34 protein-coding genes and 2 pseudogenes are annotated in these 55,624 nt (G+C 38.1%); 2 read left to right on the top strand and 34 right to left on the bottom strand.

From position 1 onward, the window contains the following. The 18 genes and pseudogenes from H6A61_RS07685 to H6A61_RS07605 form a co-directional block, all read right to left on the bottom strand. Nucleotides 1-132, bottom strand: a 132-nt coding sequence (locus H6A61_RS07685) for a nucleotidyltransferase family protein (RefSeq protein ID WP_204392606.1), incomplete at its 3' end; no start/stop codon positions are given. Continuing rightward, nucleotides 111-497, bottom strand: coding sequence for a HEPN domain-containing protein (locus tag H6A61_RS07680; protein WP_204392600.1), 387 nt, complete (start codon nt 495-497; stop codon nt 111-113). The genes H6A61_RS07680 and H6A61_RS07685, both read right to left, overlap by 22 nt. A gap of 159 nt (nt 498-656) precedes the next feature. Beyond that, nucleotides 657-743 (bottom strand): annotated as a pseudogene (locus H6A61_RS16165) (Rpn family recombination-promoting nuclease/putative transposase); the annotation flags it as partial. 405 nt (nt 744-1,148) lie between these two features. Beyond that, nucleotides 1,149-1,376, bottom strand: coding sequence for a hypothetical protein (locus tag H6A61_RS07675; protein WP_204392598.1), 228 nt, complete (start codon nt 1,374-1,376; stop codon nt 1,149-1,151). 60 nt (nt 1,377-1,436) lie between these two features. Further along, nucleotides 1,437-3,827, bottom strand: a complete 2,391-nt coding sequence (locus H6A61_RS07670) for a fimbrial protein (protein WP_204392596.1) — start codon at nt 3,825-3,827, stop codon at nt 1,437-1,439. 172 nt (nt 3,828-3,999) lie between these two features. Continuing rightward, on the bottom strand, nt 4,000-5,211 hold the full coding sequence (locus H6A61_RS07665; protein WP_204392594.1) for a fimbrillin family protein: 1,212 nt from the start codon (nt 5,209-5,211) through the stop codon (nt 4,000-4,002). A 16-nt stretch (nt 5,212-5,227) separates the two neighbouring features. After that, nucleotides 5,228-6,232, bottom strand: coding sequence for a fimbrillin family protein (locus tag H6A61_RS07660; protein WP_204392592.1), 1,005 nt, complete (start codon nt 6,230-6,232; stop codon nt 5,228-5,230). Nucleotides 6,233-6,371: 139 nt separating this feature from the next. Beyond that, on the bottom strand, nt 6,372-7,400 hold the full coding sequence (locus H6A61_RS07655) for a fimbrillin family protein (protein WP_204392590.1): 1,029 nt from the start codon (nt 7,398-7,400) through the stop codon (nt 6,372-6,374). 49 nt (nt 7,401-7,449) lie between these two features. Next, entirely contained in the window at nt 7,450-8,463 is a 1,014-nt protein-coding gene (locus H6A61_RS07650) for a DUF5119 domain-containing protein (protein WP_204392588.1), read from the bottom strand. Then, a complete protein-coding gene (locus tag H6A61_RS07645; RefSeq protein WP_204392586.1) occupies nt 8,460-9,605 on the bottom strand; it encodes a DUF3575 domain-containing protein in 1,146 nt (381 codons plus the stop codon). The genes H6A61_RS07650 and H6A61_RS07645 overlap by 4 nt, the downstream gene beginning before the upstream one ends. Nucleotides 9,606-9,848: 243 nt before the next feature. Continuing rightward, nucleotides 9,849-11,366, bottom strand: coding sequence for a helix-turn-helix domain-containing protein (locus H6A61_RS07640; RefSeq protein WP_204392584.1), 1,518 nt, complete (start codon nt 11,364-11,366; stop codon nt 9,849-9,851). A gap of 605 nt (nt 11,367-11,971) precedes the next feature. After that, nucleotides 11,972-12,727, bottom strand: a complete 756-nt coding sequence (locus H6A61_RS07635; RefSeq protein WP_204392582.1) for a succinate dehydrogenase/fumarate reductase iron-sulfur subunit — start codon at nt 12,725-12,727, stop codon at nt 11,972-11,974. Between the two features lie 48 nt (nt 12,728-12,775). After that, nucleotides 12,776-14,758 carry a fumarate reductase/succinate dehydrogenase flavoprotein subunit gene (locus H6A61_RS07630; protein WP_204392579.1) on the bottom strand — a complete coding sequence of 661 codons (1,983 nt, stop codon included), beginning with the start codon at nt 14,756-14,758 and terminating at the stop codon, nt 12,776-12,778. 114 nt (nt 14,759-14,872) lie between these two features. Beyond that, nucleotides 14,873-15,544, bottom strand: coding sequence for a succinate dehydrogenase/fumarate reductase cytochrome b subunit (locus H6A61_RS07625; RefSeq protein WP_204392577.1), 672 nt, complete (start codon nt 15,542-15,544; stop codon nt 14,873-14,875). Nucleotides 15,545-15,778: 234 nt separating this feature from the next. Further along, nucleotides 15,779-17,341, bottom strand: a complete 1,563-nt coding sequence (locus H6A61_RS07620) for a S41 family peptidase (RefSeq protein WP_154044721.1) — start codon at nt 17,339-17,341, stop codon at nt 15,779-15,781. 265 nt (nt 17,342-17,606) lie between these two features. Further along, nucleotides 17,607-18,059, bottom strand: coding sequence for a pantetheine-phosphate adenylyltransferase (gene coaD / locus H6A61_RS07615; RefSeq protein WP_154044722.1), 453 nt, complete (start codon nt 18,057-18,059; stop codon nt 17,607-17,609). Nucleotides 18,060-18,064: 5 nt separating this feature from the next. Further along, nucleotides 18,065-20,005, bottom strand: a complete 1,941-nt coding sequence (locus tag H6A61_RS07610; RefSeq protein ID WP_204392575.1) for a DNA topoisomerase IV subunit B — start codon at nt 20,003-20,005, stop codon at nt 18,065-18,067. An 87-nt stretch (nt 20,006-20,092) separates the two neighbouring features. Continuing rightward, nucleotides 20,093-21,226, bottom strand: coding sequence for an N-acetyltransferase (locus tag H6A61_RS07605; protein WP_204392573.1), 1,134 nt, complete (start codon nt 21,224-21,226; stop codon nt 20,093-20,095). A gap of 226 nt (nt 21,227-21,452) precedes the next feature. Here H6A61_RS07605 and H6A61_RS07600 point away from each other — a divergent pair, with 226 nt between their 5' ends. After that, complete coding sequence (locus H6A61_RS07600) at nt 21,453-23,561, top strand: HRDC domain-containing protein (RefSeq protein WP_204392571.1); 2,109 nt, start codon at nt 21,453-21,455, stop codon at nt 23,559-23,561. Between the two features lie 46 nt (nt 23,562-23,607). Here H6A61_RS07600 and H6A61_RS07595 read toward each other — a convergent pair whose 3' ends face one another. From H6A61_RS07595 to H6A61_RS07585, 3 genes are all read right to left on the bottom strand, one after another. Beyond that, nucleotides 23,608-24,825 (bottom strand): glycoside hydrolase family 88 protein, encoded by a 1,218-nt coding sequence (locus H6A61_RS07595; RefSeq protein ID WP_204392569.1) that lies wholly within the window; start codon nt 24,823-24,825, stop codon nt 23,608-23,610. Between the two features lie 120 nt (nt 24,826-24,945). Beyond that, nucleotides 24,946-26,589, bottom strand: coding sequence for a glycoside hydrolase family 43 protein (locus H6A61_RS07590; RefSeq protein WP_204392567.1), 1,644 nt, complete (start codon nt 26,587-26,589; stop codon nt 24,946-24,948). 174 nt (nt 26,590-26,763) lie between these two features. Further along, the gene (locus H6A61_RS07585; protein WP_204392604.1) at nt 26,764-28,704 is read right to left on the bottom strand and encodes a glycoside hydrolase family 97 protein; all 1,941 of its coding nucleotides are present in this window, start codon (nt 28,702-28,704) and stop codon (nt 26,764-26,766) included. 187 nt (nt 28,705-28,891) lie between these two features. Between H6A61_RS07585 and H6A61_RS07580 the strand changes: the two genes are divergently transcribed. Then, nucleotides 28,892-30,166 (top strand): ATP-binding protein, encoded by a 1,275-nt coding sequence (locus H6A61_RS07580; RefSeq protein ID WP_204392565.1) that lies wholly within the window; start codon nt 28,892-28,894, stop codon nt 30,164-30,166. 117 nt (nt 30,167-30,283) lie between these two features. On the opposite strand, the gene H6A61_RS07575 is transcribed toward H6A61_RS07580, so the two are convergent. From H6A61_RS07575 to H6A61_RS07515, 13 genes and pseudogenes are all read right to left on the bottom strand, one after another. Further along, entirely contained in the window at nt 30,284-31,888 is a 1,605-nt protein-coding gene (locus tag H6A61_RS07575; RefSeq protein WP_204392563.1) for a hypothetical protein, read from the bottom strand. A 21-nt stretch (nt 31,889-31,909) separates the two neighbouring features. Next, complete coding sequence (locus H6A61_RS07570) at nt 31,910-33,829, bottom strand: glycoside hydrolase family 127 protein (RefSeq protein ID WP_204392561.1); 1,920 nt, start codon at nt 33,827-33,829, stop codon at nt 31,910-31,912. Between the two features lie 54 nt (nt 33,830-33,883). Next, nucleotides 33,884-36,159, bottom strand: a pseudogene (locus H6A61_RS07565) (heparinase II/III domain-containing protein). Between the two features lie 384 nt (nt 36,160-36,543). After that, nucleotides 36,544-39,690, bottom strand: coding sequence for an alpha-mannosidase (locus H6A61_RS07560; protein ID WP_204392558.1), 3,147 nt, complete (start codon nt 39,688-39,690; stop codon nt 36,544-36,546). A gap of 11 nt (nt 39,691-39,701) precedes the next feature. Next, nucleotides 39,702-40,916, bottom strand: coding sequence for a glycoside hydrolase family 88 protein (locus tag H6A61_RS07555; RefSeq protein ID WP_204392556.1), 1,215 nt, complete (start codon nt 40,914-40,916; stop codon nt 39,702-39,704). A 58-nt stretch (nt 40,917-40,974) separates the two neighbouring features. Further along, nucleotides 40,975-43,218: a GH92 family glycosyl hydrolase gene (locus H6A61_RS07550; RefSeq protein ID WP_204392554.1), complete on the bottom strand. Its 2,244-nt coding sequence runs from the start codon at nt 43,216-43,218 to the stop codon at nt 40,975-40,977. Between the two features lie 12 nt (nt 43,219-43,230). Continuing rightward, entirely contained in the window at nt 43,231-45,882 is a 2,652-nt protein-coding gene (locus H6A61_RS07545) for a hypothetical protein (protein ID WP_204392552.1), read from the bottom strand. A 26-nt stretch (nt 45,883-45,908) separates the two neighbouring features. Further along, entirely contained in the window at nt 45,909-46,601 is a 693-nt protein-coding gene (locus H6A61_RS07540) for a GDSL-type esterase/lipase family protein (protein WP_204392550.1), read from the bottom strand. 28 nt (nt 46,602-46,629) lie between these two features. Beyond that, nucleotides 46,630-48,516, bottom strand: a complete 1,887-nt coding sequence (locus tag H6A61_RS07535; protein WP_430746792.1) for a glycoside hydrolase family 97 catalytic domain-containing protein — start codon at nt 48,514-48,516, stop codon at nt 46,630-46,632. 2 nt (nt 48,517-48,518) lie between these two features. Further along, complete coding sequence (locus tag H6A61_RS07530) at nt 48,519-50,054, bottom strand: alginate lyase family protein (protein ID WP_239469145.1); 1,536 nt, start codon at nt 50,052-50,054, stop codon at nt 48,519-48,521. 107 nt (nt 50,055-50,161) lie between these two features. Next, entirely contained in the window at nt 50,162-51,982 is a 1,821-nt protein-coding gene (locus H6A61_RS07525; protein WP_204392543.1) for a RagB/SusD family nutrient uptake outer membrane protein, read from the bottom strand. 11 nt (nt 51,983-51,993) lie between these two features. Next, the gene (locus tag H6A61_RS07520) at nt 51,994-55,071 is read right to left on the bottom strand and encodes a SusC/RagA family TonB-linked outer membrane protein (RefSeq protein ID WP_204392541.1); all 3,078 of its coding nucleotides are present in this window, start codon (nt 55,069-55,071) and stop codon (nt 51,994-51,996) included. A gap of 27 nt (nt 55,072-55,098) precedes the next feature. Next, nucleotides 55,099-55,602, bottom strand: a complete 504-nt coding sequence (locus H6A61_RS07515) for a sigma-70 family RNA polymerase sigma factor (protein ID WP_430746791.1) — start codon at nt 55,600-55,602, stop codon at nt 55,099-55,101. Nucleotides 55,603-55,624: the final 22 nt, after the last annotated feature.

Here is a 55,624-nt window from a genome sequence, read left to right as displayed (position 1 = left end):
ATCAATGTCACTATTTTCGTTATATGTACCTTTACTGTACGAGCCATATATATATAGCGCCTTAACGGGTAGTTTTTCTGCCACCAGTTTTTTGTATCTTTTTGCAATTTCTATAGCCTGCTCTTTATCCATGATTGTAAATCTTTGGTTTGTTTCAATAAATCCACGCAATATTCTTTCGTAAGACTTCTGAATAAACGTTCCTTGTATGAAGGATAACGTGCTTCGATATTTAATGGTTCAAGACAATCAATAAAATCCAACTGTTCTTCAGACATAATCTTGTCAAGTTCTGTTTTCTCAGCCAATCTGGATAAAGAATGTATTTTTAATTGTGGTTCTAACAAATGCGCTGTCCAATAAGCTTTTAAGATTTTTTCTATTACCTGATGACACATAAAGCCAACATACAGATATCTACCTGTTACCAACATTGCATCAGCTGTATCCATATCATAATCAGACAACTCAACCCAATAAATAACCTTATTTTCCATATTCACTGCACTTAACGCTATTCGCAAAGATAATGAAATTTGTTTGATTTACAAGTATTGCGATACATTCAATTAACAGTATAATGCTTCAGTCACAGTGCTGCTATTTCCTCCTCACTGATACCGGTATTCTTTAATATTACCTCCAAAATGGAAGAAAGAATTAAAAAAACTTATCACAAGACCGGGATGTTCTCCGAACACCTTCTTGAAGGTCAAATCGGCTTTGGGGTCTAGATATTTCATAATAAGAAAATACAGCCTTAACAAAAGTAGTGCAAAACGACTGAAATATAAAATGAAAGGTAAAAGATAAATTGTTCCACAATGGTATGCCAGCAGATGCACTGACACCTGCACCCAAGAAAAGAGTACAATTTCCTTCCGAGAAAGCAATTCTAGCATCATTTATCTTATTATCTTCTATCCCATTGTCTATTGCAGGAGTTTCGTTTTTTTGAAAATTACCATCAACAGGCTCTATTTTGCTACTAATAAAATTATTGATGTGATAAACAAAAAAAATCATGTTCTAGACTCTGTATTTCAGTTACAGAATCTGAAATAGTTTCATCATATATTAAAATATAACTGCCATAAACTTTTTTATCTTCTACTTTTTTAATTCTTTCATGAAAAGAAAGCATTTATTTACTGTATTAAAAAAAAAAGCCGTTGTTTTATTTCTATGACTATAGGTCCTACAATTTCTTTACCATCTATTTTTATAGAATAAGGTATATATAAATCCGCTCTTTTATTTGAACGAGGAAGATACATAAACTCTTTTTTGAATTCTACGTTTCTTTCTTTTAAAGCATCTTGAACTCTTAAAGATACTTTATTCTCATCATAATAATAGTAATAATACATAGTCATTAAAATATATTTAAGGTTATGTACCATAGATTTACAGCACATAACCTTCTTGATAAATTTTTATTCTACCTTTTCTAAATCAACTCTGAAAGCACGGATACGTAAAGGCTGAGTACGAAGTGTGTAACCACCATTACCGTATTCATACGCATACTTTTGCCACCCTTCACCATCGCCTCCACCACTCTGGGCATATCCTGAAGGATGTGTTAGATCAACCTTTGTAGCCCTAGCTCTCTGTGGGTTCTGTCCAGAAGACCCATTAGCTCTTTCACCTGCAGAAGAACTCCAATAAAACTCTTCTTGAAATTCCCTATAAGTCGTATAATAAGCTTTTAAAGCATCTTCCATCTGACGTATTCCTGGCAAGAACCACTTACTTTCATTTATGTCTTCCTCATATACATCATCACCTACAAGACCTGCTGTTTTCCTTGGTATATAAGACAAATTTAAAGTTCCATTATCATTACGTTTATTACGATTATAACAATACTCAAAAGCAGATCTAGGTTGAGCATTCAAATGCATAATCATTTGTTCGGCACGATATATAATAAAACTTGTATAAGGATAACCATCAAAATATATCTGACCTACATTCTCATATTGTTGTGATGGATAAGTAACTCCCAAAATTGTTATATGATCTGAATACAATTGTTCTATATTATAATTATCTAATCCTGTGTTTTCTTTTGCCCAAGGTAATCCATCATAAATTTGTTCTGTTCTATGTTCATCTAAAGGATCATAGTGATCAAGATACTCTTCATATTGTTCCATATAAATAGTTTTACCATTTTGGGTTATAATAGGAAGTAAATGCGTCTGTCCAATAGTAATTGTTCTTCTCTTTTTTTCCGTACCATTCTCTTTGTAGATAAGTGTCACTATAGCTTCTCTATCCACTAGTTTAAGATTTTCATCTATATAAAAATATACACGATCTCTTGTATGATCAATGGTCACACGCTTGCCCTTTTCCGCCAGTTTATCTGGATTTGTAAGCAAATCTTTTGTAAAGAAAGCTCTTTTACCATTTCCTGCATACCAAGCCTCATGAGTTGCAAGATGTGTCCCATTATCGGGTGAAATATATTCAGTAAAGCCTGATTGCTCAACAGTACCAGCCTCCATATCAGCAGCACATATCTTTTCCATTCTAATCCAATTTGGAATACTGGAAGGTATTTCTGACCCTTCAGAAACCTCACCTAAGATAACCTCCATTGTAGGATTTACATTACTACCTTCTACATCCTTGAAAAGATATATATCCATAGGTGTCACACAGAAATGAGCATCATGATTTCTCTCACGCAACATTGCTATGTAATACTCATTAGCTTGATCCTTGACATTAACACGCGCATCGAAAGTGATATGATCCGGATTAGTCCCTACCTGTGTGAGACCTTTAATTGTAATATTGTTCTCATACTTATGGTTTCTCTTCACTTCGAAATTATCTGTATAATTTGCTCCAAGATATAAAGTATATCGAACCTCGTATGTAGCGGCACCACTTCCTGTCTCATTATATGTTGAATAAAATGCATGAAGTTCTACAGCTGTTGCATTGCTATTCGCCAGATATGGTTTGTATCGCTGCATCTGATATTTGTTTTCTTCTTTTTCAATTATTTCTGAAGGATATAAACTTGCAGGATTATCGGGATCAGGTGTTCCTTGCCATACTTCTCCTTCATCTGCCACCCACTCTGCTTTCTGAATATTTTCAAACATATAGAAACTGAATGAAATCTCACCGTTCTTATTATATATAGTTCTCTGTAATGGAGTATTAATAGATTTTGTCCAAGTCTCTTCAGGCCATTTGTCGCCCGTCTGTGCATTTCCTGTAGGTTCCGAAAAGGCACCTTTCAAAGGTAAATTCTTCGCTGTCCAATCTACAAGTGTAAGAGATGGATAATTATTGTCCGTTATATCAGACTCCAGTTTGATATTCACATCTATACGTGACATTAAAGAGGTCAATTCTACTATATGCTCCTTAGAAGACGGATTAACAAGATTCATTTCTACCTTACTCACCATAGGTATTCCGTTTTCAGGAATTCCTAAAGACAACTTCTCATTGCCAATTGAAAAATCCATTTCCTCCAACTGAGCCAAAGTCTCAACGTTAGTAGGTCTTCCAGTATTTTCATCAATAGGGAACATTGAAGGATCAACATTTGCAACCGCATATATTATTGCAGATTCAGCATCAGTAGTTAAATTTTCATCATCAATCTTTAAACTTGTTACTCCTTCTGCAAGAGAGTAGTATCCTCCTTCATCAGGAGCATCCGGATACCCTGTGAGATAACCTCCTTTAAGATAATTTCCTCTCTTATCAAAAAAGAACACATGAATATTGTGTATTTCTTTTTCTGCATCATCTTTTGTGTAACTGGCACGAGTCGTTACCTGATACCTTTGCATAGGATCACTTATAAACTGAAGTGAAGAGCAGGAAGAATTTTCAGTATATTCGTGTCCAATAATATCATCATTATAACATGATGAAAAAACAGATGACATCAGTAATAATAACACTGAATATCTTAATATGTTTATATAGCCAAACTTCATAACTGTATAACTATCTTGATTTTTACTCAAATATTATATCGTCATTTCCCGTATCACCGTCTGCAGCAGCACCATTCCCCCACTCACCGCTATTATCCACTACAAAGTTTATTACAAACGCATCGCCTACAAAATTTAACTGGGCTGTATATTTTTTACCAGGTTGTGGAGTAAATGTTCCCGGACGAGGTTTTACTTCTGATTTACGAATTCCTTTAAAAGTATAATCCAAATATACTTTAATATTATCACCAAAACTTGTACCTGTTCCTGAAATAAGCATAATGAATTCGTTACGTGCTGTTCCGTCTAGTATAGGCCCAATAGGACTAGGAGAAGATGTTACTGTCTCACCTTTATTTGCATCAGGAGCATTTAAAATATAGCCACCTTCAGGCAGTCCTGTTCCATCAAATATGGTATATTTCCCGGTATAACGTGAATCAGAGAATGTATATACAACCTTGTCTCCGGTCAAATCAATATCAATTTCTTTATAAAAAGAGCCTCCTAACTTGATTGAATGTATTATCAATTGATATTCACTGAAATTGTTTACCTCGAAGCCCAACGCCGTAAGCAAATGACTAAACTGAAACTGGAGATTGCCTTCCTGACGAGTTTTATTATAAAGAACTGACATCATTGCATCAGGTGTAATTGTATGATCTAATTCTTCTTCTATATCATTACCCTTTTGCGGCATAGTAAATTTGAACTTAGGAGCTCCTGCGACATTAGAAGCATTTGGAGAATCCAATGTAAAACATCCTTCATAAGGATAATATGCAAAGAATGAATAATTATAATCCTCTGCTCCTTGCACATTGGAGTTCCCAACATTATTTGTATCAAATCCGTCTCTATACCAATATTTCGGGTTATTACCCGAACCTCCTGTACGGTCATAAGTACACCCATTGTCGGCTACTACTACTTTCTGTTTATAAAAGACATCCGGCGGACACAAGTTCCTCTTTAGTGACCACACACCTGATCCTCCGTTATAATTAGGTGTTGTTGTTCCTACAGTATATGGCACACAATACCCCAACACACCAAAAGCATCTCCCACTTCAAGAGCGTCCTTTGTTGTACTTCGTGTTTCAACACTTGCCAGGGGAACTGAAAAGCTAATCTCCAAACTATTATCTTCATTCAGGTTGTCTTTCTGGCATGATGAAAAAAATCCACAGAACAACAATGAAAATAAAAATGTATAAATTCCTTTCATATATCTTTGTAATATATTATTCAACTATGATAATTCCACCTGTAGCTTCATCCCATTTGTTCACGGTAGGCTTGTCAAACAATATTCTGTCATCAGGTGTGATTGTAAATGAATAGCGATATTGTTTTCCTGCAATCCATTCATCAACAGAAAGCGAACTCAGGTCAATAGTCGTTTGTTTTTCAATAGGATTACTATCATCAGTAGTATATACCAAATCAATACTATACCCGGTTTTTACCTGTTGAGGAAATACAAGTACCTCTATAATTGTAACTCCATCAACACTCGTGACATCTTTATTTTCTGCTTTAGCCAAAGGACTATTCTTGTCGGTTGCCGTTTCTCCCGAATTTGCGGGTATTGTCCATACCGATCCTGTGCTAGTAACATTTAAACTCCCCGTTTTATACATTCCATATAACTTAGAACTCTTCACAAACGGTTTATATCCTATAATATTTTGTGCTCCACTATGATTTTTTGCAATGAAAAGAACTCTTGCCAATTCATGGGAAAACGTCATATTAACTTTACCAGGATAGCCATTATCATAACAAACTATCTCTTTGCTAGCTGTCATCAAATCCACTGCATAAGAACAATCGAAATTAGTAATAGCCAGATTGCCGGACTCATTATAACTTGCAGACTTATATTTAGGATCTTCTTCCTTAGATGGATAAACTGCATAAAAACGGTATGTATTACCTTGCTGCCAACGTTCCGGTATATCATATTTCCAGCCACTGCCTTTATTGGTCACTTTTCTGGCTTCGAATACCTGTGTTTGTGCTCCATTACCAGTAGTAGGCGAATACCATCCCCACACATCGAAAGCAGACATATCATCACTAGAGGTTACAATGCCTCGTGACAATGCCGGTGTGCTAAAGTCTATTTCAGGTGAATCGGTATCTGGGGATGATAGAATGTCGTTTGTGGAACATGATACAACAAGACTAGCCAACAAAAGTACAGTTATAGCATATCTTAGCTGATGTCGGAACTCGTATGTCATAAAATTTTCTCCTATATTGTTTAGTTTATAAAATCATCCGATGTTTATTATGTTATATCTTATAGAAATCTATTGCTGTGTTCTATTCATAATATTGTACCAGTAAGGACGGTCAGATCCCTACTGGTTATACTTAATTTTAATTTAACTCTACACCTTCTGTAGAACTTGTATTCTGGTCAACTGTAAGGTCATTATCTGTCCATTCAGAAACTGTAGGAGCATCGAATGTTATATATTCATCTTCTATCTCAACTACTTCCGGAGTTATTGTGAATATATAGTTATAACGGTTACCTTTTGTCCAAGTAATTGATGGGATATTTGCAGTGATTGATTTAGTAGCTATTACAGTACCAGGATCACCATCTGTAACTTTCACATCAAAACTAACCATTTCCACCTTATCAGTTGCATGATTCTGTTGAGGAATAATAACCCAAGAATTTACTACATCTGTAGAACCGTCAGTCTTATATTGAGCAGTTTCAGGACCAGCTACTTTGAAATTTGTAGCACCTTTTTCATTTGCTGTTGAAGTTGCTGTCCATGCATTTGCATCATAGGTTCCTGTTGTTTTTAAGCCATAAAATTCAAAGTTAGAAACTTCCACTTTTGTAGTTGCTCCAAATCCACTCTTAAGAGTAAACTGTACCATAGAAAGAAGGTGCTCAAAAGTAAATTCAATCTTTGGATTACCAGTAATAGCAGAAGTAGCATGTTCTACATTATTAGAATATAACAAATCAAACTGTTTTTCACCATCAACAACAATATTTTCAAACTTCAATGATTTATTATCTGAATTTGCAGAAACAGTTCCATCAGTTCCTGTAAATTCTTTCCCTGCATAAGCAACGAATTGATATGTATTACTTGCTTTCCACTGAACAAGATTATCATATCCCCATTCGTCTGTACCTGTAATTTTATAAACCATTTTTGGGTTCTTATCAAAAACAATACCATCATTATCATGCGCAAACACATACATTTTGTCAATGTCAGCAGTAGTTACCTCAGGAGCTTTAACTGCTCTAGTAGGTTTGCCCACAAACGCATTGTCAAACTTGATAACATTGCTTTCAGCAATATCAAGAACTTCACTCTGTGTACAGCTTGCCAGTGCTGCTACAGCCACTCCAAGCATAAATAAACTTTTCTTCATAATTAAAAAAAACTTAGTTAAACATAAAATTATTTATATACTTATTTTATTATCCTAATGGAATTGGAATATCTACAAAATCTCCCCAATCATTTACATCAACATCAAAACCTCCGGCATTTGCTCCATCTTCATCACTCACCTCTATACCAGACACAGTTATTACTCCTCCTCTAGGTTGAGCATTTACTTGGTCTGTAACATCGAAATCATACGTCAGTACTTTTCCATTTTTTAATCTTACCTCAAGATTTAAGGTATAATAAGCCGGATTGCCATCTGCACGTGTATAATGATCTCCAGGATAATTTGGCACACCAAAGCTTTGCATACATACATCAGCGCCAAAATCAGTAAGCTCACAATCAAAAAGAATTGTAGCAGCTTCTCCACCAGTGTGACCATCATTAAGATAAACTTTTTCTGCCATACCTGCTAATGCTCCTCGAGCTAGAGCCACATATTGAAGTCCTTTACTAAACTTGTAACGAATCAGATATGTATAAGTAAGAGGGCGCATTGTAACTGGCATTTCTTTTTTCTCCAAAGAAATTTCACCCACACACTCGTCAATATAACATCCAAATAACTGGTCCGGCTGATTCATGGTACGTTCGTTACTATGAAGTTCCTTTAGTGTAGATCGAGATACAGTTCGGGTTGTAGCCGTAGCCAATGATGATGCAGACAAATCATTAAAAACAATATATTCTGTATCATTATTATAAAGTAAAACGGAATGTTTTCCTTCTCGTATCGGAAGTCGTCCACCCTCAGGAGGAAGATTAGACTCACTATAATAGTTATTCTCGCCATAAGCTATTGCTCTGATACCTTCTGCAACTTCTGGTCTAAGATCATCGTATCCATAGCGATGTTCATCTGTCCACAACTCTTCCCAATCATAATCGTATGTACGTTCCCATTCCAGTTCCCAATCCGCTACTGCATGTAGCTTCACTCCATAAGCATGTTCCTCTTGGTTATAACATAAATCTTTTCTACATCCGCAAAATAAGGACACAGAGAACAAACATATCATGATTCTATCCAAACGTATCATTTATCACCTCCTTCCCTAAAGAATCCGTTCAAATCGAACAATAAGGCACATTTTAGTCTTAATGGGCCAATGAAATTTGTACGTGACGTTTGCTGATACACGTAATGCCCATCCATAGGAAGATATTCTTCATACTTGGCGCTCATAAATCCCAGACCAGCCCCGAATTCCAGTCCCAACAGACGGTTTATAGGTATGGTATAGGAATAGCTTGCTCCTGCCATCCAGAGTTCGCCCTTATATCCGGTTTTCTTATACTCAAGGTCGTACCATCCGGCACCGCCAAAAAGTCCCACTGTGTGGTAATGTCCCGCTTTGCGGGCATTGATGCGGTAGCGCACTTCTGGTATCAGGGTGGCTATCTGATAATACCAGTGCTTGTGGCTGTTGTGCCACCATGCAATGCTGGTTTCTACGGCAGCCGACCAATGATCGTCTATCACATACTCTATCTCCAGCGAAGGGGCGAGCATGGCATCGTATATTAGATTCGACTTGAATATCAACGGGAGATGAAATGGACGGGAAGCCTCTGTTTCCTGCACAGGAATTACCTCAGGTTCAGGCAATGATGCCATACGCTCAGGCATCAGGTCGGAAGGGAGTCCTGCAACGGGAATACCCGTTTCTCTGGTCAAAGGTTCAAATTCAGGAAGTTCAGCTTGCGGAGCCTTTTCCTGTTTAGGTTCGTAACCAGGAAGATATTCTATGCCCACTACAGCCACTATCTCCTTATTGCCACGATACGTATCCACATGATTGCGTGTCTTGTAATACTTCTCCTTCATCCAGTAATTGGTGATGAAATACGATTTCACCTGATTGCTGCGGTTCTTTGCAGCGGCCTTGTTGGCGTTGTATGTAGGAAAAGAAGTGCTGTAACCATGGATAACTACCACAGCCTTGCCTGCCACGATATCGTCTTTATGGCTGTTTATAAGGTCAAGGGCACGGAAAAGGGATTCACGGAAGCCAAGCTTCTTTGAATCGTAGAACATAAGGTCTTTAGGAATAAATCTGAAAATGATAACCGAGTCTTCCCCGGAAGAAGAAGCAACAACATGCCCACTAGCATAAACACCCCCACTGAAGAAAGTTAATGCCAATTCCAAAAGAAGCAGATATCGAAGATACATTTTCATGGCAATGATGTTTTTATTATCTTTCTTTACACAAAATTTTATATTTATACGGAATTATATTCGCGTATAGCTTTAGTTTTCGTTGGTAAAGTTAATAAAGATGTATATTACCACTTTATGTATCGATTTCCCGATTAGTCATTGACTTTTTTCAATTTGTCATTTGACCAAATGCATATCAGAAGTGACTGAAACGCAATATTTTTTGTTTTTTTGAAACAAAAAATATATAATTTGGGAAAGTTATTTCAACTGTTCTCTGAAGACTTTGGGGCTTATATCATACTTTTCCTTGAACAAACGGTAGAAAGTAGTGGAGCTTGGCAACGCACTTGCCTCTCCAATTTCCTGTATGGACATCTCCGGATGATTTTTCAGTAAATATATAGAATACTCCAAACGCATATCATTAAGATAAGAATTCAGATTTCCCCCTCCTGTGTATTCCTTAATAATAGATGCAAACCTGTTTCTATCTACTCCCATCAAGCGTGCAAAATCATCTCTTTGCATCTGATAGTTCAAATAAAGTTTTTCATTGCGCACTTTTTCATCAAATTGCAGGAATAACCTGTTATCCTGCGGAATACTGTCAATATTCTCCATCTGATACTGTTCGGTTTCTTCCTTCGCCTCACGCAATTCCAAAAGAAGAGATGTTATCTTCTTGTTTCTGGAATTAAGACGCTTATGGTCATACGAAACCCAAGCGAACAAGACAAGCAGCAAAACAGTGACAATAACAAAGAAGATAAGAAGATTATGACGCTTTGACAGATCGTTTTCCACTTTCTCCAAATCCTGCTTATAGCGCAATATCTCTGCCGTATCATATCTGTCAAGAACAAACTGACGGTCAATAGTCAGACGATGTCTTTCCTTTATTTCGGAAAGTTTCTCAAGAGCACTATATGCCCACTCATAATTACCTATTCCTTTATAGGCTGTAGCGTTTTGTTTCAAGGCCCTCTGGTAAATCACAGAAACCACATCATCCATATCGACATTCAGGAAAAAACGCTTGTTGTTTTCTACCACATCCTGATAATTGCCAAGTTCAAGCAGATAATCATTTATCTCAAGTAGCCCCAGATTGCTTTTTGAAAAATCTGTTGTCAGAAACTTCTGATAATATTCATTGGCAACAATATATCTCCCTTGCCTCTGAGAAAGATATGCCAACCTACTATATAAATAAGCTTCCTGCCTGTCAACAAGTTTCAGACTCTCGCTTTTACTTCGTAAATCACTAAGCAGCGTCTCTCTTTTTCTCGCTTCCTTCCATGCTTCATTATATTTGCCATCAGCAATATATATATCGCAAAGTACACCTTGTATCTGAGAAATCCTTAACAAATTTCCTATTCCCGGTTCCTTGTTCAAAATATCAATTGCACGGTTAAGATACTCATAACTTTTGTCAAGGCTGTTTATTTTCCGATATAACAGGCCTTCTATGAAAAGCATATTACCTTTCAACATTTCATTGTTATTCTTATCGGCATACATAAGACCATTTGTCACAATGTTACATGCTTCTTCAATTCTATAGGAGAAAATGGCATTTTCTGCCAATAAGATAATTATACGATCAAACAGCTCTTCACCTTCTCTTAGTCTATCATCCTTAATTGCAGACAAGGCATAATCATAAGCGATGCTGAACCTTGACATTGAATAATAGGCATAACTGCGGAGAAAATCTATTTTATAAGTCGGCTGAAAACCGCTCTTTTCCAAACTGTCCAATCTATTCAACAAACGTTCAGGTGTCTCATATATCTCCCGTAATTTTATTGGCCCAGTTACATCACCCAAGGCCCAAGAGGGTGAAACATTGAACACCAATAGTAACAATATGACAAACCACATGTTATATATCTAGAGTTTATTGGTTCTACAAAATAATTCAGACACTAAAACATAATATCTTTCTTCGATAAAAATATAAAAAGCTTATTTACCCCCCCCCCCGCATTTACTATTATTAACTTTTCAAGCTTAAGTTTAACACAAATATATTTCTAGTTGTAAAAAAGCTATTTTCTTGGGGAAATATTTCGTGACGATTGAACATATAAAAATAAAAAAGGGGACAACGCCTTGTCCCCGTACCTTGTTAACCTTAAATCTAATACTATGAAAAAAATCACGTTGCAAATGTATAAAATACACACATTAATTGCAAATTTTTCTCCAACAAAACATATTCATTTAAAAATATTTCACATTAAAAGTTATATGACTCCTATTATAACAATCCAGAAGTAAAGTATAGATGGCAAATCAGAACAGGATGTAACAAAAAAAATCCGGCTTCAAATAAATGAAACCGGATTTTGATATTTTTGTCTGTATGACTGATATTAGTCTTTCAGTTTTGCCTTGATGAAGTCGCGGTTCAAGCGTGCAATGTTGCTGATAGAAACGCATTTCGGACATTCTGCTTCACAAGCACGAGTGTTTGTACAGTTACCGAAACCAAGTTCGTCCATCTTAGACAACATAGCTTTTGCACGACGCAAAGCTTCTGGCTTACCCTGAGGAAAAAGGTTCAACTGGCTGACTTTTGCAGAAACGAAAAGCATAGCAGAACCGTTCTTACATGCAGCTACACAAGCACCGCAACCGATACATGTAGCAGCATCCATAGCTTCGTCAGCAACTGTCTTAGGGATAAGGATAGCGTTTGCATCCTGAGGAGCACCTGTAGATACGCTTACGAAACCACCAGCCTGCATAATCTTGTCGTATGCAGAACGGTCAACCATCAAGTCCTTGATTACAGGGAAACCTGCAGAACGCCATGGTTCAACTGTGATAGTGTCACCGTCTTTGAAACGACGCATGTAGATCTGGCAAGTAGTAGCACCTGTTGCAGGTCCGTGTGGATGTCCGTTGATGTACAATGAGCACATACCGCAGATACCTTCACGGCAGTCGTGGTCGAATACTATAGGTTCTTTACCTTCTTCAATCAACATTTCATTCAAGATATCGAGCATTTCGAGGAATGAAGTATCACCCGGAATGTCTTTCATCTGGAATGTATCGAAATGACCTTTATCCTTAGGTCCGTTCTGACGCCATACTTTCAGCGTAAATGATATATTTTTATCCATTTTACTTCTTTTCTTTAAATTGTTTTACTTCGTCTCAGATTAGCTCAATTAGCTCTTGTAGTTACGAGTCTGTACTTTGATTGCTTCGTAAACCAATGGTTCCTTATAAAGTACAGGAGCCTTGTCGTCGCTTCCCTGGTATTCCCAGCAAGCTACATAGAAGAAGTTTTCGTCATCACGCTTAGCTTCACCTTCTTCTGTCTGGTGTTCTTCACGGAAGTGACCACCGCAAGATTCTTCACGGTTCAAAGCATCGTAAGCGATAAGCTGACCCATTGTAATGAAGTCGTCAAGACGGAATGCCTTGTCAAGCTCGATGTTCATACCTTCTTTTGAGCCAGGGATAAACAGTTCTGTTTCGAACTCCTTGCGGATTTCTTTCAGACGAGCCAAACCTGTCTTCAAGCCTTCTGCAGTACGTCCCATACCTACATATTCCCACATTACGCGGCCCAATTCCTTGTGGATTGAGTCAACTGACTTCTTACCCTTGATGTTCATCAGGTGGTCAATCTTAGCCTGAACAGCCTTTTCAGCTTCAGCGAATTCAGGAAGATCTGTAGAGAAGCGAGGAACAGTGATCTGGTCTGACAAGTAGTTCTGGATTGTGTATGGCAATACGAAGTAACCGTCAGCAAGACCCTGCATCAATGCAGATGCACCAAGACGGTTTGCACCGTGGTCAGAGAAGTTACATTCACCGATTGCGAACAGACCCTTGATAGTTGTCTGAAGTTCGTAGTCAACCCAAATACCACCCATTGTATAGTGGATAGCAGGATAAATCATCATTGGGTTGTAGTATTTGCGTCCGTTGATTTCTTTTGCAAGTTCACCCGGATTAACGTCTGTGATTTCTTCGTACATATCGAAGAGGTTACCGTAACGCTGACGAACTACATCAAGACCGAGACGTTCGATACTTTCAGAGAAGTCAAGGAATACGGCAAGACCTGTGTTGTTAACACCGAATCCGTGGTCGCAACGTTCCTTGGCAGCACGTGAAGCAACGTCACGTGGAACAAGGTTACCGAATGCTGGATAACGGCGTTCCAAATAGTAGTCACGGTCTTCTTCAGGGATATCGCTACCCTTCTTAGTCCCAGCCTGAAGTGCTTTAGCGTCTTCAAGTTTCTTAGGAACCCAGATACGACCGTCGTTACGAAGTGATTCTGACATCAATGTAAGCTTAGACTGCTTGTCACCGTGTACAGGAATACATGTTGGGTGGATCTGAACGTAAGCAGGGTTAGCAAACATAGCTCCCTTACGGTAGCAAGACATAGCAGCTGTTACGTTACATGCCATAGCGTTAGTAGAAAGGAAGTAAGTGTTACCGTAACCACCAGTAGCGATAACTACTGCGTGAGCAGCGAAACGTTCAAGTTTACCTGTTACGAGGTTCTTTGCGATGATACCGCGAGCACGGCCGTCAACCAAAACCACGTCAAGCATTTCGTAACGAGTATATAATTTAACTGTACCGGCACCTACCTGGCGGCTCAATGCAGAGTATGCACCAAGAAGCAACTGCTGGCCAGTCTGACCTTTAGCATAGAAAGTACGTGATACCTGAGCACCACCGAAAGAACGGTTGGCAAGTGTACCGCCGTATTCACGAGCGAAAGGAACACCCTGTGCCACGCACTGGTCGATAATATTGTTTGAAACTTCGGCAAGACGGTAAACGTTAGCTTCACGAGCACGATAGTCACCACCTTTCACTGTATCGTAGAAAAGACGATATACAGAGTCACCGTCGTTCTGATAGTTCTTAGCAGCGTTGATACCACCCTGTGCAGCGATAGAGTGTGCACGACGTGGAGAGTCCTGGATACAGAAGTTGAATACACGGAATCCCATTTCACCAAGTGAAGCGGCAGCAGAAGCACCTGCCAAACCTGTACCTACAACGATGATATCCAAGCGGCGTTTGTTAGCCGGGTTCACCAATTTCTGGTGAGCTTTATAGTTAGTCCATTTCTCAGCTATTGGGCCTTCAGGAATCTTAGAATCTAAAACTTTAGTCATAATGTTTTTAATTTTAAGTTTTTCTTTAGTTGACAAGTTGACGAGTTACTAGTTGACTAGGTTTCCTAGTATCTAGTTCCTAGTATCTAAATGTAACTGAAGCCTTGTCACTAATCAAATGTTTTTTACAAAGAATACTACTGCTACAAGAGCAAATCCCAACACGATGATTGTTGAATAGATGTTAGAGATGCATTTCCAACGGTTGATCCAAGTCTTGTTGTTCCAACCCAATGACTGCATAGAGCTCCAGAATCCGTGAGTAAGGTGGAACCAGAGAGCTGCCAACCAAACGAGGTACAATACGAAGAATACAGGATTAGAGAATGTCTGCATGATGTAACCGTAACCGTCTGTTGCGTGAAGACCGCCCAACATTGGGTTACCTACGATTTCTGCAAACTGCATCTTGTACCAGAAATTGACAAAGTGAAGTGCCAATCCCAAAATCACGATGATACCAAGAACAAGCATGTTCTGTGAAGCCCATTCTACGTTCTTTGGCTTAGCTGTCACTGCATAGCGTTCGCTACCGCGTGCAGCACGGTTCTGGATAGTCAACCAGAAAGCGTAAATGATGTGAATTACAAACAAGGCAGCCAAACCTACTGTTGCAACCAATGCGTACCAGTTAGCACCCAGGAATTCGCAAATCATGTTGTATGCCTCACCTGAGAACAATGCAACAAGGTTCATCGCCATGTGAAATGTCAGAAACAGGACAAGGGCGATACCGGTAACGCTCATCACCACTTTCCTACCAATAGATGAATTACTTAACCACATAAATGATTGATTTTAAATTATTTAATAATTAAAACTAAAATAGTCTTTATTAATGGTTCTTAGACTTGGCAAAGTTAGGCTATTTCCATCATTATTACAAACAATTAAGGAAATAATTCTTTAATTTGAGGGGACAAGATTTCAGGTATTAGTTGACAAGGCTTCAGTTACAAGTTGACGAGGTTCTCCATCCGGATGGTAGCCTTGTCAACTCGTCAACTTGTCAACTCGTAACTAATCTTCTACCAACTCAAGTCCTTTCTGCACCGTTTCGTTCATCGAGTTTATAACCTGGAAATACTCGTTCATATCCCATAGGTCGCGGGCAATAAGGGCTTTAAGCTGAGTTTTTATAAGAGGAAGTGCAGTCTTGTATTCGTCCTCCTTATATTCCACACCCAGAGTCTTGCCAAGGGCTATCAGATCGGCTAGCATCTTGTCAGTAACTTCAAAACGCTTGTTGAAACGGTCGAATGTCTTGTATTTTTCTTTCCATTCGCTACGGTTTGCGTCTATCAGTTTCAGGTTTTGCTGCACGATGGCTCCCTTGTCGCGCAATGCCAGATAATAGTCGGTATAATAAGTAGTGTCGATAGGTACAAAGTAGTCAGGCATTATACCTCCACCGCCATATACTATGCGTCCTTTTTTCAATGTCTTGGTTTTCAGAGAGTCAGGGAAGTGGATGCTGTCGGCACTCTGCATCTCGCCGCGGTTATATCTCTCTATAAGGTCTCTGTTATACTGTTCTATGCTTTCGTATGGTTTCTGTATGCATCTGCCCGAAGGAGTGTAATAGCGTGCCACGGTGAGACGTATCATAGAACCGTCAGGAAGATCGATAGGTCTCTGTACTAGTCCTTTACCGAATGTGCGTCTGCCCACTACAGTTCCTCTGTCCCAGTCCTGAATGGCTCCCGTAACGATTTCACTTGCCGAAGCGGAGAACTCATCTACCAAAACCACGAGCTTGCCATTGCGGAAATCGCCGTTTCCACGGGCCTTGAACTCTGTACGCGGATTACGCTTTCCTTCGGTATAGACTATCAGTTCGCCCTTCTCCAACACATGGTTGGCTATTTCGATGGCAGCATTCAGATATCCTCCTCCGTTTCCCTGAAGGTCGAGGATAAGGTTGCGCATACCTTTTTCCTGAAGCTTATGCAATGCTTCTTCAAACTCATCGGCAGTGGTGGCTGCAAAGCGGCTTATACGTATGTAGCCTGTAGTCTTGGTCATCATATACGAAGCATCAAGACTATAGACAGGTATCTTGTCGCGCTTAACTGTGAAAGGCAGCAGTTCCTTCACTCCGCGACGCATAATTTTCAGATTGACTTTTGTTCCTTTAGGACCACGAAGACGACGCATTATTTCCTCTGTGCTCATCTTCACTCCGGCTATTACAGTATCATTGACTTCTATGATACGGTCGCCTGCCAGAATACCGACTTTCTCAGATGGGCCACCAGACACCGGTTGGATTACGAAAAGTGTATCTGTAGCCATATTGAACTGAACTCCGATACCGTCGAAATTACCTACCAGCGGCTCGTTCAGTTTCTTGACTTCTTCAGGATCGGAATAAGTGGAATGCGGATCCAGTTCCTCGAGCATCTTTATTATGGCATCTTCCACCAACTTGTCTTCATCTACATCGTCAACATATAGATTGGCAATGGCGAACTCTGCCAGCTGTAGTTTTCTGGCAGGAGAATTCAATAATTTATTCTGAGCCTCAACCATAAAAGTTGCTCCCAATAACAAGGATAATGTAAAAAACAAATTCAGTTTCATATCTTATTTTTTTTAGACGATGAGGTCAAAATGACATCATCCAAATGCGAAAAACAGGCGCCTGAATCAGGGCCTCAAGAGACTCCCAAAAACGCTCTGTCGTTTTAGTCAAAACGTGCGTCCGTTTCAGTTTAAACGGGCGTCCGTTTTAATCAAAGCGTGCGTCCATTTTATATTGAATATCTGCAGTATCTTTAACATACCTGAAAATCAGCAGATTAAGTATAACTCCTTTTTACTGTATTCCCAGGTAGATAAAGTAAGATTAAAGTTTCATACTTTCCGGCAAGAAAGGACTTACATCCTTGCCGAACTGGAGAAGTTCGCGCACGATAGTAGAGCTTACCGAAGTCAGTTCCGGCTCGGTAAACAGCAGAATAGTTTCTATGCCTGCCATCTTGCGGTTAATGTCGGCAATGGTTTCCTCGTATTCAAAATCGCGCACTGTACGTATGCCGCGCACTATAAACTGCGCGCCACACTCGCGGGCAAAGTCTATTGTCAGACCTGAATATGCAGCAACCTTTATTCTAGGTTCGTCTGCATAGAGCTTGCTTATCATCTCCACACGTTTCTCTGTAGGAAACCATGTGCGCTTGCTGTCGTTTATACCGATACCTATCACCACCTCGTCCATAAAGGTAAGGGCACGTTTCACTACCGAGAAGTGTCCGATAGTAAACGGGTCGAAGGTACCGGGGAATATTGCTTTTTTCATTTAATCTATAAATTTACGTCTTCCTCTACCACCAGATTTTCAATGATGAAGTTCTGTCTCTCCATGGTGTTCTTTCCCATATAGAATTCCAGAAGTTCCTTCACGGCATCAGTCTTTCTCAGGGTCACCTGTTCCAGACGCATATCTTCGCCGATAAAGTTGCGGAACTCATCAGGAGAAATTTCTCCCAAACCTTTGAATCGGGTTATTTCCGGATTAGGTCCTAGTTCATCAATAGCGGCAAGTCTTTCCTCGTCGGTGTAACAGTAGCGTGTAACGTATGTACCTTTCTTCCTGTTTCTCACACGGAACAAAGGAGTTTGAAGTATATACACGTGACCTTTCTTTATCAGATCGGGGAAGAACTGCAGGAAGAATGTTATCATAAGCAGGCGTATGTGCATACCATCGACATCGGCATCGGTAGCCACAATCACCTTATTATATCTAAGTCCGTCCAGACCGTCCTCGATATTGAGTGCGGCCTGAAGGAGATTGAATTCCTCGTTCTCATAAACCACCTTCTTGGTAAGACCGAAAGAATTGAGCGGTTTACCGCGCAAACTGAAGACAGCCTGTGTATTCACATCACGGCTCTTTGTTATTGAGCCACTGGCAGAGTCACCCTCGGTGATGAATATGGCACTGTCCAGACGCGGGTCTTTTTCTTCGTCCTTCTTGCCGGACTTCACATCATTCAGATGTATGCGGCAGTCGCGCAGCTTACGGTTATGCAGATTTGCCTTCTTTGCCCTTTCGCGTGCTATCTTTGTCACTCCGGCAATGGCTTTTCTTTCTTTCTCCGATTCCTGTATCTTCTGCAGCAATATTTCTGCCACATCAGGATGCTTGTGGAGATAGTTATCGACATTCTCCTTTATGAAATCGCCAACAAACTTATTCACACTCACTCCTGAAAGCGGATAAGGATTGCCGTCGGAATCTTTCTCAGGAGCCATTGTAAGCGAACCGAGCTTGATTTTTGTCTGGCTTTCGAATGTAGGTTCTATCACGTTTATCGCGATGGCAGCCACCAGACCGTTACGTATGTCCTGAAATTCAAGATTCTTACCATAGAATTCCTTTATGGTGCGTGCTATATGTTCCTTGAACGCGCTCTGATGCGTACCTCCCTGAGTGGTGTGCTGTCCGTTGACGAAAGAATAATACTCCTCGCCATATTGAGGGCTGTGAGTGAATGCTATTTCGATGTCCTCGCCTGTGATATGCACTATAGGATATATACCTTGTGCAGTCATATTGTCGTTCAGCAAATCCTCAAGTCCGTTACGGCTGACGATACGTCGTCCGTTGTAATAGATAGACAGTCCCGTATTGAGGTAAGTATAGTTGCGGAGCATCGTTTCGATAAACTCCGGACGGAAATGGTAGTTAAGGAAGAGGGTATTGTCCGGTTCGAAGAAGATAAACGTACCGTTCTCCTCGTCAGTAGTCGAAGTGGTATCACTCACCAGTTCCCCCCCTTCGAAAATTGCCTCACGCATCTGTCCGTCGCGTACGCTTCGTGCAATGAATTTCACACTCAGTGCATTCACTGCCTTAGCGCCCACACCGTTAAGTCCGACACTCTTCTTGAAAGCCTTGGTATCGTATTTACCTCCGGTATTCAACATGGACACTGCATCCACAAGGCTTCCCAAAGGGATACCACGGCCATAGTCGCGCACTGACACCCTGAGATTATCCTCCAGAGTGATATCAATACGCTTTCCTACCCCCATCTTGAATTCGTCAATACTGTTGTCCACCACTTCCTTGAGCAACACATATATACCGTCTTCCGCCTGCGAGCCGTCGCCCAGACGTCCGATGTACATACCCGGACGGGTACGCACATGTTCCATGTCGCTCAAGTGACGGATGTTCTCTTCCGTATATGACACCTGAGGTTCCGAAGCATTAATATTCTGATTCAGTTCATCCATTGTATTTTTATTTTAGTTACTAGTTGACGAGTTACCAGTTGACCAGGTTCCCCTAGTATCTAGTACCTAGTCAACTTGTCAACTGTATCAATTTATTTTTCTCTTATAAGCGCGACGACGCTTGTGCTGTACAGGTTCGAATGCACTCCACTGCGACTGTACTTTCTTATTGTCTTCCAGTTCAGGATTACTTTCTCCGTATTCGAATCCCATTTCCTTATATACCGGTACAAGATCGTAGAACAGCAACGCATTCACACCCTTGCTCTGATATTCCTGCTTCACTCCTACGAGCAGCAAATCAAGTATCTTAGGTTTCTTGATAAACAGGGCTTTAAGCAAGTGCCACCATCCGAAAGGCAGCATCTTTCCCTTAGCTTTCTGAAGAGCTACAGACAATGAAGGCATTGATATACCTACTGCCACCAGCTCACCTTGGGCATCTTCCACAAGCGACACCATACGCAGGTCTATCACAGGCAGATACATCTTTATGTACTGGTCTATCTGTCCCTGAGTCATCTTTGAGAAACCATAAAGCGGAGCATAAGCCTCATTGATAAGATCGAATATTCTCTGACCGTAATTCTTTTCTTTCAGTTCCTTACGGGTGAGCTTCTTGATCTTGAGATTATATTTCTGAAGAATTATTTCTGATATACGTACAAACTTTTCAGGGAGTTTTTCAGGCACTTTGAGTTTGAATTCCACCCAGTCTGCTTCCTTTTCGAGACCAAGTTTCTCAATATGGACAGGATAATATGGGTAATTATATATAGTTGCCATGGTACTCAGCTGGTCGAATCCCTCTATAAGCATTCCTTCAGGATCCATATCGGTAAATCCAAGCGGACCTACCATATATTCCATACCTCTTTCCTTGCCCCATTTTTCCACTTCATCGATAAGAGCTTTCGACACCTCCGCGTCGTCGATAAAGTCAATCCAACCGAAACGTACCTCTTTCTTGTTCCATGTCTCGTTGGCACGGTTATTGATAATGGCTGCTACACGACCCACCGGTTTGTCATCCTTAAATGCAAGGAAATATTCAGCCTCACAGAACTCGAATGCGGCATTCTTGTCCTTGCTTAGAGTGTTCACCATGTCGTCGTACAAATCAGGTACGGAATAAGGATTGTTTTTGTATAATTCATAATTGAGACGAATGAAAGTGCGAAAATCTTTCTTCGTCCTGACTTTCTTAATGATAATGGCCATTTTTGTTAAATTGAAATTTCGGCGTAAAGTTAATATTTTTTGTGCTTATTTCATGACTGTTACGGTAAAAATAAGGGATTTACCCGAAATAAGAAATTAGCAATATGGTTCGTCTATATAATTACAAGTTATATTTATAGATAAAATAAAAATGAATTTTATCGGTTTGTGAAATAAACAAATAGACTATATTTGCCATATAGACTTTAATTAAAGCGAATAGCACATGAATACAAATCCGGAACTCGAACTCGCCAATACACTGATAGCACAGACAGGTACAAACATATTCCTGACAGGAAAAGCCGGTACAGGTAAAACCACATTCCTGAGGACACTGGTAAAAGAATCTCCCAAGAGAATGATTATCCTTGCACCTACCGGTATAGCCGCAATCAATGCAGGAGGAATGACTATACACTCTTTCTTCCAACTACCTTTTGCACCGTACATTCCGGGAACTGCTTTCGGAGGTGATGCCAAATACCGCTTCCGCTTCGGAAAGGAGAAGCTGAATATCATGCGAAGTATCGACCTGCTTGTGATAGACGAGATAAGTATGGTTCGTGCCGACCTTCTGGATGCCATAGACGATGTGCTTCGACGCTTCAGACGAAACAGCAAGCCGTTCGGCGGAGTGCAACTTCTCCTGATAGGAGACATACAGCAGCTTCCACCCGTAGCCAAGAACGACGAGTGGCAGATGCTTTCGGAATACTACGACTCGCCGTATTTCTTCTCAAGCCATGCGCTCAAAGAGACTTCTTTCTGCACCATAGAACTAAAGAAAGTATATCGACAGAGCGACACTCACTTCCTCTCACTGCTGAATGCCATAAGGGAAAACCGCTGCACAAGCAATGATATAAGAGAACTGAACAGCAGATATATACCCGGCTTCAATCCTAATAACGACGACGGATATATCCGCCTCACTACACACAACGCGCAGGCACAGCAGATAAACCAAAGAAAACTGGACGAACTTCCTACACGCAGCTATAAGTTCAAGGCTACCATAGAGGGAAATTTTCCGGATTATTCATACCCTACCGAACTTGAACTGGAGTTGAAGAAAGGCGCACAGGTGATGTTCGTGAAGAACGACATATCGGGTATGCACCGTTATGCCAACGGAACTATAGGCCTCATTACAAATATTTCGAATGAAGGAATAGAAGTGACTATAAACGAAACAGGCACGAGAGTCAATCTTGAAGAAGCCGAATGGGCAAATGCCAAATACACCCTGGACGAAGAGACAAAAGAGATAGTGGAAGAGGTGGAAGGCACATTCAGGCAGTACCCTCTGAAACTGGCATGGGCGATAACAGTCCACAAGAGTCAAGGACTTACATTCGACAAAGCTATAATAGACGTGTCATCATCCTTTGCACACGGTCAGGCATATGTCGCACTGAGCCGATGCCGCACTCTTGAAGGCCTGGTACTCAGTTCGCCAATCTCTGCAGGAGCTGTGATAAGCGACAGGGTGATAGACTCGTTTACCGACGAACAACGCAAAACCACTCCTACCATGGAGCAATGCTCTGCCATGCAAAGAGCGTATTTCACTGACCTGCTGAAACAGCTATTCGGATTCAGACAGATGGAAATATCACTCAACCATTATATCAGGCTTATAGACGAACATCTGTACAGGACATATCCCAAACAGCTTGAGATGTATAAGAATGAAGCCGAGCGCTTCAAACAGTCTATAACGGAAGTTAGTTCCAAATTCGAAAACCAATACACGCGTATGACCGCACTGGCCTCCGACTGCGAGACGGACAAAGCGCTTCAGGACCGCATATACAGCGCATCACAATATTTTGCCGAGATGCTCAGGCCACTTCAGGACTTGCTGGACAGTACGGACATAACATCAGACAACAAGGAAATAAGGAAAAGAATAGAAACGGCATTCGAAGAACTGACGGATGCAGTAAGAATAAAGTGTGCCCTCATGGAGCATGTACACGACAAAGGTTTCCACGTACAGGATTTTCTTCGCAAACGTGCCATACTAAGTATGGAAGAGACAAAAGCCACAGCAGGCAAAAAACGTGAAAAAACAGAAAAGAAAATTCCGTTTGAAAGCAGCGACATCGGAAATATGGAACTGTATCGTGCACTGGTGGAATGGCGCAGAAAAGAGGCTGCCGACCAAGGACTGCCGGCATATACAGTGCTCCAGCAGAAAGCCATTATCGGCCTGTCTAACCTACTTCCCAAGAATGAGCGCGAACTTCTCCGCGTCAAATGTATCGGCAAGAAGACTGTGGAGAAATATGGCAAGGATATTATGGAGATAGTTGAAAGATACAGATAAAAAAATTACGGCAAAGATAATCCTTGCCGCAACTTATGTGTATTTATCAATAAATAGACTTACCTTCATTAAGTTTCTTCAGCCTCAACAAAGCTTCCATATAATAATAGTCCGCATAGATGATAGAAGCATCTATCTCGGATCCTGCAGGCCAGTGTCCTGTAGAGTGAAGCAGAAGAGAATGATTGGTTTCACCACCTCTGTATTTATCTGAATCAAGACTTGCCAACATTCTAACAGCGGCATCCTTGTACGTAGCTGACTTTTCGCCGGTAAAGAAAGTTGACATTTCAAGCAGTGCGGAAGCTACGACACACGCAGCAGAAGCATCACGTGGAGCATCAGGAATTCCCGGTGCACTGAAATCCCAATAAGGGATATAGTCCTCAGGCAAGCGGTCGAGATAAACCTTAGTCACTTTTTCTGCAAAGTCAAGATATTTCGGATCTTTTGTCTCACGATAAACAACTGTGTAACCATATATAGCCCATGCCTGACCGCGGGCCCACATACTGTTGTCGGCATAACCCTGATGCGTGCAACGGTTGATACATTCTCCTGTCAAGGTATCATAAACTGCCACATGATATGATGTATAATCATCGCGGAACTGATTCTGCATTGTCTTGTCAGCGTGCGATACGGCTATATCATAAAGTTTTTTATTACCGCCATTCTTTGCAGCCCAGAACAGCATTTCAAGATTTATCATATTGTCCATGATAGTGTTATGACCGCCAAACATTTCAACATTGCGCGGCCATGACAGAATTGTTCCTACCTTAGGTCTGTAAAGTGTGGCAAGACTGTCGGATACAGCCAGTATCACACGTTTATACTCCGGATTTGAGGTAAGACGGTAACCGTTACCATAGCTGCAGAATACAAGAAACCCAAGGTCATGATCGTATGCCGGGATTTCTGCAAGGAAAGAGAGCGATTCTGTAAACTTCTCTGCTTCCAGACGTATGCTGTCGTTCTGTGTAGCTTCATAATCATACCACAAGACTCCAGGCCAGAAACCTGCTGTCCATTCTTCTTTTGTTGCCTTACGCAAATTCCACTGTGTCTCCCCTTTCATGATGTTGCGTGGCATCATTGTATAATCAATGCTGTCTGCTGAATGTAAGTCATTTAGAGTTTTCTTAATCTGACCGTCGCAATATTCCAATGCACTGTCAACATCAATCGGCTGCGATGGGGTAAGGCTGCAGGCAGTAAGCATTGCCATCCCCAAGCCTGCGATAATTTTGTTTACTTTCATATTTATGTATGTATTATTAGTTAACGAGTTGACAAGTTGACGAGTTGACAAGGTCTCCTAGTATCTGGTATCTAGTATCTAAAAACCTTGTCAACTTGTAACTGAAGCCTTGTAACTTTTTTAATTAATTCTGAACCAATCGGCATCTACCCAACCACGTTCTTTACCATATGGAGCTACACTGAACAGACCGACCTTAGCTCCAATCCATTTCCCCTGACGTGCGATGAATGTATCACCCACGTTGTGAAAGCGTTTTCCGTCTGTACTGTAATAGAAAGAACATTTTCCACCGGCCTCAACCTTTACCCTCAGATATATGTCTATCTCATAATTAGGATAAAGTCCGGCTTCGAAGGTCCTGCATTTATCGAGCATGCCTACTACACTTGTCTTTTCCGGAGTCTTCTGCTCTGCATCCTTACACTGTACATATTTAAGAATAAAGCCTTCGCCTGATTTTTCAACTCCAAGATATGCGTAATCCCATCCCATGACTATGAGTCCTGACATCTGCCCGTCGTCCTTTGCAGATACTTTCAGTTTTGTAGTGGCAGTAAACTCTTCTGCCGGGAACTTCTGAAGAAGCAAATTAGGCACTTCCCAGAAATTGACAAATTCCGGTGACAGGATATGGCTGTAAATCCTCATATACCCCATATTTGTGGTAAAGCCGAATGTATCCTGATAGTTGGCATGCCATTGCCACTGCAATCCCAATTCGGTGGAGTTAAACTCATCACTTTCGGCAGGAGTTACTATACCGACAGTCTTACCTATATTAGGTTTGCGGTATTCATGTACCGGTTCTCCACACCCGTCGCCATCAGTATCAACGCCTATTACCGGCCAGTCTGATTTCCATTCCATTGGATTGAGATGCAATACTCTTCCGTATGCTCCCTTGTCCTGGAAGTGAAGGAACCACGCTTCTCCTGAAGGTATGTCAACCCATGCGCCTTGATGCGGTCCGTTTATATCTGTCTTGCCTTGCGACATTACAATCTTAGATTCGTACGGTCCGAACACATTCTTTGACCTCAAAACAAGCTGCCATCCTGTGGCTACCCCTCCTGCTGGTGCAAATATGTAGTAATACCCATTGTGTTTATAGAATTTTGCCCCTTCTATAGTATGATTTGTCCCATCGTTTCCATCAAATGCCAACACCGGATTGGAGACTATAGCCGTACCTTCGCTGTTCATCTCACACACAGTAATGACACTGTTGAATTTCGCCCTGCTGCCTGCCCATGCATGCGCAAGATATACCTTGCCATCGTCATCCCATAACGGACATGGATCTATCATCCCCTTTCCTGCCTTTACAAGAACTGGTTTATCCCATTCTCCGTAAATATCTTTTGTCTTTACCATAAAGATACCGAAGTCAGGATCGCCCCAGTAAATGTAGAACTCACCATTATGATGACGGATTGAAGGAGCCCATACGCCTTTGCCATGCTGTGGCTTAGAGAAAAAGTCGAAAGGCTCGACATCCTTTATGGCATAGTTTATTATTTCCCAGTTTACCAGATCTTCCGAATGAAGTATCGGAAGTCCCGGAGTACAATTGAAACTGGACGCCGTCATATAATAATGCCCATCGACGGCACATACGTCCGGATCGGAATAATCGGCATGCAATACAGGATTGACGTATGTACCGTCACCCTTGTCAGCCACCCAGACTTCCGACTTATATTGGGCGTTCAGCAAAACGGCTGAAGAAATAAAAGCTATAAACAAAAAATACTTTCTCATCGTAAATGTTATTAGTTGTTAGTTGTTGGAACTAAATGAAAAACAATCCTTTTACCTTAAAAAAACAATACCGTTAATAACCTTTCTATATTATGAAAAGCAGAAACCTACCAACAATCTTTTATCATTAATACGAATGAGAAAGTATTTATACCTAATCAAAGATCAACTTTTTTATAATTTTCTTCCGTTATATTTCTTATATCCCTTTTGTGCAGCCTTATCAACAGGATATAGTCTGACTGCTGCACCACCCTTAGGATTAAGTCCGAACTTAATGTTCTGCGAAGAGTTGACAAGGAAGTATGAGCATTTCACGTGTGTTTTTGTCTTCACAGCTTCTCCGCCATCGGTATAAACGCAAGCCAGATATGTCTTGTCCTTGTCAAGGAATGAAAGGTCAAGTACTTCGTCCGAGCCGTCGTTATTGGTAATCATACCGACGAACCATTCTTCACCACTGCGGCGTGCCATAGTGATATTCTTACCCGGAGTACCGTCCAACACTCTTGACTCGTCAAATACAGTCTTAAGGTTTTCAAACCATTCTATCTCCGGTTCACCTCCGTAAAGTGCAGGTTTGTCATACCAGAAAATTGTCTGAAGCGGGCTGTACATAATCAGCGATAACGCCAACTGATGTGCATGAGTATTTTTCAGTCTCTTGTCGTAATAACAGATAGTGTAATCGGCGGCGCCGTTAATCATACGGGTAAACGGCAAGATTGTATTGTGTGTAGCATCAGGGAATTCCTCATTTCCGTGAATGCCTTCCTGAGTAAGGAGGTTAGGGTATGTACGGCTGAATCCTGAAGGGCGGAACTCGTCGTGGATGTTCATCATCAGTTTGTTCTCGGCAGCCAGACGTACCATATCGTGCAACCATACCGCCCAGCGGTGGCTTGCATACTGTACGAAGCCGGATTTCACTCCCACTACTCCCCATTCCTTGAGCAAAGGGAAGAGTTCGCGCATCTGTTTCTGCAAGGCATGCTGGTTAACGTACAACCATACTCCGACGCCTTTTTCCTTTCCGTGTTCAATCACCTTTTTCATATCGACATGGGGAACTACCTTTGTGGCGTCACCATCGTGTGAGGTACATGGTTCATACCATTTCCAATCATAAAGCATGTATGGAATATTATGTTCTGCACAAAAATCAATTGTAGCCAATCCACCCTGCGTTGTAACCTCAACAGAACGCATAATCTTACCCGGCTTGATCCATGAAGTATCTTTTATCTCACAGGCTGGGTTAAGATTTTCGATGATATAATTATGTTCTATCAGCTGCCCAGGTTTCTCGGCTGTCATTACAATCTTCCATGGAGTGGCATAATAGGTAACTATATCCACAGGGCTGTACATAACCGACTTCAACGTGCTGCGTTTCTCGGCAGAAGCCTGATATTTGGTAAGACACCAGTCGTCAACATCGGCATCTGTAAGAGCTGCCCAAAGGCCGTTCGGCAGTTCAAGAGTTAAAGCTCTTTCCACAGGATTTGTAAGACCGTTCACATCAAGATGTTCAAACCATCCCTGCGCCCACTGCTCGCTCCATGCCATAGTACCGTCGGCAAAAGAATATTCAGTAAGGTCGTCTGTCACCTTGTGGAATATGGCATCCGGATGTTCGGGAAAGAAATAACGGAAAGCCACTCCCTCATCGTATGCTCTCACTTCTACATTCAGGCGGTATTTCGACTTGTCCTTTTTCGACATATATACCACTCCGGCAGTGTAATTGTCCTTCACCAGACTGCGTTCGCCATACACAGGTGTCCATTCGCCGCTGTGTGACGAGTAAGACACAGAGTCGATTTCCATATTGTCCATCCAGCATTCCGGCTGCTGAAGAGTTCTCTTTCCGAGAGCCATTTCCCACACGCGGTTATCGACATGCAGTCCGGCTTTTGACTCCTTAAGGACACTCTTGTCCTTGAAATCGACTGTATAATAAAGGCCGTTGGCACCCGATGCGGATGTCTTGCCATAGAACTTCACTTTATGTACACCTCCGGGAGATGTCAATTCCAACGTAGTGCTTTTCTCTGCATACAATGCCGTACTTACGGCAAATGCCATAAATGGTAACAGTAATCCTTTCTTCATCATTTTATCCTATGTTTTTATTAATAGTACGAACAAGTTGTGGAATACACTCAATGGAAATGTATTTTTTCTTATATTGTGCCAAACTACCGAATAAATTAACGCCAAACTACCGAATAAATTAACGCCAAATTACCGAATTTACAAAATATCGCTATATTTGCATATATTATAAATGTATTAGAATATGAAATGGTACAGACATAGAATAATGGACGACCTGTTGATAAAAAAGCTGCAGGCTAGAGGTGCGGTATTGATAGAAGGTCCCAAATGGTGTGGCAAAACAACTACGGCCGAAGAATTTGCCGCCAGTAAAATTATGCTGTCACGTCCCGACGTAAAGGAACATTTTAAGAATATGCTGGAAATAGATACTGATACCGCTCTTGCCGGTAATCCCCCAATGCTTATCGACGAATGGCAGACAGTCCCTAAATTATGGGATGCTGTACGTTATACAATTGACCATCGCAGAAAAATGGGACAATTTATTCTTACCGGTTCAGCCGTCACTAATAAAGAAGAAAGGGAACATTCCGGCACAGGTCGGTTTGCATGGCTAACAATGCGACCGATGAGTTTATTTGAATCCGGAGAATCCAATGGAAGTGTGAGTCTTAACAACCTGTTTACCTCTCCTGAAAAGATATTGGCTAAAAATGATTTGAAATTACAGGATATTGCGTTCCTGATTTGCCGTGGAGGCTGGCCTATGGCTGTAGGATTACCAAAAGAAGAAGCATTGGAACAAGCCTTCGATTATTATGACGCTGTTACTAAAGAAGACGTAACAAAGGTCGATGGAGTGAAACGCACATCTGAAAGAGTACAGCGTTTAATGCGATCTTATGCCCGTCATCAAGGTACCCAGGCTTCAATAGCAACTCTATATGAGGATTTGAAGAACAATGATTCGGCAACATTAAATGAAGATACAATCAGCTCCTATCTTGAAGTGCTTAGAAAGATTTTCGTAGTAGAGGATATGCCGGCATGGAACCCAAATCTACGTTCAAAAACCGCAATACGTACATCAGACACTCGTTACTTTGTTGATCCGTCAATAGCCATCGCCGCTTTGGGAATGGGCCCTGCTGATTTAATGAATGACTTAAACACAATGGGATTCTTTTTCGAGGCCCTGTGCGTAAGAGATTTGCGTGTATATGCGGAAGCCTTGAATGGGAAAGTATATCATTATCGCGACAAGAATGGATTGGAATGTGACGCAGTGATTCATTTACGAAACGGACAATATGGATTAATAGAAATAAAATTGGGAGGTCAATCTCTGATTAATGATGGTGCCAACACTCTTAATCTGTTGGGTAATCAAATAGACACGACACGCATGAATGCCCCGGCGTTTAAAATGATTCTAACCGCTACAGGTGAATATGCCTATCGACGCCCGGAAGATGGAATTTACGTTGTGCCTGTCGGATGCCTGAAACATTAAGCACAATGAACATATAGTGAACGTTCACTATATGTTCATCAGACATTCATCAGACATTCATTACACATGTTTCCAACTGAATTATTCAATCCTTCAGGACAAAACTATCTTCATATTTTAAATTCCCAAAAAGAAATCCCTTTCAACAGGTTCGGCAGTACATACTTTACCACCGATACCGTATTGCCATGCCACGACAGTAATTTCAATAGGAAGTTTTGCCCTGACAGGAATATCTGTGATTTTCAATATATCTCCTTCCACAACGGCAGGACCACTTTTCACATAATATGAGACCGGCAGTCCGCAATCGGATACTGCATTGAGTTTTACTTCCCTGGTATCAACTGATATATCTTCTATTCCCGGGAAAAGTATATACTGGCGTCTGCCCACGGTGTTTCTGTAAGGGATGCGAAGATTGAGCTGCTGCACACAGCTTTTATACTTCTTGTCTCCTCCGTTTTCTGCCAGCAGCCATATATCGGCGGTACGGCGCGAATTGTGCATTCCCATTCTGTAGAAACTTACTCTGAAAGTAGTATCATTAATCACCTCTACAGGACCGCAGATTCTATGCATAGTGATTTTTCCGCCGGAATTCTCACTGCTAAGTTCAGTCCTTAACGAGTCAGTATATACAGGAGTCAGAGTGAAAGTCAGTCCGTCGGACTGAGGATTGAACTTCAACGATACTTTTTCGTGCGAAGCAGGATTATACCCGGTAAGTTCACCATTTTGCATGAAGCCTATATACTGCATTTTCTTGTTACGGTGCTGTCTGTATCTCTCCTCAGTAAGTGCGGCCATTTCCTCATCGAAATACCAGAAGGCATCGTGGGCATCGCCTTTATATTTATTGTATGGAGCAGCCTTAGGACGTTTTGCCTTATCTCCCCACCAGCGTTCTGCCAGCCATCCTGATTTAACGTCAACTTTTTTCAGAGATACAGGCTTATCCTTCTGGGCATCGTCAGGATAACGCCATTCAATGGTTTTTCTGATAAAAAGGGCTATATATTCGGATGTCGGGACAGAGACATCGAAATGTCCTCTTCCGGTATCACAAAGGAAAGAAATGCAGCTCTCGGGATATTTCATCCTGAAAGCCAGGGCAGGATTAACCCTAGCTTCCCACCATTCATATTCTCCTTCTATCATCAATCCTGGTATGCCATCGATATTTCTTGTACGTCCCCACTCAAGGTTCTCTCTGCCGTATCCGCAGAGGTTTGTACGCGGCGCATCACCATGAAGCGAGACTATAGCCAGAGTCCTTTCCGGATTCCATGCCGCAAAGTTCCACGGATATGTAGCCATGGCAGAATGGCCGAGCGGTACGATTGGTACATATTTCAGTTCATCGTATCCACTGACAGCAGCAAAATCGTTCATCATAGCCTCAAATGCCTTTTGTACTCCGGTCTCTACCTTCCACTGCTGATCAAGTCCGGGAGTAATCCATATCATACCCACTCCCATTTCGGCCAGTTTCTGTCTGAAACAGTCCATTTCGAACAACGTTTCTTCCGACATATTGTGCTGACCTACTACAACAGCCTTTATCCGGTCTGCTTTCGGAGGCAACCACAGAAAAGCTTCAGGATTTCTGTCTGTCTCGGATGAGACCATACCTTTAACAACTACACTCCATTGCCATTCTCCGGCAAAACTGTATGCCGCACAAAGGAGCAGCATTATCTGGAATAATATTTTCTTCATGGTATTCTTCTATTTTTTATATCATTCTTCTATTTTCCAATACACAGCATATCTCTGTCTGTGAACATCAAATAAAGGTTCTAATTCAACACCTTTATCAGAGATAAACTTCAATCCGTCGCCCTTCTTCACAAAACTTCTTTCAGGTTTTATACTTTTGACAATGGCCTTATTTTCAATATTCTCCGGAATATTATAATCATAAGTATAATAATCGTTATACAGTTTCGGATTTGAATATGGAGCAGGGGCTTTCATTCCTTCAGTACCCAATTTACCAGCCAATACTACAGGACCATACAGCAATGCCGCGATATTCTTATTATCCGGTGTATATTCCCAATGCAGATCCATATGGTACTTGACAAATATCTCATCACCACTTTTCCACGTCCGTTCAATCTCTATATAACCGTTACTGTTTGTTCTGACACGTATTTTTTTACCATTAATCTTTACATCTACATTTTTACTCCATGAAGGATGCCTCAGATACACAGTAAATGGTGAAGGTTCTTCAGTCGCTATCTTAAAATGTACTTCATCCTTATATGGAAAATCAGTAAGCTGGGTTATTTCTACATTTTTTTCCTTCCATGACAATACTGAAGGAATAAACAAATTTACGAACACTCCTTTATCGTTATGAAAATATATACTTTCGGCATACTTGGCATGACTTTCAAACCCACTGCCAACACAACACCAGAATGAATTGAATGGAGTACTGTAAACCTTATGGCTACCGGTTTTCAATGGCAGGAAATATGCCACCATTCCTGTCTTGGGATCCTGCTGGCCTAGTATATGATTATACAAAGCCCGTTCATAGTAATCGGCAATATCAGATGTAGCATTCCAACAGAACAAATGCTTGCTCAGTTTCAGCATATTATATGTACAACAAGTTTCACCGGTATATCCTGAAATGTGTTCAGAAAACCTATTTGTATCAAAAAAATGTTCCTTATCACTGCTGCATCCAGGAGCAAATGTATGTTTGTCTATCATTGTCTTCCAGAAGAACTCTGAAAGATTCTTACTTGCTATATCTCCAGTAAGTTCATAATTTCTGGCTTCAGCCAAGACCTTAGGTATAAAAGTATTAGTATGTTTCGTTCCAAGATCATCAATTCTTTTTTTCAATGGATCGATAACATCATTATGATAAAAGAAAGTAGCAAGCCATCTGTAATCATCATTCCCAGTCAAAGCATACAAATTATAAAATGACTCATTTATACCTCCGAACTCGTTCCTTATCATTTTTCTACGGACACCGTCATCTAAATTATGTAGTTTAGCATATGCCCAATTTGCCATACCCTGAGCTAAATTTAAAGCCTGACTATTACCTGAATAAAGATATTGGTCAATAAGCCCCGAGAGTATTTTATGGAGTGTGTACCAAGGGGCCCAAACACTTGTTCCACGAATATTTCTATTAATCAGCTCTTCGGGAAAGGCACTTAAATATCCGGTGCCATATACCTTCTGTACTTCAGACAATCCGTTCACCAGACTATCCCCTTTTAACTTGAAGACTTCACTGCCAGTCGCAGCATACATCAATGAATAGGCAGAAAGTATATGGCCTGTAATATGTCCTCTAAGCTCACAGTCAAGCGACTCCCATCCTCCCAGCTTTTCTACTGTCATATAACCTCCTTCACGACCGGCAAATACACCGGCTGTAGTACGAAAGCTATGCAACAGTCTGTTTACGTCTATTGAAACCATCCATACAGAGTCTCTGTCCATATTTTCTTTAAATCTGCTTGGCAGAAGACGGACATCGTTCAGATTAAAACACTTCACAGGATATTCTATACCGGCATTTATTTTTTGTTCAGACTCAAACATACCGGGATATACAGACTGTGAATTTACTGTTTGTAAGGTTAGTAAAGATAATGCTATTGTTAATATTTTTCCTTTCATGATATTTATTATTTGTTTTTCAAGATTTCAGTAACAGTACCTGACCATATTTAATCAGTTATTTATTCTGACCTTAACGGACTTGTTTGTATAAGTGAACTTGGATTCAGAATCATTAACCCAAAGTTTTGACGGACGGACAGACGCTCCACCGAACGAGGCGTTCATATAAGGCTGTCCCTGCATCCACAGTTTCCATCCGTTTCTGTCTTCTTTCTTTATGACAAAAAGCTTGGACATAGAAGAGAAATATGAGTCTTTTCCGCGTCTTAACGCGCTGCCGTAGCATACAAACATTTCCTTTGCAGAAGAAGGTTTATCTCCTTCCTTGTATGTCACAGCAAACATATATGCATCTGTAGTCCATCCGTCGGCTTCTATCCATGAATTGCTGTGCATCAGTCTGCCGTCGGCAAGCTGGTTGATATACAGGTCTGTGACCTTGCCGTTATATTTAACTCTCAGCCCTATCCAGTCCTTGCCCTCACGTCTTTCCATGACAGGCAACTCTTTCTGATTCACACTGTCCTTAAGGATTATCGCAGTAAGGCCTTTCACTCGGTTGAACTTACCAGGCAAATGGAAAGAATAATATTTCTCTGTCTTACCGTTCAGGTCCTCATGCGGAGCCTCAACAATCTCCCAATAAAGATCTTCAGGATAGTCATGTACGAAATCTGAAAGAGCCAGCAATCGCGGGTAAAGAGGGCGTATCACCACCGAAGCGTCACCGTTAGTTACGGTAAGGTCTGCCCCACTCTTCCTGATCTCGCCACCCGGATGCCACAACCATTCAAAATCGCCGTATGTATGAGTCTTGAGGTCGTCAATCATATATATCACATTGTCCATCCAGAGGAAATGGCGGAAGTTACGGCTGAAATTATCCGACACAGGTCCGGTACCGTCCGACATTACATATCTGATATTTCCGGCATCGAGCAGATTATACATATTTCCCCTCAGCGACGAGCCGTTATACTGCTGCTCGCGTGACTGTCCCTGACCATTGAACAACACGACATTATGAGCCTGGCTCTGGAAGAAATAGTTACGGTATTCCGGTTTAGGATACCAGCAATTGCCTGCATCTTTGATAATATCAACTCCCTTATGGAAAAGGATGAAAGAATTGGCATCGGCGTGCGAATGGTTCCATGTATGACCGCTCTTTATGGCAAGCATTGTAGCATCCTTCTCCCATGAAGTACGCATTGTAGCCCATCCGAAATCCGAGAACAATTGCGATGTCTTCTGCTCGGGAAGTTCAGGTGCCTTGCTCAAATCAGGTGTATAAAGGAAGCCCATAGGCTTGTTAAGGAAATATCCGTCGCGATGCTGTCCCTGCTCCACCTGTCTTATATACCAAAGCATATTTTCATCCTTCACTCCAAGCGAATAAAGAAGCATCAGACTGCTTTCGGCTGAAATATTCTTATGACTGTCGCCAAAGTTAAGGCTGTAGAGCATGCCTGTACGCGGATAGCACACATGCATGAAATAATCGCATATCTTATCAAAATGAGATAGTTCCGGAAGCTGTTTCTGACCGTTAATGTTTCCCCATGCGATATAGAACTGTAGAGCCTCCTGAATACCGAAATTGGCATAGTTCAGACTTTCATACATACCTCCAGCCTCATCAAAAGTCTTAGGCTTGTGTTGAAGCACATCACCGGCAAACAGGAACCATTCGGGCAGCACGTCATATACTGCATCGGCACCGGCCTTAGCCTGAGGCACTTCATTCTGAATACTTAAAGCAAGAATACCTCCCATGCAGACACACGATGTCCACCAGTTGTGTCCCATGGAATTAAGGGAATGAATGCGCGACGGCTCCATAATCCAGTCTCCAAGCAAAGGTTCCACGCCCAATCTGTATAGAGCTTCAGCTATCTGCTTGCGGTCAGAAGCCGACATATCATTATAAACAGTATTGTAGCCTATCGCAGTCATATAAGCTTTATGAGCCACACCCAGGTCGGAGCGCCATGCCGGTTTGCGGCTAAGCATCTCTGAACTTGCCCACGCCTTATTCCTGATTACTCCTTTAAGAACAGATATTATCTTATCCGAATATGTCTTGTCCCCTGTCATTATATATGCCAGAGAGAGATAATCGAGTTTGTAACTGAGTTACGTTTCAGCTGAGCATCAGCCACGGACTTGATATCATTCCATGCACGTTGCATCAACGAATCGTTCTTAACTTTTTCCTTCGCCGCAGAAACAAGATTGTCAGTATATAGAAGTCTGGACTTGTTTCCAGCATACGTCATTCCCAATAATGAAGATAAAAGCAGTGTTAGCAATAATATTTTTTTCATCGGACAATAATTAAATCATAAAAAATGTCTTTTTATTATTAATACGAATAAAAAGGAATTCTTACCTAATGAATAGCAGTATAATTATATTAAACGATCAATTAAAATACTCTTTTGAACTCTCTTTATGACCAAAAAATTTTATTTATTACAACATAATTCTCCATAATCAGATACATGTAGCAACAGAGTTACCCTCTACTGAAATTGTTACCTTATTGATAATTTCATCATTTGGGATAGTTATTTATTCATCTTATAATAGAAAAAAGCAATTCAAAACATTTTATTGCTATCAGATAATAACCATACTAATACATAACAAGGCAGCCTCAAGGTTTATTTTGAGACTGCCTTTCAATACTTCATAATATTCTTATTGCTTTATGGTAATGCTCGAATCTCATTAGCAAATGAGATATCATCTATATAATTATCTGATAGAGTAATAGCAAACACTGCAATATTTTCATTTTTAGGAAGCACTAACATATTAGCCTTTTCTGGTAACTTTATACAATATTTATATATGTAGGTATAAATATAGGGATCGTTACCATTTGGGGAATGCCGATGTGATCCTACGTAAGCAAGAGTTTCTTTTTGTATATATCCTTTACTTACATCTTTCTGCCCCCATTGAGCATAAAATCCAGAATAATAAGGAACATTTAATTCATATGATTTTTCATCTATACGAAATATGGCTTTACTATCATTACTTATTGATGTTGCTAATATATAAATTTTTCTTCCAGAAGCATTCTTTGGTAAAAAAATAGTATCTCCTTTACATTTTATTATATTGTTACTTTCATAATTTGCTATTTTGAAAGGTATATTATCATAAACTAAAGTATCTTCTATAAGTTCTGAAGCGAAACTGTTACCTTTATTATCAAATGAAACTGTATAACCGAAGTTATCAGGAGTAAATGCTTTATCATTAAATGGTAAACTAAGAGAAATATTATTTACTTTAGGCTGTTTAAAATTTCCTTTCTTCAATCTGACAGCAAATGTTTTAGGACTGTATGAGGTCATATTAAAACATAATTTGTTATCATGAACAATAACATCTCCAATCTTTTCCTCAAGTCCATTTGTTTCATAAGCTTCTTCAACATCAACAGGAAAAGCAATCTCTACATTTTCAACTTCACGTCCTTGCATTTCGTATAAACGTATAATATAAAAATTATCATAATCCGACTTCTTTAATGAACGAATTGCGACTTGTGGAGTATTAACTTTTACGAATGAGTATTCGTGACCTAAAACACCTTTATGTTTAGGAGTATTAAAAACAGCCAATTGATTATTTAAAGATTCTGCCAAATGACTTATATTAGCTTGTAATGCCTCATTACGGTGCCCAACAATCGAATATGTAAAAGTATGATGACCAAAATCTTGTTGTTCATGATGTTTATATCTTTTTTTAGTTTTAGGAGAATGAAATAATGTTAAGCGTAATGTATTATCATTCGGCTTATCCCAACCATATTTACAATTATTCAAGATAGAAATTCCATAACTGTTATCTGGCGCTGTAATATCAGCCCATTGTTGTGCACATACCTCATAGGCTTTTTCTGTATTATTACCTCTTTTTATTGTACCTAGACCTAAATCATACACAGCTTCTTTATTTTTTACATTCATAGGAAATTCAGCTTTCAAGACAGCATCTTTCGTAAACCAATCCACCTCATTTATTATATCAATTCTTTCATCATTAGCTCCATCACTCATACGAATATATTGCACAAATTTAGAATCATTATAATAGCGTTCAATTCTCAAAGAGGCATAACATCGGCCTTGTTGCCCAATACTAATTCTAACATTCTGATCAATTCCTATGCCTTTTTTATCTATTGTTTTTTTAAGAATCTCCCATGACGGCCATTCCTCTGAATCATTTCCAAGCAATAAAGCTAAACGAAAAGCCTTCCCTGGTTCTACCAATTCCATATTGAAACGTTTATCAAAAATAGAGACTATATCACCATTTTCATTTATAGCTAATCTATAAATCCTATTTTCTAATGTGTTTTTAGTCACTCTTAAAGGAGAGTTCATTTTGTTTTGCTTAAATTGTACTGAATATACAGAGCAACTTAAAGATGACACAGAAGCACTAAAAGCGATATGGGCCTTTCCATTATTCCAGTCTAACAATTGAGCTGGAACTTCTTTACCCGATGCATTAAACACGCATACTCCAATAGGCTTATCTTTTACATTTATATAAGCCTCAGCTATTTCTTTTCTATCAGCACCCATTGCATTATAAACAATAATGGAATTACCCTTTACACGAGTATCCAAACATGACGCTAATGCTCCAACTCCAGTACAAATAATATCATTAAATTGCGTTTGGGATATTAATTCATCATTCCAAGAATACCTATATGCATCATTAATACTCGTACCTGTAAGATCATCATGAAATTGATGCCAAATAAAACGTCTCCATGCTTCTGTCAACAAATCAGATGGATATTTTATTCCATCAATATAGTCTGCCATTACAGATATACGTTCTGCAGCATCTCCCAATTGTTCATTACTCCTATTATACAATTTCATTGCAGCTTGTGAAGTATAACATCCCGTTCCATGAACATCCATTAATAACTCTCCGTCATAAACAGGTAATTCACTGTGTTGTTTAAATGGCATATAATCTTTATATAACAGATCAGATGTTGCACTAATAATCTCTACTGGTCCGCTTCCTTTTACCCCTTTTTCTATAGATACAACAGAATTAATACTTGCTGAACCTCCTTTATCTCCAGTTCCATAATAACGGTACACAATATTATTAACATCCTTTTCTGCCATATTAATCAAATCATCATCCTTACTTATATCATAATTATTCCATTCATGAACATAAGTTTTTGCATTTAAAGCAGCCATAATACAAGATCCATCAACTCCTTTCCATAGACCTATATTAAAAGGCATTTTTGAGTTTCCATGCATATTGTTATGTCTCCATTGTAACTTTTGTGTTGAAAATCCTATTAATCCACAATGAGATGCTATAGTAGGAAGTGTATAACTAAAACCAAAACAATCAGGCAAAAATATATCTTTTGACTTTATACCAAACTCTTGCTCATAAAAATGTTGTCCCAAAAGAATATTACGAAAGAATGACTCAGGAGAAGGGATATTGGTATCATTCGCATCCCAAGAGCTACCAGCGATATGCCAACGTCCCTCCCTAATATATTTCTTTACTAACTCATACTCCATCGGATAATATTCTTTCATCCAACTGTATTTAATTCCTCCCTCAAAATTAAAAATATAATTAGGATAATGTTCAAACAAATAAAAATTACGTAATAAGGTATTTTTTAAATACTCATTAATTGTAGTACGGACATCCCAATTCCATTGAGTATCAAGATGGGCATTAGACACAATATATGCCTTATATTTTTCTTGAGAATAAGATGAAATTATTCCGCATACAAAACATAATACAAATAAAAATTTTTTTCTCATATCCTTTTTTATTAATAAATAGATTTACCTTCATTAAGTTTCTTCAGCCTCAACAAAGCTTCCATATAATAATAGTCTGCATAAATGATAGAAGCATCTATCTCAGATCCTGCAGGCCAATGTCCTGTAGAGTGAAGCAGAAGCGAATGATTGGTTTCACCACCTCTGTATTTGCTGGAACCAAGACTTACCAACATTTTTACAGCAGCATCCTTATACGTTGCTGACTTTTCGCCGGTATAGAAAGTTGACATTTCAAGTAGTGCGGAAGCTACGATACATGCAGCTGAAGCATCGCGTGGAGCATCAGGGATTCCAGGCGCACTGAAGTCCCAATAAGGTATATAATCTTCAGGCAAGTGATCTAGATAAACCTGAGTCACCTTTTCTACGAAATCAAGATATTTAGGATCTTTAGTCTCACGATAGACCATGCTAAATCCATATATAGCCCATGCCTGTCCACGTGACCACATACTGTTGTCAGAATACCCCTGGTGTGTGCAACGGTTGATACATTCTCCAGTCAAGGTATCATAGACTGCCACATGATATGATGTATAATCATCCCGGAACTGATTCTGCATTGTTTTGTCCGCATGTGAGACAGCTATATCATAAAGCTTTTTATTGTCGCTATTCTTTGCAGCCCAAAACAACATCTCAAGATTTATCATATTGTCAATTATAGTATTATGACCACCAAACATTTTCACGTTTCGCGGCCATGATAATATAGTTCCTACTTTAGGATTATATAATGTAGCCAACGAATCAGCAACAGCCAATATAACCTCCTTATAGTCTAAATTTAAAGTAAGTCTATATCCATTTCCATAACTACAAAAAATAAGAAAGCCCAAATCATGATCACAAGCTGGTATGCCAGAAAAAAACTCAAGCGAACGTGTAAACTTATCAGCCTCTTTCCTTATACTGTCATTACCTGTTGCTTCGTAATCATACCACAATATCCCAGGCCAAAACCCTGAAGTCCATTGCGATTTTGTAGCTTTTCGTAAATTCCAAACCTTCTCTCCTTTTAAAATATTACGAGGCATCATTGTATAATCTATACCTCCAGACAATGAATGCAAATCATCTAAAGTTTTATGTATTTGTTCATCACAATATCTCAAATTATCATCAACATCTATAATAGGAGATGACGAACATGCATACAATATGATCAAACCAATACTGTAAAAAAAATTGTTTAATCTCATATCATTTATTTTTTCATTCGTAAGAATAGCTTTTCTCTATCAATATTATTAAAAACAATTATTTTCCCATTACAAATAATAGTTCACCTCCATTCATTATATCATTATGTGATATAAAATTATCATTTAACAATATACCATTCAAATACACTTCACTAACAATATCAACATCGGTATCCTTTCTCTGTACTTTAATACAGAATTTCTTTCCATTTTGCAAATTAATCGTCACTTCATCAAATAAAGGATATCCCAATGTATAAACAGGATTACCAGGACAAACCTGATAAATACCCATGGCACTAAGCACATACCATGCAGACATTTGTCCCACATCCTCATTACCACATAAACCATTAGGATCATTCCTATATAAATTTTTCAATATATTCTTAACCACAGATTGACATTTACCATATTCATCGACATAATTATATAAATATGGAATATGATGTCCAGGCTCATTTCCATGTGCATACTGACCAATCATTCCTGTAACATCAAGAGCAGCATTTTTGTCACCAGTCAATTCGGATGACATAGTAAACAAACTGTCAAGTCCTGCAGTAAAATGCTCTTTACCTCCCCACAATCCAATCAATCCATCTATATCGTGTGGTACGAACCATGCCCATTGCCATGCGTTACCTTCAATATAATTACTAGGACGTTCCACACTTTTAGGATCAAAAGGTTTTATCCATGAGCCATCTGAAAGTTTACCTCTCATCATTTTGGTTTCCTTATCAAAATATTCCTTATACGCTTGAGACTTATTTATATAATCATCATAAATATCCATTTTCCTCGCTTTTCTAGCTATTTGAGCTATCAACCAATCATCATAAGCATATTCCAATCCTTTAGAGACAGAACCGTCAGTTACCAGATCACAAGGGATAAATCCTTTTTCATTTTTATATTTAATACATATAGGCATAATCTTATTATGCAATATACTACAGTTCATAGCCCTATCTATGTCCGTAGTATCATAAACAGAAGACCTTATACAAGCTTCAAGCAGTTTGTCTATATTCGAATTTATTTGACCCTTCATCAATGCATCTGTAATAACGGAAACAGCATGATATCCTATCATTGTACCTGCCTCATGAGAAGATAATTCCCATTTAGGCAATATCCCCATTTCATCATATTTACGCAATAAGGTATTTATGAATTTCCTGTTCAAATCCGGCTTTATTATAGTATATAATGGATGAGTTGCCCTAAAAGTATCCCATAACGAAAATACTGTATAGTTAGTATATGATGTATCTTGCTCAATAGTATGTTTCATCGTTTTATATCTTCCATCTACATCCGAAAACAAACTTGGCTGTATTGCTGTGTGATATAATGATGTATAGAATATTACTTTCTCATTTTTATTATCTGTTTTTACATCAATAACTCCTAGCTCATCATTCCAGATTTTTTTTGCAGCACTCACAATGTTATCAAAGTTCCATCCATTAATTTCCGATAATAAGTTCTTTCTTGCTCCTTCCTCATCTACGCCTGAGATACCGACTTTGGCCAAAATAACAGGTTTTGTACCTTTACAATCAGCCGTTCTAAATGATAAGATAGCCTTACCCGTTTCAGACTGGACCTCCGAACCTGAAACAGCTATAGTATCCGAAAACAATTCATAATCAAACGGACAAGAAAACTCAGCATAAAAATAGACCTTATGATTCATAGCCCATCCTTCGGTATATTTCATTCCACATATAGTAGAATCATTCAACACCTTTATTCTCGTAACAGGATGAGGATGATTATGTATTGTAGGTTCCATGTCTATTATTAACTTATTGTCTGCATTCCCAGAGAAAGTGTATCTATGCATACCAGCTCTATATGTGGCAGTCAATTCAACATTTATAGAGTCTCTATCCAATAACACTCTATAATATCCCGGATAAGCATACTCATTATCATGTGAAAATCCAGAGCGATATTGTTTCATTATAAGTTTGTTTTCTCCTCTAAAAGGCATAAACAATATATCTCCATAATCACCTCTACCAGTTCCATTCAAATGTGTATGAGTAAAACCGTGAATGATACTATCGCCATAATAATAACCTGCACAGGCATCCCAACCTTTCAGCCTCGTATCAGGACTTAACTGAACCATGCCATGTGGCAAGGTAGCTCCAGGAAATGTATGACCATGTCCACCAGTTCCTATAAAAACATTTACATAATCAGTATAATCAATACTTTTTTCTTCTCTACAAGAAAAAAAGCTAAAAGCCAACAATATAAAAAGTAAATAATTCGATTTCATAACCTGCAAACATTATTTTATATCTAACATTATGTTATATCCTTTTCCCAATAATATATCTTTACCATTAATCTTTACATTAATATCACCCGTAGAAGAATAATATGTCATGCCATTCTCCTCGTATATTGAAGCATAAACAGGTTTTCCAGTAACAGATTGCACAGAAACATTCGAATAGCTTATTTTACTGCAATTTCCCATATACAAAACACAAAGATCATTATCCCTTGTAGATACATATCCGAAATCACCTGATAAACTGATTTTACCATCAGAATATCTTTTATTTTTTATATCAGTGCTTATTATATAATCAACTTTATCACCATAATATACTTTTACGCCACAATTACTATCATCATATTCCAAATTCTCTATATTTCTTATTATAGATTTATCTCTGACAAATGACTCATAAACACTGATAAATGGCCTATCAATAGCTTTTTCAGAATCTTTACGAACCAATAATGTGGGTGTCTTTAACGGAGAAGAAGATACTCCATCAGGAGTCAAATCCTTCAATAATGTAGTAGATGGTGCATCAACCTTATACAATAATCTGCCATCCGCTCCGGTGAACCATAATCTTGAGTTTATACTATCTGTTATACTCCACTCCGCTATAAATTTATCATCACATACACATCTGAAAGGATTAGTAAAATATTTATAATCAACTCCTCCTAATGAAGGTATGGAATCACAATATTCCATATCCAAAAGTTCATTGGAAACATTCTTTATATTAAGTGTCCGACCAACATTATGAAATATATAATCATTACAATCATTCTCAGATCTAAAGATATCTACATAATATCCCACTCCATTGGCTGAAGAAACAAGTGCTATAGTTCGTCTCTTATCTCCGGCAGATACATCTGAGAAATTGATGTATGGCGTAAGTGATTTTTCATTGACAAATGAATTTCCATCAACAAAAGGTTCCATCGCATTTATTACAATATTGCCATCACGATAACCTTGAGGAATAGTATTCGAAGCACATGGTCCTCCATGATATATATAATCTTTGCTCCAATATGATTCATACGCAGATGCATCAGGAGCCAAAGAGTAGCCAAACCCATAATATTGAACAGCCAGACCATTAGGTGAAAGATGTGATCCTCTACGCCCACCATACAAGCAAGCCATCATCTTATTATTCATGAATTCAAAATTTTTCATTGTAATAAACCTATGAAAAAGAGAATAAGAAGCTCTTTCCGTCTTATATTCAGTATTTGATGGTAAAGAAGGAGAATAAGTACATATACCTATCCATCCACAATCTGATCGCTGATATTTCTTCAGATCTATACCTTTTTTTATTGCACATGCCACTTTATATGAATTCTCCGAATCTTTTACTGAATCATAATATGCCATCAAATGTTCAAGCATATTAAAATTGGCACTTCCACCTCTCATATCACCGAAAACTACAAGATTCAATTTTTCATCTAACCAAGGGAATATAGCTAGAGCAGCCTTATTCAATATTGGATACTTGTCTATGATATCTATGCCTGAATTTCTTAATAATGAAGACCATTCAAGAACCATTTGAATAGTACTAAAAGCATATCCAGGGGCTTCAGGCCACAAGCCTGTAACTTTATCATAATTATTTATAAAGTCAGGTATTGATGCACGATAATCGGTTGACTGGTTCAATAAGAAATTCAAATAATATTGCTTTCCTTTACCGTCAGAATACTCATTATCATTACCTAGAACCAATATTGGACGAATTATCATATTCCAGCCATTAACATTCCAATTACCCTTCTTATCCCCACGTATCAAACCGAGATTTATAAAACGCTTAAAGACTTCATCTGATAATTCTTTTGTTGATTTCTTTATTTCCAAAGAATGAGGATGAGGATGCTTGATGATATAATCATAAGCAAAATCATATATGGTAGCGGCATGCATAGCCAAATCATCATGAATTTGTTCATAATCATAATAGCCACATATTCCTCCCGGTTCCCATCCTCCATTACTGCCACATGACTTTTCAGGATCTAATATAGGATTCATATAATACGTACCAAGTAACCATGTATTATAAATATCAGTTGCAAAACGAGCATATTTTTCATCCTTGGTTACCCAATAAATAAATGCGGCCTCCTCTGCTAAAGTAAGTATCTCGACATTATTCGAACGTATCATATGGCCAGACTCTTTATAGGGAACCAATACTCTTGGAGCATCAGGCTCTATCCTACTTATTCCCCACATATCGCCTGTTTCATTATAGGGTGTGCGATCTTCAAGCGGAACATTTACATATTTATTCCATGTTCTCATTCCTGGCATACGCACTGTAGGAACAGGAGCATCCCCTTCTCCTCTGTCCCAATTCTGGGATTTCAAATAACATTGTGTGTATCTTTCCCCTTTTTTCCAATACATAGCCATTCTGGATATAATCCAGTTCTTATCCTTTTCATGTATATCTACGTATTTTTCCACTCGATTTACAATATTTCCAAAAGCTTCATTAGCCCATGGCTCTTTTTCTATTTTGGAATCTATTGATAAACGTTCGTCATCATTCACGAACAAACACGGATGCCCCTGCGCAAACAGATTTATTGAAATAAAGACAGATAATAAGAATATGAAATACCTATTTTTCATGATATTAGTTTTTTATCAATAATTATTTATTGTTTCATACATCTCTCTATAAAAGGTTTTACAATTGACTCCATAACTAAATACCCCTTTAAATTTGGATGTACACCATCTTTTGTATAATCAACACACATTGACCCGTCAGCACTATCAACCATTTTATCGTAATAATCAATATATGGGATATCATTCTTCACTGCATATTCTTTCAATCTTTTATTCAAAGATTGTATTTTTGCTACAGCATCTTTAACAGAAGGGTTCCATTTAAATGCTAACGCAGGAAGAACAGAGCTCATTATAACTTTTATACCATTCGACTGTGCCAATTCAACCATTGATATAATATTCCCAAAAGTATATTCTTCGACATAGGGACCGCAATTCTCTGCAATATCATTCGTGCCGGCATTTATTATAACTATCCTTGGATTAAGCTTTATAACATCTTCTCTGAATCTCAACAAAAACTGATATGAAGTATGACCACTGATACCTCTTCCTGTATAATTGTTTTCTTTAAAGAATTCCGGATGATATTTAACCCAATTCTCTGTTATTGAATTACCCATGAAAACTACACTAGCTTTTCCAATAGCAATATTATCTACAGAATACTTTTGTAAACCAGACCAATTTATCACTTCCTTTTGTGAATAAGCATTTAATCCACATGCAATAAACCAAAAAGTGAAAATATATTTCAAATAACTATTTATCATAATAGAAACAAATTTATTATTAACAGAATTACAATGGTACAAAATGAACAGCGACACCACCTGATGGCTTCAAATTAAAATTCAATTTATCTTGATTGTTAACCTTACAACTGTAAACCTTAACTTTAGTTCTGCTTGGCAATGAAGAATCACCATCTTCATATATTTCAGCTTTATATTCTTTACCCTCAGACAGGAAATCTAACGGATATGACAATTTGCGAGATTGATTGTTTGTTATAGAGCCCACAAACCATTCATCTCCTTTTTGACGGGCTATTGTAACGTATTCCCCGACTTCTCCATTTAAAACTTTGGTATCATCCCACGTTGTATATACATCATCCCAGAATTTTAATTCCGGTTCATCTTTTGAGTCTGACGGCTTGTCATACCAATATAACAGCTGAAACGGACTATAATAAACTACAGCTAATGCCAACTGATGTGCCGGAGTTGTCTTTATTGTCCTAGAACGGGGAACTCCATAATTATCATCCTGTTTTTCCAAACGTCCAAAATCTTGCCTATAATAACATATTGTATAATCGGCCGCACCTGCTATAAATCTTGTAAATGGCAAAATAGTATTATGAGTTGCATCAGGGAATTCTTCATTGCCTCTTATTCCTTCTTGTGTCATCAAATTAGGATAAGTACGACTTACTCCTGTTGGTCTGTATTCATCATGAATATCTACCATCAATCCATATTCCGCACATTTGCGTACAGCATCATGCATCCATTTTGTCCAAACCTGAGATCCTACCTGTACAAATCCAAACTTTATACCGGCAACTCCCCATGATTTATATAAAGGAAGTATTTCATCCAATTGCTGCTGCAAAGCACGCTGGTTTACATAAAGAATCACACCTATACCTTTACTCTTGCCATATCTAATAACCTCCTGCAAGTCTAATGCATTTGGATCTGGATTACGTCGAGGATCTAATGTTACGGTTGTTGCATCTGAAGACTTATCATATTCAAAACCATACCAACCTGCATCAAACAAGACATATTGCATATTATGTTTAACGGCAAAATCTATTACCTCTTTTCCACCCTTTGTCGTTAAAGTTACTTCACGCATAACTTTACCAGGTTTTATCCATGAAACATCTTTTATTTTAGTTGGTAAATTCAAGTTCAGAAGCAAATCATTGTTCTCCAATATTTCTCCGGGAGTATTGGCACACATTACGTACCGCCAAGGAGTATAATATGGGGCTATATCCTCAACAGGCCCATACATTGCAGCACGAAGAGTACCTTTTTTATTATCTGCCAATACATACTTTGTACGAACATAATCAACGACCTGAGCTTCGCCTATACAAGTATAAGAGCCATCTACATTTTTCATCAATAATGGACGTTCCGTTTCTCCTTTAAGGCTATCTATAGGCAGACAGACATATTCTGTCTGTGCTTTGGGGGTAAAATATGCTAACGTACCTTCCGGCATAGAATACTCAGTATATTCATCCTCTATCTTCAAATATTGCCCGCCTGGAAAACGGTAACGAAAGGCCATCCCCTCATTATATGCTCTTACATCGAGAATCAACTTGTCTTTTGTTTTAAATTTCCCTATATGCAACTCATACTCTGCATAATTATCACGGACCTTACTTCTTTCACCATATACAGGAACCCATATAGTATCTTTTATACTAAAGTTCACTTTATCAATAAACAAGCCGTCATTCCAGCTTCTATTTGCAAAGATTCCAAGCAAGGAAGGCATTATCTTTTCTTCACCATTCCATTTTAATGAATAATGTAAATATCCATCCTCATCAGTTATAACCATGTTGTATTTCTTATCAGGTGACTGTATAACAACATCTTTACTATAAATTGATATTGCTAAAACTGAAAATATACACAATTGAATATATCTTTTTATTCTCATAATTCTTTTTTACTTATTATATAATCAATGCCTATTCCTTTTATATCTCCAAAATCAAGCAATAAAGTTATACTCTCTTTTTTTGATGAGAATATAGTACCATTATTTGATAAACTTCCTCTAACATCAAAAATATATATATCATCTGATTTCTTAACAACATTATCTTCTGTAAAGGACCAATATTCAGGAGCACTACGGACGCTATAACTCAATCTCAACCAATCCTTTTTCTTATGTTCAGGAAAATTTAAAAACTTGACTTCTATATATGGATATTTTCCAGCATCGTAAGATATCCTTGTTTTTTTAATTTTAATACCCTGATTAACAATATAAAAATAATTATCTACAGGTTTCAATTGAGGAGACTCAAAAATCCAATCTTGATATGACTCAGATAAATATTCCTCTATTTTACCATCAATTTTTCTTTTTTCTGGCTTCCCTAAATAAAACAACAAAGTTCCAAATCCAGGATTATCACAAGTAAATCCTTCCCCTTCAGGACGAATACGTTTTATCACCTTTTCTGTATATGGCATTTCTATTTTACAACGATAAACATAATGATTATATGCTATTTCAAAAACAGAACGAAATTCTCCAATTCCAGCTTCTCCTATAGTTTGCCAATTACAATACTTTCCAGTAGCATCTTTCCACACTTTATATGGAACATTATTATAACCTAAATTTACTTTTGATAAATATTCATACCCCTTATACAGTCTATTATCCAAAGCACCATACAGATTATCACCTTGTTTCCAAGCACATTCACATAATTCTGCCAAACATCCAAGCCCTAACATACAATGTGCTTGATCACGTCCAGTTTCTTGTATTTGACCTGTTTCTGAAATGTAATTGGGTAAACTTCCATTATCAACACTATTATAAAAGAAATCTATTGCAGAATTATATAAATCTTTATCATCCAAAAAGATTCCTAATGCCATAACCATTTTATTTACTGAAATACCCCAATTCCCATTAGAATAAGGTTCTGATTTAATAAAAGTCTGAAGAACAGGAAGAAATACATTGCGAAACATTGATTCAACCTGTTTGGTATCATTTAAATTCCAACCATTAGAATATTTTAAATCGCTATACGTATAACGCATTATTTCTGCTGCATTTATTAACATAAACCCCTGCAAACCTGCACACAAAGGATCATCAGGACCATAAATTTTTTTTAATTTTCCAGCATAAGCCCTTAAAATTTCCATGGCCTTATCTGCATGAAGTTCATTTTTTGTAATACTCCACATTAATGAATTATAATATGCAGCCTTAAAATCATTTTCACTTGGAGCTTTCGTATAACCATATTCACCTGCTCTCGCTATATTCTCAAAAGGTCCTTTTAATTGATAGTAAAAAGATGCTTCATTTTTTCCTTTTAATAATTTAAAAGAACCATAAGATGGATATACTTCATTTTTTACAAGATTCTCAATACGATATAAATCTTCATTATTATGTAATAAACCTGGATGTACAAATGAAGCTGCTTTTGACATAAAACAACAACAAATAAATATTATATATAGAACTATATATTTCATTGATATTTTTTCTTTTTTATTAGTAAAAAGGCTGCCTCAAATGAGGCAGCCTCATAAAATTATCACCAACCAGGATTATTTCCTAATTCTTTACCATTAGAAAGAGTATTCAACCAAGTCAAAGGAATTGGGCGCCATTTGTATTTATTCTCAAAAGAGTTTTGAGTTAATTGTGTCTGTATTAATCCTCCAGTAATATTTGTTACATCCCAATTATATTTTAATACACGCTCTGCTAGTTTTCCTGTACGTTGCAAATCATTCCAACGAGGAGATTCTCCAAATAACTCTAATGCTCTTTCATCCAAAACATCATCTAATGTTACTGTTCCTGTATATAAACTCAAATCAGACTCTTGAGCATTATTCTTAGCTCTTTTCCTTACCTCATTTATATAATACAACGCATTAGGATTATCATTATTCATTACAGCCGCTTCAGCAGCAATCAGATATGTTTCTGCCAATCTAAATATATACATATCACGGGTACCATTCTTTACAGTTCCAGATGAATCATAAAGTGTATTGCAATCTTTAAACTTCCATACAGGCAACCATACTCTAGAAGTAGTATTCATACTTTGATATCCTGTCTTATAATAATCATCATTACTAGCATCATCATAAGAACCAGAAGGATAATTATAGAAGAAACGTCCTCTATTATTTGCAGCTAACTTTTCTTCATCATTATAAACCTTAAATTGAGACTCACTAGGAACTGGGAAATAAATAACTGTATCTCCTTTAGCGACATTAACTCCAGTAGTACTTTCAAACCAGTTTTTTCCATAAGTACGTCCATCAATTGAAGTTTCAGCGTTTCCATTTAATGGACTCATGAATGTAACCTCACTACGTCTATCCTTTTTCCAATCAAATAACAAATATGCGTACTTAGTAGGCATAACAGATGCATAATCATTACAATAAATTGATGAAAAGCCCAAATCTGTCCATCCTTCACGATATACAAAAAGATAATACATAGTTTGAATATTGTTATTCCATCCAGAACCTGAAGAGAAATTTATACTAAAAATAATCTCATCATTAGTTTCATTGCTCTGACGATGAACCATTGCATAATCATCCAACAACCTATGACCAGAATTCTTTATTACATCAACCGCATCATCATAAGCATTCTTAAAATCATCCGAATGTGCATAAGTCTGATAACCTCTTGTAAGATATACTAATGCTCTTAAATGTTTTGCTGCAGCCTTAGAGGCACGACCCCAATTAACATTATCTTGTTTAACTGGCAAAGAAGAGTCCAAAACATCTTTTAAATCTTTTAATATTTGATCATAGAATGCTTCACCGGAATCCAGGCTTGATTCAGTTGAAGATGAAGTAGGTTCATTCAAAATTAATGGTGCCTGCCCCCAATTCTTTACAATCTCGAATAAATACAAAGCTCTCAAGAATTTTGCTTCAGCAACATATTGCGATAATTTTTCAGGATCAATTCCTTCAAATATATCTTCATCTTTTGTTTTAACATAAACAGAACGTTCTATTGCAGCATTTACATTTTTCAATGCTGAATATAAAGTTTTCCATTGATTATATATCGTACCATTATCAACTTGATAATCTATCGTATATTGATTAAGAGGATTAGTAACTGTTCCATTATTTTGTGTGCCAAGATCCGTTCCCAACTGAGTCAGGCTGAAATAATTAGTAGTGTTATAAACCGATTTTAATGTTGAATAAGCACCTGTTATCAAGGATTCATATCCCTTAGCTGTTTTATAATACTCCTCTGCGGATTGACTTGACCAGTTTTCCTCTTCTAAGAATGAAGAACACGATGAAAATGCAAAGATTCCACCAAGTAAAAAACCTTTTAACAAATATGTAGTTTTCATATATTTCTATTTTAAAATGATAAGTTCAAACCAAATAAGACATTACGAGTTATACAATCTGACGTATTTATACTTGTACTAATCTGTTCAGGATCTACAACATCATCAGCGCACCATAAAAATGGATTCTGAATAGTTGCATACAGTCGTAAATTACTCAAATTCATTTTTTTAATCCAAGAATTATTAAATGTATATCCTAATGTTATATAAGATATCTTTAAATAATCCGTTGAATACATTGTATGACTCATTGCCGATTTTGTGTTACCCCATGAACCTGCCTTATCTCTATATGCTCCCATATTACTAGGTTGAGCTGATTCATTTGTAGGATTCTCAGGTGTCCAATAATCTTTTCTCAGATTATTAAAATTCAGATTATTATTCTCAAGAGCATAATGCGCATAAAATTGATTTCTTCCTTTAGCACCAGTTTGGAAAGCAGCCTGGAAAGATAAATCAAAGCCATTATAAGTAAAAGTATTTGTCATACCACCAGTCCAATCTGGAGTCCTTTTACCGTCAATAAACCTATCTTTATCATCAATTATACCATCCTCATTTAAATCATGAGGCTTATACTGTCCTGGTTTGCAACCATATTTTGCAGCCTCCTCGGCCTCGTCAAGTTGCCAAACGCCATCTGTCTTTATATTAAAGTTTATATCTATAGGCTGACCTATAATCCACAAATTACTGTAATCTCCTTCCATACCAGATAAAGATTGACCACGAGAGCTTAAATCTTCTTTATACTGCAAATCTACAATTCTATTTTTATTATATGCAAAATTCAAACTTGTTGTCCAAGAGAAATTACTTGTTCTAATATTTTCAGAATTAATGTTTACTTCTATACCTTCATTACGAACAGAACCAACATTAGCTTTTACAGAAGAATAACCTGTAGTTACTGGTACAGTCTTATTCATAATCAAGTCATCTGTCAAACGATTATAATATTCTATACTTCCTGATATACGATTATTCAAAAATCCAAAGTCTAAACCAATATTATACTCTGTAGTTCTTTCCCAACCAAGTTCAAGATTTCGCAAGTTATTAGGAACATATCCAATCAACTCACTAGTACCAAATGTATAATATTGTGCGCCACTAATTGATCCTTGAGTTTGATAAGCACTTACATTATCATTACCTGTTTGACCAAAACTTAAACGCAATTTCAAGTTACTAAGCCAATCAATTTCTTTCATAAAATCTTCACCAGAAATTCTCCATGCAACTGCCGCTGAAGGAAAGCTACCCCATTTATTACCCTCTGCTAACTTGGAAGAGCCATCAAAACGAATACTAGCTGTCAAAAAATAACGTTCCTTAAATACATAATTTCCACGAACCAAATATGACATTAAATTTGTTTTACTAAAAGAGGAAGTAGCAGTATTCTTTACAGATCCACCAGCTAAGTTATACCATAAAGAATTATATGATAAACCGTCACCCCAACCTTTTAAGTTCTCATTTTGGAATTGTTGCATAGAAAACACACCTGTCAAATCTAGTCTATGTTCCTTTACTTGTAAATTATAACTAATTTGATTATCCCAAATCCAATCTACAGAACTGTTTTTTGCATAATTACTGGTCGCTTTATTCTGTCCTTTATTTGCTTTAGTATATTGTCCACGATACTGTCCTATCTCACTTATTGTTATATCAGGTGAGAATGTAGTCTTTAAAACAAGATTTTTTATTGGAGATATTTGCAAATAAATATTACTCAACAAATTATAATTTTTAGTCTTATTCAATTCGTTTTTCATTGTAGTTAAAGCATTGTATTGCCCATTAGAATAAGACCACATTTCTTCACCTGTTACTAAATCTGTTGGATGATATGTAGGACGCAACCTGAACGCATCTTGTAACAAATCTGAGTTTCCTGTATCACGTACAGAATGAGTTCCATACATATTTATTCCAAATTTCATATATTTATTTGGAGTTACATCTACTACTGCCCTCATATTATAGCGTTGATACTCTTGTGGATACATCATACCATCCTCAAAATAATACCCAGCAGACAAAGCATATGTTGCAGTCTCATTACCACCAGATGCTGATATTGAATGATTAGTCATAAATGCAGGTTCAGTAATAGCATCTACCCAATCATAATAATTACCAGTTTCTATAGCTTTTAATTCTGATGCTGTAAAAATCTCACTATCCTTTTTATATTCATTATTATTTGATGCCCTTGCAGCCTCACGTGCCAATTGTACATACTCTTCACCTGACATCATATCTGGCATATGAGTATATTTTCTATAACCAGCATAACCACTATAATCAATTTTAACCTTACCTTGTTTTCCACGTTTAGTTGAAACAATAATTACTCCGTTAGTAGCACGTGAACCATAAATTGCTGTTGAAGATGCATCTTTCAATATATCTATTTTTTCAATATCATCAGGATTTAGATTTGATAATGATGCTCCTGGTATTCCATCAACAACTATTAAAGGTGAAGTACTACCACTTATAGTATTCAAACCACGAATCAATATATTATAACCACCTCCCGGTTTATTATTTGAACGTTGTATCTGAACACCTGGTAAAACGCCCTGCATAGCTCCTACTGCATCCGTACGTCCACTTTTAATAAGATCCTTCGTAGAAACTGAAGCTACAGCTCCTGTTAAATCTGATTTTTTTACTGAGCCATAACCTACAACTACTACCTCATCAAGCAATTCTGTATCCTCTTTCAATACAATATTTAATATTTTCTTATTGCCTATTTTTATTTCTTGATTTTGAAAACCGATGTATGAAACAACTAAAGTTCCAGTAGCATCATTCAATGTAAACTTACCATCAACATCTGTTATTGTACCATTTGAGGTTCCTTTAATCATAACATTTGCTCCAATGACAGGCAATCCATTAGAATCAACAACAGTACCACTAATAGTAGTGTTCTGCATAACACTTTTTACAACCTCAGTGTCTGCAAATGAAGTGATAGGAACACCTAAACAAAACGATGTTAGAAACATCGAGGAAAACAGCATTTTCCTAGATCTTAAATTTAAACGATAATTTTTCATGTAATTAAATTTTAATTAAACATTAAATTATATACATTGTTTTATATATTCTCTAACTTCTTTTCGACTTATAAATAAATGATTTTCTACAGTCCGTTTTGATAAGCAAAGTTTTTTTGATATATCATCAGCAGACATATCCATAAACCTATTCATATAATATATTTTTTTTCGTTGTGAAGGTAAAAGCGACATTCTATGAACTTCATGTTCTTTTATATCATTTACAACAATATCAGTTTCAGGAGAGCAAGTTGCAGAAACCGGATTTTCCATCATGTAAGATGCTATTTCCTGCTTCTTACAACGACGGCGTAAATAATCTATAACCAAATTATGCGCTATGGTAAATATGAAACTTTTAATTGTATCCTCACAAATCAATTTACTACACTCAAGAAGACTAACAAAAGTATCTTGTACCAGATCTTCTGAATCATCATAATTCTCAATCCTATAATTTATATAATTAAGAACCTGAGAACGATATTTCTCGAATGCTTCTGAAATGAGGCTAAAAGAACTATCCATATTGCCTTCCATACTATTACAT

It is taken from the genome of Bacteroides caecigallinarum, assembly GCF_016901995.1.
In the GTDB taxonomy this organism is placed as follows: domain Bacteria; phylum Bacteroidota; class Bacteroidia; order Bacteroidales; family Bacteroidaceae; genus Phocaeicola; species Phocaeicola cellulolyticus.
This window is presented reverse-complemented; position numbering and strand designations above follow the sequence as displayed.

Coding starts and splice junctions, on each gene's coding strand:
- H6A61_RS07680 (WP_204392600.1), bottom strand. CDS start 497: ATGGAAAATAAGGTTATTTATTGGGTTGAGTTGTCTGATTATGATATG.
- H6A61_RS07675 (WP_204392598.1), bottom strand. CDS start 1,376: ATGACTATGTATTATTACTATTATTATGATGAGAATAAAGTATCTTTA.
- H6A61_RS07670 (WP_204392596.1), bottom strand. CDS start 3,827: ATGCAAAGGTATCAGGTAACGACTCGTGCCAGTTACACAAAAGATGAT.
- H6A61_RS07665 (WP_204392594.1), bottom strand. CDS start 5,211: ATGAAAGGAATTTATACATTTTTATTTTCATTGTTGTTCTGTGGATTT.
- H6A61_RS07660 (WP_204392592.1), bottom strand. CDS start 6,232: ATGACATACGAGTTCCGACATCAGCTAAGATATGCTATAACTGTACTT.
- H6A61_RS07655 (WP_204392590.1), bottom strand. CDS start 7,400: ATGAAGAAAAGTTTATTTATGCTTGGAGTGGCTGTAGCAGCACTGGCA.
- H6A61_RS07650 (WP_204392588.1), bottom strand. CDS start 8,463: ATGATACGTTTGGATAGAATCATGATATGTTTGTTCTCTGTGTCCTTA.
- H6A61_RS07645 (WP_204392586.1), bottom strand. CDS start 9,605: ATGAAAATGTATCTTCGATATCTGCTTCTTTTGGAATTGGCATTAACT.
- H6A61_RS07635 (WP_204392582.1), bottom strand. CDS start 12,727: ATGGATAAAAATATATCATTTACGCTGAAAGTATGGCGTCAGAACGGA.
- H6A61_RS07630 (WP_204392579.1), bottom strand. CDS start 14,758: ATGACTAAAGTTTTAGATTCTAAGATTCCTGAAGGCCCAATAGCTGAG.
- H6A61_RS07625 (WP_204392577.1), bottom strand. CDS start 15,544: ATGTGGTTAAGTAATTCATCTATTGGTAGGAAAGTGGTGATGAGCGTT.
- H6A61_RS07620 (WP_154044721.1), bottom strand. CDS start 17,341: ATGAAACTGAATTTGTTTTTTACATTATCCTTGTTATTGGGAGCAACT.
- coaD (WP_154044722.1), bottom strand. CDS start 18,059: ATGAAAAAAGCAATATTCCCCGGTACCTTCGACCCGTTTACTATCGGA.
- H6A61_RS07610 (WP_204392575.1), bottom strand. CDS start 20,005: ATGGATGAACTGAATCAGAATATTAATGCTTCGGAACCTCAGGTGTCA.
- H6A61_RS07605 (WP_204392573.1), bottom strand. CDS start 21,226: ATGGCCATTATCATTAAGAAAGTCAGGACGAAGAAAGATTTTCGCACT.
- H6A61_RS07600 (WP_204392571.1), top strand. CDS start 21,453: ATGAATACAAATCCGGAACTCGAACTCGCCAATACACTGATAGCACAG.
- H6A61_RS07595 (WP_204392569.1), bottom strand. CDS start 24,825: ATGAAAGTAAACAAAATTATCGCAGGCTTGGGGATGGCAATGCTTACT.
- H6A61_RS07590 (WP_204392567.1), bottom strand. CDS start 26,589: ATGAGAAAGTATTTTTTGTTTATAGCTTTTATTTCTTCAGCCGTTTTG.
- H6A61_RS07585 (WP_204392604.1), bottom strand. CDS start 28,704: ATGAAGAAAGGATTACTGTTACCATTTATGGCATTTGCCGTAAGTACG.
- H6A61_RS07580 (WP_204392565.1), top strand. CDS start 28,892: ATGAAATGGTACAGACATAGAATAATGGACGACCTGTTGATAAAAAAG.
- H6A61_RS07575 (WP_204392563.1), bottom strand. CDS start 31,888: ATGAAGAAAATATTATTCCAGATAATGCTGCTCCTTTGTGCGGCATAC.
- H6A61_RS07570 (WP_204392561.1), bottom strand. CDS start 33,829: ATGAAAGGAAAAATATTAACAATAGCATTATCTTTACTAACCTTACAA.
- H6A61_RS07560 (WP_204392558.1), bottom strand. CDS start 39,690: ATGAGAAAAAAATTTTTATTTGTATTATGTTTTGTATGCGGAATAATT.
- H6A61_RS07555 (WP_204392556.1), bottom strand. CDS start 40,916: ATGAGATTAAACAATTTTTTTTACAGTATTGGTTTGATCATATTGTAT.
- H6A61_RS07550 (WP_204392554.1), bottom strand. CDS start 43,218: ATGAAATCGAATTATTTACTTTTTATATTGTTGGCTTTTAGCTTTTTT.
- H6A61_RS07545 (WP_204392552.1), bottom strand. CDS start 45,882: ATGAAAAATAGGTATTTCATATTCTTATTATCTGTCTTTATTTCAATA.
- H6A61_RS07540 (WP_204392550.1), bottom strand. CDS start 46,601: ATGATAAATAGTTATTTGAAATATATTTTCACTTTTTGGTTTATTGCA.
- H6A61_RS07530 (WP_239469145.1), bottom strand. CDS start 50,054: ATGTCAAAAGCAGCTTCATTTGTACATCCAGGTTTATTACATAATAAT.
- H6A61_RS07525 (WP_204392543.1), bottom strand. CDS start 51,982: ATGAAAACTACATATTTGTTAAAAGGTTTTTTACTTGGTGGAATCTTT.
- H6A61_RS07520 (WP_204392541.1), bottom strand. CDS start 55,071: ATGAAAAATTATCGTTTAAATTTAAGATCTAGGAAAATGCTGTTTTCC.
- H6A61_RS07515 (WP_430746791.1), bottom strand. CDS start 55,602: ATGGATAGTTCTTTTAGCCTCATTTCAGAAGCATTCGAGAAATATCGT.